The sequence below is a fragment of the Shewanella sp. 10N.286.51.B8 genome, assembly GCF_041469325.1.
In the GTDB taxonomy this organism is placed as follows: Bacteria; Pseudomonadota; Gammaproteobacteria; order Enterobacterales; family Shewanellaceae; genus Shewanella.
Window position 1 is genome coordinate 1 of the sequence record NZ_JBFRKG010000035.1, and the last position, 57,671, is coordinate 57,671.

The window sequence follows — 57,671 nt, forward strand, 5'->3', positions numbered from 1 at the left end:
TACGCGCTGCTTCGGCTTCTGCAGCTAGACGAGCTTGTTCTTCAGCCTCAGCAAGGCTTCGCTCTTCTGCTAACCTTTGTTTCTCTGCCTCCAAACGTTGCAGCTCTGCTACACGTTCAGCTTCTGCTGTAATACGCGCCTCTTCTGCTTCGACAAGGCGTTGCTCTTCAGCTAATTTCTGCTGCTCAACCGCTAAACGTTGTTGCTCGGCTTCACGTTCAGCTTTAGCTGCAAGGTGTGCTTCTTCGGCTTCTGCTAGGCTTCGCTCTTCAATTAAACGCTGTTGCTCTGCAACATGTTCTGCTTCTGCAGCAATACGCTCTTCTTCCGCTTCAGCAAGACGTAACTCTTCAGCTAAGCGCTGTTGCTCGGCGGCATGTTCAGCCTCTGCTGCAATACCTGCCTGTTCGGCTTCTGCAAGACGTAACTCTTCAGCCAAGCGCTCTTGCTCAGCTATACGTTCTGCTGCAATACGTGCCTGTTCGGCTTCTGCAAGACGTAACTCTTCAGCTAAGCGCTCTTGCTCGGCTATACGCTCTGCCTCTACTGCAATACGCGCCTGTTCGGCTTCTGCAAGACGTAACTCTTCAGCTAAGCGCTGTTGCTCGGCTATACGCTCTGCCTCTACTGCAATACGCGCCTGTTCGGCTTCTGCAAGACGTAACTCTTCAGCTAAGCGCTGTTGCTCTGCTATACGTTCAGCTTCTGCGGCGCGTTCTTGTTCAGCTAATCGCTCCGCTTCTTCAGCAGCAATGGCCTGTTCTTTTGCCAAAGCCTCTGCAGCTTGCTCTTCTGCGATACGTTGCTCTTGTGCAACACGCTCTTGCTCTTTGGTTTTGTCTTTACGAAACCACGAAAAAAAACCTTTCTTTGCCATGTCTACTACCAATGCTAAATGAGCGATAAAATTCGGAGAAGTTTTCTCGAGTCATTAATACTAAACTTGTTAAAAGGAATCCTCACCTTTAAACAGCAGTTTGGTATAAAATATCGAGTATTCTAATTGGTTGCATAGTCTACCACTTTCTTTGTTCAGGCAAAATCACGAGGGCAAAATGTCCAAAAATAAGTCCGCAAGCGGCCAAGTCAGGATCATTTCAGGGCAATGGCGTTCACGAAAGCTACCTATTCATGATTTAGAAGGGTTACGACCAACCACTGATCGCGTCCGTGAAACCTTGTTTAATTGGCTTGCTAGCGATATCAGAGGTGCAAGGGTATTAGATTGTTTTGCAGGCAGTGGCGCCCTAAGTCTGGAAGCTTTATCACGTTACGCCAGCTATGCACGTATTTGCGAACTGCAGAGCAATGCGGCCAAACAGTTAAAGCAAAACTTACAAACCTTAAAATGTGACAATGCCGATGTCATCAGTGGCGACAGTCTGGCATTGCTAAAACAAGGTCTGAATAACGATAAAGGCTTTGATATTGTGTTTGTTGACCCACCATTTCGTAAAGGGCTGGCCAATACCACTATGGCGTTATTAGCTGAGCATAACTGGTTAAATGAGAATGCATTAATTTACCTAGAAACTGAATCAGATTTAACCCAGCTAGCGATCCCAAACAATTGGGTTGAGCTCAAGCAAAAAAATGCCGGTCAGGTAACCTATCGCTTATTTCAATATCAGCTTGATGAATAGCATTTCAAACAAGCAACAAATCTAATAGAGGATACCCATGAAATTTTTTATTATCGGTGGTAAAAGTTTAACTTTAATCATGTGGTTAGTGATGTTTTATAACTTATTTATGCCGTTTGAAGGCCAAGTCAGCATAGTGTTAAATATCTTATTTTTTATCACTGTAATAATGCATTTTTTCCAATTACTTATTTTCAACACCATGTTTAGCAGCTTACTTAAGTTATCTTTTGTTGATTATCTTAAAGTGTATTTTTTTGGTGTTTTCGGTTTACTTGAATACCGACAAAAAGTACTAGAGCTTGATAAAGCCGAGTAGCCGTTAGATTTAAAGAAATTCAGCCATAAAAAAACCTCGCCTAGGCGAGGTTTTTTCTTAATCAGGTCATCACTCCTGATTATGAATCGTCACTTACTTTTTAGGGTAAGGGTGAGCAACACCTTTATGACAATCTACACAAGTCTTTCTCTTGTCGCCTTCTTGCTTAGCGTTACGCTCATGCATTCTGACAGCCATTTTCTTCATAGTCTCAGGCTGGTTTTCATAGATGCGCGTATGACAATGTTGGCAGTTAGCAGAATCTGTTGCTTGGAAGTACTTAAGTGCGATATCTGCTTGTTCTTTACGGTTCTCATCTAACCAAGCTTGAGTGTTGAAACCATCAATAGTTACGAAACCGTATAAATCTTTAGATACGATAATCTTTTTAACCAAGTAATCAACTGGGCCATGTGGAAGGTGACAATCTTGACACTGAACAGTCACACCAGCACTACCGCCGCCATGTGCAGACGCTAACACTTCATCTTTCAATGAGTGATTGCTGTGACAACTCATACAGAATTCATCTGAACTTGTTGCGTGTAAAGTTTGTTGAGTGGCGAAATAGCCCACTACACCCATAACAACACCCACTATGATCAGTGCGATAATTGAATATTTTGCGCTCGGTTTGAATAGTGCACGCCAGTTCATCGTCATCTCCAGTTAACAGTTTTTTAATTTATGATTTTAAATTCTAAAATATAAATTTTAAGATCTAAAAATAGTAAATCTATTCTAGGTTGTTTTTGCCGTAAAAAAACGAATTAAGAACATGTTTTAATTAATAAGTTGCCTATATATGCTCAAAATGAGATCAAGATCTAACTATTGAGGCTCAATGATAATTAATTTGACTCCTTTAAACTTAATACAGCTATAGCAAAATCGCAAAGTAGCCTTCACAAAAATGACAATTAACCTACCTTTGCAATATACTGTAAAAAAATCAGGTTTATTGCGCTATAGAATCATTATAGCCCCTGCCACTAGTTAGTTTGAGCGAGTATAAATATTCTGAAGCTGTTTATTGCTGCGGGTATTGTTTCGGGTTATATTAAGCCAGATCATCAGCAACTTAATTTAGCTTTGATTCTTGATTTATCACTAGATTATTGCGCTATTTAATTGTTATTGATGGCTACACACTTTGGAAAAACATGAGCACTAAGTTACCGCAGCACTTCATTATATTTATCACCTTGCTTGCCATTTTAGGCCAAGGTTTGATAACTAATGGTTACGCTATGGTCGCTAACCCTCTCATGCACTCATCAGCAGAGATGTTAATACTTAACGACAAAACATCCCAAGCAAATCTGAAGCAACACAGCAGTGCCGATACCCCTAATTGTCATTCCTCTATGACTGAACAAGCCCCGCAAAAAACGACTCATTGTTGTGACGATGGCTCAATGCTCCAATCGAAAAAAGCTGCTAACAACTGTTGTGACAGCAAAAATGGCTGCGCTATCGATTGTGGTCACTGCATTACTATCTCGATGACAGGGCATTTGCTCACATTTGATATCCTTCTCGCAAAAGCAGTCAACAGCAAGGCTGATGCCACTGCAGTGCCACACTTTTTCTTCCATAAAACCCTTCCAGAATTTCGACCTCCGATTAGTTAAATTACTGACAGAATATTTTTAGCCTAGCACTGTCCTCTGTGCCATAGCTAAACACCTATACTTGCTAGTATTTACAGTTTTTATAAACGGTTCGCTTTATTTGCCAGCCGTATTTTGAGGTTATGATGAAACACGCTATTTTATTGATCACCATTGCGGGTTTTCTAGCTGGGTTATGCACTAACCCAGTCGCTGCTCAACAAGCAGTAACACATAGTCATATTGCGACTGACCAGCATCAGCATGATGCAGAAAAAGCCACCTATTCATGCCCGATGCACCCTGAAGTCATAAGCCATAAGTCGGGTGATACTTGCCCTAAGTGCAATATGTTTTTGGAAGAAGTTAGCCCTGAGCCTGCCATAGACCATAGCGCTGAAACGACCTACATCTGCCCAATGCACCCTGAGGTCACTAGCCATAAATCAGGTGATACTTGTCCTAAATGCAATATGTTTCTAGTGGCAAATGAAGAAGAGGAAGCTAGTCACAGTTCAAATGAACACGCTCAACATAATGTTCAGAAGACCTATATCTGCCCGATGCACCCTGAAGTTATTAGTCATAAGTCCGGTGATACCTGCCCAAAGTGCAATATGTTCTTAGAAGAAGTTAGCCCTGAGGCTGCCATAGACCATAGCGCCGAAACGACCTACATCTGCCCGATGCACCCTGAAGTTAGCAGCCACAAACAAGGTGACCGCTGCCCAAAGTGCAATATGTTGTTAGTGGTTAAAGAAGAGGAAGAAGTCGACCATAGCCAACATCAGCATGCACAAGATGAACAGATAGAAAACCTAGCAGTGCAACCCACACAGAGTGCTGCAGATAAAGTGTTTAATACCGTTAAACCAAGCCTATTACCCTCGAATGCAGAGCCAAGCATTAAATATGTCTGCCCAATGCACCCGCATATCGTGTCTGACACCCAAGGCACTTGCCCGATTTGTGGAATGAATTTAGAAAAAGTCACTTTAGGCGCCGCAGCTGAAGAAATTGTGGTTGGTGTATCTGGCGGCATGCAACAAGCTTTGGGCATGCGCACCCAGCAAGTTGAAAAAGATACCTTATGGCGCCTAGTTAAAACCATTGGCACAGTAGAATATAACGAAGACAGCATTGCCCATGTTCATGCTCGAGTAACTGGTTGGGTGGAAAAACTGCATATTAATAATGTTGGCCAGAAAATAAAAAAAGGCCAATTAATGTATGAGTTGTACTCGCCTGAACTTATTAACGCTCAAGATGACTACTTACAAGCGCTTGATTATTTGGAGCAAGACAATCAACGTGGCGGTGTGCTCGAGCGTAAAGCCCGCCAACGTTTAGCGCTTTTAGGGGTGTCATCAAAAATTATTCAACAATTAGAAACCAGCGGCGAAACTGTTTTTAGAGTGCCTTTTTATGCCCCGCAAGATGGGGTTGTCAGCCAAATGGACATTCGTGATGGCATGTATATCCAACCCGGTAATGCCTTAATAGAATTAGTCGACTTATCCACGGTTTGGGTCATTGCCGATGTGTTTGAAAATGAACAAAGCTGGCTAGAAAAAGGCCGTCCTGCAGAAGTCACAGCATCGGCCCAAGGCTTATTTGATCTTGAGTCTGACATTGATTATATCTATCCAGAACTCGACCCTGTCACTCGCGCCATGCGTGTCAGAGTAAAATTAGCCAATCCAAATGCAAGCCTACGACCAGGAACCTTAGTCGATGTGTCTTTATTTGGCGGCCCTAAACGCAACATTATTACTATTCCCACAGAAGCACTGATATTAACCGGCCGTGAAAATCGAGTAGTAGTTCAGCGTCACGATAGCGGATTTACTTCGGTACCTGTAAAAGTCGGCATCATTGCGCAAGGAAAAGCAGAGATCATTGAAGGCATCAATGAAGGCGACCATGTGGTGGTTTCAGGGCAGTTCCTGCTTGATTCAGAAGCCAGTATTCAAGGTAGCTTGTTACGTTTAAGCGGCGCAGATAAAGCGCCTGCAGCCCATAACCACTAAGGAGCACTCTCATGCTAGAGAAAATAATCAGTGCTTCGATAAAGCAACGTGCGATGGTGTTATTACTCACCTTAGTGGTTGCAGTGATCGGTTATCAAGCCATGCGCACCACCCCATTGGATGCCCTGCCGGACTTATCTGATGTGCAAGTGATTGTTAAGACCTCATATCCAGGTCAAGCACCGCAGTTAGTCGAAGATCAAATTACATATCCACTGTCCACAGCCATGCTCGCGGTTCCTGGTGCTAAGACGGTCCGTGGGTTTTCGATGTTTGGCGACTCATTCGTCTATATCATTTTCGAAGATAATACCGATATCTACTGGGCTCGCTCACGAGTTTTAGAATACCTATCGCAAACCCAAGATCAGTTACCTGACGGGGTAACGCCAACATTAGGGCCTGATGCTTCTGGTGTCGGTTGGGTATTTCAATACGCCTTAGTCGATAGACAAGGTAATCACGATTTAGCCCAGCTGCGTTCACTGCAAGACTGGTTTTTAAAACTGGAATTACAAAGTGTCGAAGGCGTATCTGAAATTGCTACGATTGGCGGCATGGAGCAGTCTTATCAAATCGTGGTAGATCCACATAAACTCGCCCTTTATCAAATCGATTTGATGACGGTTAAAAATGCGCTAGCAAGCTCTAATAGCTCTGTCGGTGGCTCGGTTATTGAAATGGCCGAAGCCGAGTACATGATTACTTCATCGGGTTATCGACAAAACATTGAAGATTTTGCCGAAATTCCTTTAGGGGTGTTATCTGATGCTGGCACACCAGTATTAATGAAAGATGTGGCGCAGCTGCGAACAGGCCCTGCAGCGCGTCGTGGTATTGCTGAACTTGATGGTAAAGGTGAAGTCGTTGGCGGCATTGTGGTTATGCGCTATGGCGAGAATGCCCTTGAAACCATTAATAATGTTAAACAAAAGATTAAGCAAATTGAAAGCGGTTTACCTGAAGGGGTTGAATTAGTTATCACTTACGATCGCTCAGAACTTATCCTCAATTCTGTGGATAATCTGATGCACAAAGTGATGGAAGAGATGCTGGTCGTTGGCCTAGTTTGCTTACTATTTCTATTACATGCTCGCTCAACACTGGTTGCCATAATCACCCTGCCATTATCTATATTAAGCAGTTTCATTATCATGCATTTTATGGGGGTTAATGCCAACATCATGAGCTTAGGAGGTATTGCCATTGCCATAGGCGCCGTTGTCGATGCCGCCATTGTCATGGTAGAAAACGCCCATAAACATTTAGAGCGATATCGGGCTGAGCACGGTAAACCACCCGAAGGTGAAGCCCACTGGCAACTAATTAAAGAGGCCTCTGTTGAAGTAGGGCCTGCGCTATTCTTTAGCTTGCTAATCATCACCTTAAGCTTTATTCCTGTATTTGCACTGGAAGCTCAAGAAGGCCGTTTATTCCACCCACTGGCGTTTACTAAAACCTTTGCTATGGCGTCTTCTGCAATACTGGCCATCACCTTGATCCCAGTATTAATGGGTTATTTTGTGCGCGGTAATATCCCTGATGAACGCAAAAACCCCATCAGTCGATTTTTGATTGCCATATACCAGCCATTACTCAAACTGGTATTAAAATTTCCTAAATTCACCATCTTATTAGCGCTGGTCATTTTAGCCAGTGCTTACTATCCGATGACAAAGATGGGCTCTGAGTTTATGCCAGAACTCGCTGAAGGTGATTTACTTTATATGCCTACAACCCTGCCAAGTGTCAGTGCAGGTAAAGCCGCTGAAATTTTACAGCAAACCGATAGATTGATTAAAACGGTACCAGAGGTCAAAAGAGTATTTGGTAAAGTGGGCCGCGCGATGACCGCTACCGATCCTGCACCATTAACCATGCTTGAAACCACCATCATGCTTAAACCACATGCTCAATGGCGTGAAGGCGTGACCTTAGAATCTATTATTGCTGAATTACAGAGAACGGTGAAAGTGCCCGGCATGACTAACGCATGGGTGCAGCCGATAAAAACTCGTATCGATATGCTGTCCACCGGGGTTAGAACACCTGTCGGCATTAAAATATCGGGTTCAGATGTGGCCGAACTGGAAAAAATTGGCGCTGAAATCGAAGCGGTAATGAGCCAAGTGCCAGGCACAACATCAGCATTTGCGCAGCGAAGTAGTGGTGGACGTTATATCGATATTGAGCCGAAACTAAAAAATGCAGCTCGATATGGTATGACCCTAAGTGACATCCAAGATGTGGTGCAAATCGCCATAGGCGGTATGAATATAGGGGAATCAATTCAAGGTCAAGAACGTTACCCAATTAACATTCGTTATCCACGAGAGTTACGTGACAGCATCGAAAAACTCAGAGATTTACCGGTATTAACCAAAACCGGTAAATATCTGCCATTAAGCGTTTTAGCCGACATAACCATCAGTGATGGACCGCCCATGCTTGCCAGTGAAAATGGCCGTTTAATCTCATGGGTGTTTGTCGATATTAAAGATATTTCTATCGGCGAATATATCGAGCAAGCGCAAATAGCCTTAGGCCAGCAAATCACTTTGCCAGCACGTTATAGCTACAGCTTTGCGGGTCAATATGAATATATGCAGCGTGTTGAAGCCAAGATGGAGTTAGTCATTCCACTAATGCTGGCAGTTATTTTTATATTACTGATGCTGACCTTTAACTCGTTTGCTCAAGCTTCAGTAATTATGCTGAGTTTACCCTTTGCCTTAGTAGGCAGTGCCTGGTTTTTATATCTACTGAACTTCAACTTTTCGGTTGCGGTATCTGTGGGGATGATTGCCCTTGCGGGGGTCGCCGCTGAATTTGGCGTGGTGATGCAGGTGTATCTCAACAACAGTATTAGAGACCGCAAATACAATGACACTCTCAATAGCAAAGATGATTTACGCCAAGCATTGATTGAAGGTGCTGTAATGCGGATTCGCCCCAAAGCGATGACAGTTGCGACCATATTTTTTGGCTTACTGCCGATAATGTGGGGCACAGGAACCGGTAACGAAGTGATGCAGAAAATTGCCGCACCTATGGTTGGTGGCATGGTCACTGCGCCGCTGCTATCGCTGTTTGTTATTCCAGCCATTTATTTACTAATCTATGGTCGTAAACTCAGTAACTAGGTTTACAAAGTCACTCATAAACACTAAAAAAGGCGCTTAAGGCGCCTTTTTATCTATAAAGCCACAAGCTGAATATAAGCTTGTTAGCTTGGTTCACTGAGTACGCCTTGCTTTTCTCGTGCCAGTTGCATCATCCTTAAAAGACCCCAAACCATAATACAACCTCCGACTCCAACCATAGCAAACAGCAGTATTGGCTTCGCCAGCATCGGATAAGCCGCTGTATCAAAACCTGCAAACAAGCCATATAAACCCGCCGCCATTAATAACGTGCCAGGAAAATCAATGACTGCCACCATGGTCATTTTCTTTTGAATTACCGCGAGTTTTTCGTCCTTTGTGAGTGTCATAAGTCTTCCTTGATTAGATTTACAGTTTAACTTTCAAGCAATTATTCTACTTCAGACGCTACCTCGGTCAATGCAATAATTGAAAAAGTGCCGCCTTGGGGATCATCAATCACCGCAAAACGACCCACATCCGGAATATCCGTAGGCGGGACACAAATTCGCCCGCCTAGAGCTTCGGCATCTTGAGCCATAGCATTACAATCTTGCACACTAAAATACAGCATCCAATGGGGCGGGGTATCACCCCACTCGGACGTCATTTGCATCATACCGCCAATGGCTTGCTTATCCACCAGCCATTGCACGTAATCAGCTATGCCCATTGAAGACATATCAAGGCTGTTAGTCTCAAAGCCAAGCGCTTGGGTATAAAAATCGGTCGACGAGCCAAGTTCTCGACACATATATTCAACCCAGCACAAAGTATTGGGCTCAAATGAGCGCTTAATGCCGATATGGTTAATGGCCTGCCAGATTGAAAATCGTGCGCCATCAGGATCTTGGCACACAGCTATAATCCCTGAATCACCAACAGAGTGAGGGCCTGCAATAATTTGTCCACCCGCAAGCCTAATGGCTTTAATTGTCGCCTCAACATCATCAACGGCAAAATAAAGCTGCCAATGGGTTGGCAAACTCTCCATCTCTTTGGGCATTTGATACATAGCCGCAATGTCATCACCCGCTAACTGCAACATAGTGTAATGACCCTCAGGCATGGGCATATCATCAGCCTGCCACTGAAATAGGCTTTGGTAGAATGCTTTCGCGGCATACCAATCATGACTGGCAAGTTCGACCCAACAAGGTTGCCCTTGTTTATAGTGTGACACCTTCATACACCTCACCCTGCTGTTGATAATGACTTATAAGAATAAAGGTTTAAGCTGAACCTAAATGACAACACTCTTTAAGTTAAGACACTTTTAAAGCTAAAGTCGAGTTGGCAATAATGGTTGGTTATTCGTATAAAAAATGACATTTAAATAATAAATACAACTTAAAATCATAGCCTTATATAGACAACAATATCAGCAAGCCATGGCTAGTCACTATCGGTCACAAGTCGTAAATTACACACACCTTTAGTCAAAATGCTAACAGTCACATCCTTACTTGCTAGAAAACGCCCATAAAAAAGCCCTTTTCAAAGGGCTTTTTGGAGGTCATTTCGGTGTTTAAACACCACTTTATCTAGCTAAAGTATTATTTATAAACTGGCAGTAACTCAGCCATCGCCAACAAATGACATGCGCCGGTGATGACACCGAATGCAATAATCACCACAATCAATGGCGTACCACCTGGGACTCTAAAGCTCTTCTCATCAGGGAACATTTTGCGCGATTTGTATGCCATCATGGCTGGCACTATCGCCGCCCAAATGGTCGCCGCTAATGCCGCAAAGCCAATGGCAATCAAGAAACCATTAGGGAATAACAAACCTAATACTGTCGGCGGGATAAAGGTGATCGCAGCTGTTTTAATGCGGCCATTATTGCTTTCTTCAAAGCCAAATAAGTCAGCTAGATAATCAAACAAGCCTAAGGTCACCCCTAAGAATGATGACGCCACAGCAAGATTAGCAAACAAGGTCAACATGGTATTAAGCCATTTACTCGCCATCACATCTGACAGAGCGCCCACTAACACACCCATATTGCCGCCCTGGGCAATAATGTCGCTGAACTGACTACGGGGAATGTTGCCCATGGTTGCCACTAACCAGCAGCTATAAATCACTAAGGCGATAAACGTACCAATAAAGATGGCTTTTAAAATCACTTTAGGTTGTTTGCCGTAATACTTAACTAGGCTTGGCACATTGCCGTGGTAACCAAAACTGGCCAGCCCAAAAGGTAGCGCCGCTAAAATATAAGGCGAGAAACTCGCCTCACCATCTGGCATTAATAATTTTGCGCTATCAATATCAATCAGCAGATTTCCGATGGCGAGAAAAAAGGTAATTAACATCCCGCCAATCATAATGGTGGTAATGCGATCAACCGCTTTGGTACTGATGATCACCACTGCAGCAAGTACGACGGCAAACACTAACCCTGCGATCGGTTGAGGTAAGTTAATCCCCATCCCCGCAAGGGTGTGATTAACAATCGAGCCACCACCACTGATGTAAGCATAGGTCAGGATGTACAACACAAAAGCAATAGATAACCCGTTAATAATCCGCCAAAACTGGCCTAAGGTTACCTTAGTTAAGGTGTCAAAACTGTCACCGGGTTTAAAATGCAAATTGGTTTCAAGTAGCATCAGACCTGACACCAGCATACAAAACCAAATACCAATTAACATGACTAATGAATAGCCAAACCACATGCCTGCACTGACCACAGGCAAAGAAAACATACCAGCACCGACTGTGGTACCGGCGATGATCATAGCACCGCCCAATAAGGATTTATTTTGCGGTTGAGATTGTGTCGAACTCATAAAATTAGTTATTACCCATGTTCCATTGTGACACTATCAACAATGGTTTTTCGAACAGATAAACGCAGCATACCATTGGCATGATCACGTATTCGGATGACTTCAAATTGATTATCGTTAGCGGATAAATACCCTAATTCTTTTAATTTCACACTCAAATTATTGTAGAGCTTTTTATCATAAAACTCAGGCGCAGTAATTCCATGTAAAGCACCTAAACGCTGAGCCAATAAATGGCTGGCGCTTTCTAAATCAGAACGCTCAATTTCTGGTTTGTAAGCCAGTAAATTAAAGATAATCGCGTAACGCTGTAGGGTCTCACTGACCGTGGCGGACAATAACATTAACTGAGTGACATTACTTTGATTGACTTCAAAGTGATCGCTACCGGAAATTAGCTTTTGTTCAACAAACAAATCAAGCACTTGATCCACATAGGCACTTAAATCTTCAATGCCCATAAACAGCTCAGCTTTCAATAATGGGTAAAAATCATTAACAATTTGCTGGATTTTTTCTCGGCTAAATTCTTCATATTGCACCAAGCAACTGGCGATTAATGAAGGCACTGCCATTAGATGAATTATGTTATTGCGATAATAGCTCATCGCAATCACTGAGCTATCTTCAATTGCGATAATTTCGCCGATGGCATCTGTGGTTGAGGTAAATTTATTCAGCGACAAACATTGCTCAACTAGGTCATGAGCTGAGCCCTCAGCCACCGACGCATACTCAGTATAAGGAACATCCTTTAAGATTTTCAGGTAGAGGTCTAGCTGGGTTTCAAGCTCACTGCGCTGCAGGGCGTTTTGCTCTGAAGCCAGCAGCGCCATACTTGCTAATGTCACCGAACTCGCTGCGGCGGCGCCATTGATGTTAGTCATCACTTTATTGGCCAATACATTTACTGCTGGCGTTAACCATGATGGCTTTTGATCCGGATCTTGAGCAATTTCTTCACGCCAATTTGGCGATTGTTGATTTAAAAATTGCTGCACATTGATTGGCTCGCCAAAGTTAACGTAACCTTGGCCAAAGTTGCCTAATTTACGCAGCGCACCAAAGACCTGCCACACTGATTCTTTTTGCTTTTTCTTACCGCTTAACTCTTTATGATAGGTGGACACTTCCATCACATGATCATAACCAAGATAAACTGGCACTAAGGTTACTGGGCGTTCAATGCCCCGCAGTACACAGTTAACTGTCATCGCTAACATGCCGGTCTTAGGCGCTAATAAACGACCGGTACGAGAACGACCACCTTCGGTGAAGTATTCAACCGAATAGCCTTTAGCAAATAACTGATCTAAATACTCACGAAACACTGCGGTATAAAGTTTATTACCGTTAAAGCTACGACGAATAAAGAAAGCACCACCACGGCGGAACATAGGGCCTGCTGGCCAAAAGTTTAAATTAATACCGGCGGCAATATGCGGCGGCACCATGCCTTGGTAATACAAAATATACGACAGCAGTAGGTAATCCATGTGGCTACGATGGCAAGGCACATAGACAATTTCATGACCATCATGATGCAGCTTACGCACTTTTTCAGCGCTTTTAATGCTAATACCGCTGTATAACTTATTCCACAACCAAGTAAGAAAGCGCTCAGCAATACGCACTAAGCTGTCTGAGTAATCCGCTGCAATTTCATCTAAATACTGAATAGCTTTTTCGCGGGCTTTGTCTTCAGGAATTTTTTTATTAAGCGCTTCTTCTTTTATCGCTTGAGCAATGGCATCAGACTTTAATAATGAGTTGAACATTGCCTGACGATTTGGCAGTTGTGGGCCTGTCATCACTTTACGTTGGCGTCTAAAGTGCACTCGCGCCACACGGATAAGTTTATGCGCAATACTGACATCAGTGCCGTGTTCATCAGCCATATAACGTAGCGACATAGCATTTGAGAATTGAATAAAGCTATGGCGACCTAAGAACAAAATCATCAACCATTTACGTAACCAGGTCGGGTTTTCACGCTCAAATACGGCTGCGGTCATGGTGTCATCTTCTTTACCAGGGATACGTCCCCAATACAGACTCACTGGCACCAATTGAATATCAAGTTGATCATTTTTTTTATGTAAGGCTAATAAGCTGGTGAAGTTATCAACAAATTTTTCGCCACTTAAACGCTTGCCAAATAGAGGCTTACGACCTTCAATACACACAATTCTAGGGGTATTTAAGCCATCAACGTCTAGTCGCTCATAAGGGCTCGGTAAGCCATATTTGGCGGTCACTTCATTTAATGCCGCAATATCACTGAGTGATTCTGTCTTCATCACATAGACCACTGGTTTATCTGGGTCTAAGTTCAGATCGGCAAAGGGATCTTCAGGCACAACAACCGTGTGCACCATCAGTTTTTGAATCCAACGTAATGATTTTGCTATGATTGAGTCAGGTTTTAACATGAGTGTTCGCATATTCAACATCAATTAATTGGCCATAGAATACCAGATAATGGTTCAGTTTCACTAACAAGGGTCTATACAGAGAATATTTGTTCAGTAAAAAATAGCCATATCCGAATAACAACCAACCTATTTTCAATCAACACTACTGTATAAATATACTGTTTAAACAAACGATGTGAGAAATAGCCAATTTCATCGGTTTAAAAAGCTGACTTACCTTCATTAACTAAATAATTAAATTACATATACTTAACCGTGCCCCCATATATAGCCAACAAGAATTAGATGATAATAGTTAAATTAATTTGGTTAATACTTGCGCGACCACCGATACTGTATATAATGACAGTCACTGTATAAAAAAACAGGAATCAATATGAGACCTTTAACGCCACGCCAAGCTGAAATATTAGAGCTAATTAAATGTAATATCGCCGAAACAGGTATGCCGCCAACTCGTGCAGAAATTGCAACTCGATTAGGCTTCAAAAGCGCCAATGCCGCTGAAGAACACTTAAAAGCACTGGCAAAAAAAGGCTGTATTGAAATTATTCCTGGTACCTCTCGCGGGATCCGCATGGTGCAGGTGGAGGAGGAAGTTGAAGCAGGCTTACCACTTATCGGCCAAGTTGCTGCAGGTGAACCTATCCTTGCTCAAGAGCATGTTGAACAGTATTTCCAAGTTGACCCAGAAATGTTTAAGCCCAATGCTAATTTCTTACTACGCGTTCGAGGCGACAGTATGAAAGACATTGGTATTTTAGAGGGCGACTTATTAGCAGTGCATAAAATGCAAACTGCCACCAATGGTCAAGTTGTAGTGGCACGTCTTGAAGACGATGTAACCGTGAAAAGATTTGAAAAGAAAGGCAATATTATTTATTTACATGCTGAAAATGCAGAATATGAGCCGATTAAAGTTGATTTAAGTTGCCAAAACCTAACGATTGAAGGGCTTGCTGTTGGCGTTATTCGTAATGGAGGTTGGTTATGAACACATTAATAGGCAATGCACCGCGTCACCCTGGATTATGGGTAGATATGGCATCTGATCCCTTACCCACTAAACAAGGGATTGAAACCAAGCGCACCCAAAACCAAGGCTTAACTGAATTGACTCAATTATGCAGTCAGTTAGCCATTTTAAGTCAGCAAGGCCTTTGGATTGTACTGATTAATCCGCCGCATATCGGTTATAAGCAAATTCTTGCTAATGCCAATGTTCGTATGGACAGAGTATTGTTAGTTCACACCAAAGATGAAGTCGAAACCCTGTGGGCGATGGAAAAAGCGCTCACTAACGGTACTTCAAGTGCAGTAATTACTTGGACACCACCATTAGATGCCCGCGACAATCGCCGCATTCAATTGGTTGCCAAAAATGCCTTAGCCCAAGGGCTTATCATTGAAGATGTAAATACTCACTTACCTGAAGGCGACCCATTAACGCAAACTTTAGCAGTACAGACTCGGGTAAACCTTACCTCGTTTCACTAGTAAAATATGACTAAAAAAGCCCTTCACTACGCTGAGGGGCTTTTTTTTGCACTTTTTTCAGCAAATTAGATGATAAAGTGATCTTGATCAATATTTAATCTCCAAGTAATGTAGTTAACAAGGTAGTAACAATTTATCGTACTGCCGAGAATAAATGTCAAAAAGATACAAACGCTATTAAAAGATTGAGCTGGTACCGTGCGGTATAGAAAGCCTTGAATGTAAAGCGTCAAATATAATTGATAAGTTCAGTATTAGGTACAAGTGTGGCACCGTAACGTAATAACATAATTGAGTTTTCAAGCTCAAAGCCACCGTGTACTTTGAAATGATCAAACTTTTTCGGGTATGAAAAGTTTGCATAGAGCAGAGTATTACTGTGTGGCTTTTCTTTGTAATTGCAATTCGCAATTAGCAGAGGAGTAGTCTTGTGAAGCGATTGTTGTACGGATTAATGGTGGCGTTGCTTGCAACCCCACTCACAGCGGCAGAGATGCCCTTAAACATGACTCAAGGTGTAACAGAGATCAGTGGCCAGGTTTACGACCTGCATATGATTATTTTGTATATCTGTTGCGCCATTGGTGTCGTGGTCTTTGGGATCATGATTTATTCCATGATCTATCACAGAAAATCTAAGGGTGCAGTTGCAGCCGACTTTCATGACAGTACCAAGGTTGAAATAGCTTGGACAGTATTGCCATTTCTAATCCTAATTGGCATGGCAATCCCAGCAACAAAAACGCTGATTGCTATGGAAGATCCCAGCGATGCTGAACTGACAGTCAAAGTGACGGGCTCTCAATGGAAATGGCATTACAGCTATTTCAATGAAGATGTCGAGTTTTTCAGTTTATTATCTACCCCAGCAGACCAAATTACTGGCACCGCAGATAAAACCGACACCTATCTTTTAGAGGTCGATAAGCCGCTGGTTTTACCAATAAATCGTAAAGTACGTTTTTTAATGACCTCGGATGACGTTATCCACTCTTGGTGGGTACCAGCATTTGCCGTTAAAAAAGATGCAAATCCTGGTTTCATCAATGAAGCTTGGACTAAAATCGATAAAATAGGTACTTATCGAGGCCAATGTGCCGAACTATGCGGTAAAGATCATGGCTTTATGCCTATTGTTGTTGAAGCCGTTTCTGAAGCAGACTTTGACCAATGGCTAATCGACCAAAAGCAATTTGCTGTCGATGCTAAAGCCGCTGCACAAGCCTCACTGAGCCAAACCCTTAGCTATGACGAGTTAATGGCCCAAGGCGAACAAATCTACATGGGTCGCTGCGCGGCTTGCCACCAACCTAATGGTGCTGGTTTACCTGGCGTCTTCCCTTCCCTAATTGGCAGTCCAATGATTAAAGGCCCAGTGTCTGGCCATATCGATATTGTCGTTAATGGTAAGCCTGGCACTGCGATGCAAGCGTTTGCCAAGCAGCTAACGGCAACTGAAATTGCTGCAGTAGTCACTTATGAGCGTAATGCTTGGGGTAATGACTCTGGCGATACCGTGCAAGCGGCTGATGTGAGTGGCAATGGGACAAATTCTAGCGCTACACCAACCACTGCAGACGCTCCTAGTGCAGGCACTTCTACCGCAGACACGTCAACGCCTGTGACTTTACCAGCAAGCTTACCTACAGCTGAACAACTTGAAGACACTGCAACACAAGCTGTGACTGAAGCGGCAACACAAGCAGCAGAAGTTAAAGCTGTGGTATTGGATGACTTGACGATGGATGAGTTAATGACCATGGGCGAGCAAGTCTATATGACTAGCTGCGCTGCATGTCACCAAGCTGCTGGTACTGGCTTACCTGGCGCGTTCCCTTCATTAGTAGGCAGCCCACTCATCGTCGGTCCAGTGACGGATCATCTTAATATTGTCATCAATGGTAAACCTGGCACGGCAATGCAAGCATTTAACTCGCTACTTACGCCACAACAGCTTGCTGCAGTGGTGACTTATGAGCGAAATGCCTGGGGTAATAACTCTGGCGATGCAGTTCAGGCTGCTGATGTTGTTGGTCACGGAAAGTAAGGGATTAAAATGAGCACAATTACACAAGATTCACCAGCCGCTCACGACGATCACCATGATGACCATCATCATGGGGCGCCAAAAGGCATTATGCGCTGGGTTTTAACCACTAACCATAAAGATATTGGTTCAATGTATCTGTGGTTTAGTTTCATTATGTTTTTAACCGGCGGCGCAATGGCCATGGTCATTCGTGCTGAGTTATTCCAACCCGGTTTACAGTTAGTTGAACCTAACTTTTTTAACCAAATGACCACAGTCCATGGCTTGATTATGGTATTTGGCGCAGTCATGCCAGCCTTTACCGGCTTAGCTAACTGGCTCATTCCAATGATGATTGGTGCGCCAGATATGGCACTACCGCGGATGAATAACTGGAGCTTTTGGATTTTACCTTTCGCGTTTGCGATTCTACTTAGCTCGCTATTTATGGAAGGTGGAGGCCCCAACTTTGGCTGGACTTTCTATGCACCACTGTCAACAACCTATAGCCCTGATAGCACAGCATTATTTGTGTTCTCAGTTCACATTATGGGCATAAGCTCGATCATGGGTGCTATTAACGTGGTGGTGACCATTGTTAATATGCGTGCTCCGGGTATGACTTGGATGAAGCTGCCATTGTTCGTCTGGACTTGGCTGATTACCGCCTTCTTGCTAATAGCAGTGATGCCGGTATTGGCAGGTGTAGTAACCATGGTACTGACTGATAAATACTTTGCCACCAGCTTCTTTGATGCTGCTGGCGGCGGCGACCCTGTGATGTTCCAGCATATTTTCTGGTTCTTTGGCCACCCCGAAGTCTACATCATGATTTTACCTTCATTCGGGATTATCTCGGCCATTATTCCCACCTTTAGCCGTAAAAAGCTTTTCGGTTATGCCTCCATGGTATACGCCACCTCAAGTATTGCGATTTTGTCCTTCCTAGTTTGGGCGCATCACATGTTCACCACCGGGATGCCAGTATTTGCAGAGCTATTCTTCATGTACTGCACCATGTTAATCGCAGTGCCTACTGGGGTGAAAGTGTTTAACTGGGTTGCAACTATGTGGCGCGGCTCAATCACCTTCGAAACCCCGATGCTGTTCGCCATTGCATTCATCATCTTATTCACCATCGGTGGCTTCTCTGGCTTGATGCTAGCGATCACCCCAGCGGATTTCCAATACCATGATACTTACTTTGTGGTAGCGCATTTTCATTATGTACTGGTGACTGGCGCAGTATTTTCCATTATGGCTGCAGCATATTACTGGCTACCGAAATGGACAGGATACATGTATAGCGAAACATTAGGTCGTTGGCATTTCTGGTGCAGTGTTATTTCAGTGAATGTACTGTTTTTCCCAATGCACTTTTTAGGCTTAGCAGGCATGCCACGTCGTATTCCAGACTATGCAATTCAGTTTGCTGACGTAAACCAAATTGTCTCTATTGGTGGTTTTGCCTTTGGTTTATCACAACTGATTTTCCTCGCTGTGGTACTGAAATGTATCAAGGGCGGCGAAAAAGCTGCGGATAAGCCATGGGAAGGTGCTGAAGGGTTAGAGTGGACTATTGCCAGTCCTGCGCCTTATCACTCATTTACCACCCCACCAGAGGTTAAATGATATGAGCCAGCCAACAAAATCAAACCGTAATTTACTTATTGGCCTAGTACTGGGTTCAATAGGTATGTTCGGCTTTGGTTTTGCGCTAGTGCCTTTGTATGACGTGCTTTGCGATGCCTTGGGGATTAATGGAAAAACCCAAAGTACTGCCAGCAGTTATGAGGCTGTGGTGATTGATAAAGACCGTACTGTAACCATTGAGTTTATTGCCCAAGTACAAAGCAATATGCCGTGGGAGTTTGTGCCAAAAGTGAACCGCATGCAGGTTCACCCCGGCGAACTCACACGTACTGCGTTTTTAGCGAAAAACTTATCTTCAAATAACCTCGTAGGCCAAGCAATACCCTCGGTATCGCCAGGCCAAGGCGCGGCTTATTTTAATAAGACCGAGTGCTTTTGCTTCAATCAGCAACCCCTAGCAGCAATGGCCGATGCTGAATTACCGTTAATTTTTTACGTGGATGCGGATTTACCTGAATCCATTAACACTTTGACTCTCTCTTATACCCTCTATGATATTACAGACAAGCAGACTGCAGCCATAGAGCAAGGAGCAGCAAGATGACAACAAAACATGAAAACTACTACGTGCCAGCGCAAAGTATCTGGCCAATTACCGGCGCTATCGGATTATTTCTGATTGCATTTGGCGCAGGTACCTACATCCAACAACTTTCAACTGAACAATCTTCTGGCGGCTACACCCTAATCGCGGGTATTGCTGTAATTATATTTATGCTGTTTGGCTGGTTTAAAAATATCATTGATGAGTCAATGTCAGGTTTATATTCAGCGCAAATGGATCGCTCTTTTAGACAAGGCATGAGCTGGTTTATTTTCTCAGAAATCATGTTTTTCGGGGCATTTTTTGGGGCATTGTTTTACGCTCGAATGGTAGCAATACCTTGGCTCGGCGGTGCATCAAATAATGCCATGACCCATGAGGTATTGTGGCCAACATTTGAAGCCATTTGGCCGCTAGTGAAAACCCCAGATGGTACCACCACTGAAGCCATGGGTTGGGGCGGATTGCCGCTGTATAACACCCTCATTCTACTGACCTCTTCAGTCACCTTGCACTTTGCCCATGTGTCGTTAGAAAAATCAAAACGTGGCGCACTGAAGGTTTGGTTAGGACTGACTATTTTGCTGGGTATCGGCTTCTTGTTTTTACAAGTTGAAGAGTATGTCCATGCCTACCAAGAAATGGGGCTCACACTCACCTCAGGGATTTATGGTAACACCTTCTTTTTGCTAACTGGCTTTCACGGTATGCACGTCACCTTAGGCACAGTATTTCTAATAATCCTGTTCTTTAGAGTATTGAAAGGTCACTTCACCCCAGATAATCATTTCGCCTTTCAATCCGGAAGTTGGTATTGGCATTTTGTTGATGTGGTGTGGTTATGCTTATTTATTTTCGTGTACGTCTTATAAGGCTGCAAAGCTAATAAGGTCTAGGATTTGGGCTTATCCAGCCAAATCCTAAGGCCAGTAACAATAACAACATCACTAACGCAGAAAAGATCACTCGACGACCTAAATATTGGCTCATAGATTGTTTATTTTCCGCTTTAACCATAATAAATAGGGCTCTGGCTAAATTAAATAATATGAATACAAGCAGCAGTACTAAAACAAGCTTGAAAATAACTAAGGTATCTAAGGTTCCCACGGGCTCTCCTTTGCGCGTTTGGCGACTTTCTACTGGGTTATTGCTAGTTGTTACTGTGAGTGTGTTTTCTATTTTGGTCAAGCTCGGTTTATGGCAACTTGATAGAGGAATTCAAAAACAAGCTTGGCAAGCCACCTTAAGTGAAAGGCAAGCGTCCAGTGAATTGGATTACCACACTTTTTTAACGCTAGATAGCAGCGGTCCACTAACGGGTTATCGCATTAACGTCACCGCTAAGCCCGTTAATGAACAAATATTACTGCTTGATAATCAAGTTTATAACGGCCAAGTGGGTTATCTGGCTTATCAAGTATTTGCAATATCAGCCACAGAGCCATGGCTACTGGTTGAACTAGGCTTTACTGCAGCGAATAAAGACCGCCGCATATTACCCGATTTAGCGCCATTGCCTGCGGCGCAATATCAGCTCACAGGTCGAGTGTATCAGCGCCAAACCAATCCCTTAAGTGACCAACTTTATGTGGAACAATTTACAGTAGAAAACCGTGACGTGATCCGTTTTCAAAATTTAAATCTCGTGGCCTTAGCAGAGAAAATAGGTCATCAACTGGCACCGGCAGTACTGCAGCCCGATGTAACACCAAATATGAATCTAGCAAAACCTTGGACACCTATTCCACTGTCAGCCCAAAAACACCAAGGCTATGCATTGCAATGGTTCACCATGGCAGCAGTATTTTTATCGCTAATGCTATGGCTTGGTTGGAAAACATTTAAGCCTAAAATTAAGACCTAAAGTTAAAACCTAAATACAAGAGTAACTAAATTAAAAATAGTGACTTAAGTAAAAACTCATCCTATAACAAAAACAGTCGTAACAAGAGGAGCAAGTATGAACTCCCCAGCAAAACCTAAAGGTAACAAGACATTATATCTACTGCTGCTGGTATTTATTTTACCGGTGGCTATGGCTAAATTAGTCTTGAGCCTAGATTTATATAACGGCGCCGCCACTAACAAAGGTGAGCTAATCGGCGCACAACTTAATTATCAAACCTTAGCCATGACCAACCCTGAGCCGCATATGTGGCAGCTGGTGTATTTATTACCAAACCAATGCCTAGAACAATGTCAGCAACGTTTGTATGTCATGCATCAAAGCCATATCGCCTTAGGTAAACATCAAGATCGCGTCAGCCCAATTATTTTACTCACCCCAGATAGCGACACCGCAATTTTAACTAAACTGCAAGTGCCGTTTGCTACAGCCAGTGCCAGCCCTGCAATGGCCGCATTACTGACAGAGCAGCAAATGATTATTGTCGATCCCCTTGGTAGCCTAGTCATGAAATACCCAGGTATTATGGGCGAGCAAGAAAATATTGCCCAAGGTAAGTCGATGATTGGCGATTTACGTAAGATGCTTAAACTATCGAGGGTCGGGTAATGGTGATAAAAAACCTGCTCAAATTTACCTTAGTATTTACCTTTACGGTGATATTAATGGGTGCCTACACTCGGCTGTCAGATGCAGGCCTTGGCTGCCCTGATTGGCCAGGTTGCTATGGTCATCTTGTGGTGCCTAGCGCGCCTGATGCAATAGCAAAAGTTGAGACTGCATTCCCAAATCAAACGCTAGAGCCTGACAAGGCGTGGCTGGAAATGATCCACCGCTATATCGCTGGCACTCTTGGATTACTGATTTTAACCATCCTTATCATCTGCTTAAAAAGAGCCGATGCGCCCAAAAAGCTACCCATACTGATTTCCGCCCTACTGCTCTTTCAAGCCGCCTTAGGTATGTGGACCGTCACCATGAAATTAATGCCCATCGTAGTCATGGGGCATTTAATTGGTGGCTTTAGTTTATTCGCTTTACTGCTACTGCTGTATTTACGTACCCGGCCACTGCGGATCCCTGGTGGTGACACTTATGCCAGAAAACTCGCCCCCTTTGCCATGGTCTGCTTAATTGTACTGGCGGTTCAAATTATTTTGGGCGGCTGGACGTCATCGAATTACGCAGCATTAGCCTGTACCGCCCTGCCAATATGTGAAGGTAACTGGGTCGATAATCTGCAATTTGCTGATGCTTTTTCACCGTTTCAAGGGACACATCCAAGCTTTGAATATGGCGTATTGGAATACCCTGCCCGCATGACAATCCATGTTACTCATCGTATTTGGGGCGTGATTACCGCTGCCTGTTTAGTGTGGTTAGGATTTAAATTACTTAAAGCACGCTCACACACAATACGTAAAAGTGCTTGGCTGTTATTTGCCCTAGTGATCATTCAAGTGGGCCTTGGCATCAGCAATATTGTCATGCATTTGCCTTTAGGGATTGCTGTATCGCACAACGGCGGCGCAGCGCTATTGTTACTTACCGTTATTTTCATCAACTACGCGCTGTGGCGTAAAGCTTAAGCAAGGATTCTATTATGGCTAAATCTCTGTCTATACCAGCAAGCACCAGCAGCGCGCAATTACCTTGGCGCGCCTATTTTGAAATGACCAAACCCAAAGTGGTCGCCCTGATGTTACTGACAGTACTGGTGGGAATGTGCCTCGCATTGCCCGGCGCAGTGCCATTGCAGCCGCTTATCTTTGGCATGATAGGCATAGCCATGATGGCGGGGGCAGCGGCGGCTTATAACCACTTAATTGATCGCCGCATTGATGGTTTAATGGCGCGTACCTATAACCGCCCATTACCAAAAGGCAAGGTCTCGGTAATCAAAGCCATGACCTTTGCCACTTCTATCGGCTTAGGCGGTTTTGTTATTTTGTATACCTTAGTTAACCCACTTACCGCATGGTTAACCTTTGCCAGTTTAATCGGTTATGCTGTGGTGTATACCGCTTATCTTAAGCGCGCTACCCCGCAAAATATCGTCATTGGCGGCTTAGCTGGGGCAATGCCACCTTTATTGGGTTGGACTGCTGTCACCAACGAATTACATGGCAACGCACTATTACTTGTTATCATCATCTTCACTTGGACGCCGCCGCATTTTTGGGCACTGGCGATTCACCGTAGAAAAGAATACGCCAAAGTCGATGTCCCAATGCTGCCAGTCACCCATGGGGTTGAGTTTACTAAAACTTGTATCTTGTTATATACCTTGTTACTGGCTATTGCCTGTTTATTGCCAGTGCTGGTTGGCATGTGTGGCCCCGTTTATCTTGTGGGTTCAACCATTCTAAGTTGTGGCTTTATTTATAAAGCCTGGCAACTTAAGTATCACGACAAACCAGGGCTGGCGATGGATGTGTTTAAGTTCTCGATTTATCACTTAATGATTTTATTTTTAGTGCTATTAGTTGATCACTACTTATGGGTATAACTCGCTTTATCAGTGCTTATCGCCATGGTGAAGTTGAAGATAAAAACAGTGAACGTAAAGATAAAAATAATGGAGTGAATGAGTGAAAAAAATTATCGCGTTAGCTTTCATTATGCTGGGCTTGGGCGTCGCTGTTGCTACGCTTTTCCCTAGTCAAAAAAGTTCATCCGCAACAATCGCCACTGCCACCAAATCAAGGCCGGATCTGGCACTTGAAACAAGTTATTTGTTTGATAACCCAAGACCACTGGCACCTTTTAGTATGCAAGACCAATTGGGGAATACCTTTACCAATGAGCAGCTTTTAGGTAAGTGGAGTTTAGTATTTGTCGGCTTTACTTCATGCCCAGATGTTTGCCCAACAACCCTTAATAAACTCAATGCCGCCTACCCAGAGTTGCAAGCAGTAAGCGACAATATTCAAGTGGTGTTTGTGTCAGTGGACCCCGCAAGGGACAGCCAAACTAAACGTTTAGATTACATCAATTTTTTTAACCGCGATTTCAAAGCCGTTACTGCCGATCACGCTCAGCTATTTCCTTTTACTCGTGATTTAGGTTTTGCCTACGCCATGGTTGGCGACGGCGAAGATTACCAAGTGGATCACAGCGCCAGCTATGTTTTAGTATCACCACAAGGGGAAAAGTTTGCAGTGTTTAAACCTAAAGCCCAACCCGGGAAAATACCACAGATTTTGAATAAAGAGCTGGTTGCGGATCTAAAGCAGATTATTGAAAGTGCTTAAGGTTTTTATATAGGTATTGAAATATAACAAAGCCTCAATATGAAAATATTGAGGCTTTTTGTTTTGACGAGGACTGATGTAGTAACTCATTTGTGGACAAAAACTTGTTAGGCTTTATCCATAATCTGGTTAGGTGAATTATTTGTACGTGACCTCAATTAAAGCTTCAATTAACTCATTAATAGACAAGCCTGTTTTCTCAGAGTCTGCTTGTATTTTTTTGATTGTTTCACTTGATAGTTTTATTTCTATCGATTTATTTTTGCTAAAGTAATCCAAAGAGTCTATTTTGGCACCAGATATAAAGCCAGTTAAACCTAGAACACCAGCTAGAGGCAGCCCGACTGCACTTCCCATTGCTGCAATCCCAACCCCTCCTAAAGAACTTCCTACAATAATACCTACTGTAGTCAAACTAACTTTGCCACCTTCTTTTACTGCAATATCACGCCAAATTTCATTCCATTTTTTTTGGAAAGAATTGTTAGATTTATAAGTCTTTACCAAGCTCTTTACACCGTATATTTCAAACTCTTTGAACAGAATAATCAGACGGTCTCGGCTATCTATAAGGTTACTTGGAATGTTTGCAATTTCACTAAATGTTCCCACTTCGAACTCATTACGGTTAAGATCTATGTTTATGAATTTTACCACAGTGTACTTAAACCAATAATAATTTAAGAGTAACAGCTAAGTAAAATTGGACACAAATTTAGGTTTTACCTAACCCATAATGGGGCATAAACGAGTTACCAGCACCAACTTTATACTTCATTTTTATTGGCTAAATTACGGAAGACCATAACTTCAACTTAATCCATTGCCTGCCGCAGGTGATGTATAGGATATACAAATGTCGCGATCACATGGATGTGAAAGAGCGACCTTATGTGCAGATACAACTGCGAGACGCTGCAAGTACGTCCATGTAAGCTCTGCCAAAACATCCCTGTTTTGGAAGCTCGCTGCTGCATCTACACTGGGATTTTCATTTCTTCGATTTGACTGTATTCGTGATAAATTTAAGAGCTAAAAGGCTCAAAAGATCAAGAGTCTAATCTGCTAAAAGGCTCAATTTGAATTGAGGGCGTTGAAGAAAATAGCGTGATGCTCACATGGATGTGAGCATAGCTTTCGCGGTGCAGGGATGCACCATCGGAAGCGTTAGCATTTTCACTCTTTGCAATAAAGAGGTGACCGAAGTAATTAACAAACAAAGTCAAAAGCTGGATCAATCCCCCTTGAAAACATGCGTTTTTCAGTATTTTTCGTCGGGGGCGGCAGGGCCTAATTCTTTAATAAAGAGTATAGAGGGTATTGCTGTTGATACCCTTTTGGTCGGGTGTGGGTGGAAAACCCACGATGTTAATCCAAACGGAGTTTGAAAAAATAGAACTAAAAGAAAGAAGTTATTCTTTCGGCCAACTGCCATCATTATTCGGTCTTAACCAGGCTTGCGAAAACCAATAATAACCTGACTTAGTTTTACTCGGTGCAGTGCAGTTATAACGGCTTCGACCTGCAGGTAAGTTTGCTGAAGCTTGAATATTAAACTCAGTTTCAGACACCCAAGTCGGCTTTTTAGCGCCTTGGCCTTGGACAAAACACATCACCTGATGCGGGTAAATATCAGTGGTGTCCAGCTCAACGGTTAGCTCAGGTCGCCACTGACCTTGGCTTAACTGTGGGTCAGTGATATTTTGCTTCACCACCGGCATATTGAGGCTAGTAAACTTGACTTTTAAACTGTCTAAATCAGCATAAGGGCCCGCCACAGGAAAACGTGGCAGCGCAGTCAGTATTGAGTATTTTCCCGCGGCGCCAGATTGTTGCCCTAAACCAATAAAGGCGTGCTTTTTCAGAATATCTTCAACATCGCTATTGTACTCACCATATGGGTAAGCCAGCATTTTTACACTCTGACCGGTATGCTTGTTAATTTCCGCTTCCGTTGCTAGCAAGTTTGCTTCGATTCTATCAAGCCATTGCTGCTTAGATTCGCCATCAAGCTTACGATTTAGATGCTCATGGGCCCAGCTATGGTTGGCGATTGTAGCGCCCTTTTCAGTGAGCGTTTTAATATCATCCCAACTCATCATGCCGCGATAACCTTTTTCAATCGGCTCTACTGACACAAATACTGTATAAGGAAAATCATATTTGGCTAATATGGGCGCCGCAGCCATACCGATACTGTCATAGCCATCATCAAAGGTAATAACGATGCTTTTATCCGCTAATGGCGTGTTATTCTTTAGCGCATTTACCGCTTGGGTTAATGGAATGATGGTAAACTCGTTTTCAGCAAGGTATTGCATTTGCTCTTCAAATTGAGCTGGCGTCACACTGGTACTTGCAGGTGTAGTTTCTGACACATGATGATATTGCAAGATCACCACGGCATTGGCATTAAGTGATATTAACCACAATAACCCCAATAGAGTTCGTTTTAACATATTATTCCTATGTCCATAAAAGCATTACTTTTTAACAGCCAAAAAAACCGGCAGCTTTTTGCTTTAGCCTTGCCGATGATTTTATCGAATATCACCATACCGTTATTAGGTTTAGTCGATACCGCAGTCATCGGCCATTTAAGTGAGGCCTATTATTTAGGCGGGGTGGCGCTTGGCAGCACAATTATTACTTTAATTGTCTGGTTGCTGGGCTTTTTGCGCATGTCCACCACGGGGCTGGTCGCCCAAGCTTACGGCGCTAATGATACCGTAACTCAGCAAAAATTGCTGGTGCAAGGCGCTTGCCTTGCATTGCTGTTTGGTGGCGCAGCAGTGTTATTGCAGCAACCGCTGCTCGATTTTGCCATGTCTTTAAGCCAAGCCAGTGCGCAGGTGCAGCAATTTTGCCGCGAGTACGTAGAAATTCGTATTTGGTCGGTGCCATTTGCACTCTTAAATTTGGTGTTACTTGGCTGGTTACTGGGCAGGCAAGCGCCCAAGGCGGCAATGTGGCAGTTAATCATCGCCAATATCGTCAATATCGTTTTAGATGTAGTGTTTGTGATTGGCCTAAATTGGAATGTAAAAGGCGCCGCGCTTGCCTCTGTTATCGCTGATATGTGTGCCTTTACCGTTGCAGCTGTCATTGTAAAACGCGCTTTATATCAACAGGCTGATTTTAGTTTGCGTCAGTTAATGGTTCATATCAGCTTAAAAGGCTATTCACGCTTATTAAAATTAAATCGCGATATCTTTATTCGCAGCTTATGTTTGCAAGCCAGCTTTACCTTTATGACTTTTTACGGTGCGGGCTTAGGTGATGACATCATTGCCGCTAATGCGGTGCTGCTTAATTTACTGATGCTGATCTCTTACGCCTTAGATGGCATAGCTTATTATGCCGAAGCAGAAGTGGGCCGCGCGGTGGGGCAAAAAAACCTCAATTTATTACATGACTCAGTGACCCTTGCTGCGAGTTGGTCAGCGCTATTTGCCTTAGGCTTTAGCCTGTTATTTTATTTTGCGGGTAGCAATATCATTGGCTTACTCACCAATATTGAGCTGGTGCAACAACAAGCCGAGCATTACTTGATCTGGTTGGTATTCATGCCGTTATTAGCCTTTGGGTCCTACTTATTTGATGGGGTATATATTGGCGCAGCCCAAGGTAAAATGATGCGTAATAGCATGATTTTATCGACCTTTGGGGTGTTTTTTCCCTGTTGGTATTTACTTCAAGAATACGGCAATAATGCCCTGTGGGCCGCCATGAGCGCCTTTATGTTATGCCGTAGCCTGTCGTTAGCACTGCATTACCGCTACAGTGACTGCTTTAAACAGCTATAAGCGCTCTTTATTATTGAATTAACAGTAGATTTATCAGTCCTGCGACTGATAACATCTAGTTAACAACAATAATAGGGATGATTTTAATGAAACGGATTTTTAGCTTACTAGTGACGCTTTGGCTATGCTCAGCTTCAGTTAGCGCCCAACAATTACCGCTGGAAGCATTTGCCAGCATTCCAGATGTTAGCCATGTGACCATGTCACCTAATGGCAAAAAAATAGCTTCTTTAGTCCGCTTAAATACCAATGAAATGAAAGGCTCGATTATTAATATCCTTGATATTGATACCCGTGAGTCTTTTTATCCACTGCAAACAGATAATGAAAAATTTGTGATTTTATCACTGCAATGGGCCAGTGATGATGCCTTATTAATCAAAGCTAAATTCCCTGCTGTACGCTACGGCACGCCAACTACAGAAACGAGGTTGATGAAGTATTCTATCAGTAAAAATAAAACCTCTAGCATTATCAGCAGTCGCTCTCTTAAAAAATTCAAATGGATGCCGCAAATCCAATCTAACATCATCGACTATTTGCCAAATGATAAAGAGAAACTGTTACTGGGCATTAGTGGTTTAGGTAACAAGCCCAATTTTGAGTCGGTTATTAACATCAACTTGAACAATGGAGCTTTCAAGTTTGTGCAACCAGCAGAACCAAATATCCAAGACTGGATAACCGATAGACAGCATAAAGTCAGAATTGGCATTTATCACAAAGATAGTCAGTTCAGAATTTACGAACAAGCTGACACAGGTGAAGATAGACGTGTTTTATGGGAGTTTGAGGCCTTTGCTAAGGAACAAGTTTGGCCGATGGGCTTTGCGCAAGACCCCAATATTCTTTATGTAAAAGCATATCATGATGACTTATTGGCTATTTTTAAGGTTAACTTAACCGACCCAAAACTAACTAAAGAATTGGTGTTTAGCAGAGAGTCCTATGACGTTGAAGGCTCATTAATTTACTCAAGTCTCAAACAAAGAGTCATCGGCATTAATGACAGTGACGAATCTGAATATACATTTTGGGATGACGAATACGTTCGCTTAGCTAATGGGCTAAATAAAGCGTTACCAGACTATCGTAATTACATCACCCAATTTAGTGACGATGAACGCCGCTATATTGTCTACTCAACCAATGCCAAAGAAGCGGGTATTTATTTCTTTGGTGATCGTGATGCCGGTGAGTTACTCCCTATCGCATACCGCTATAAAGAGTTAAACCCTGAATTATTAGCTGATACTAAAACCCTGACTTATAAAGCCAGAGACGGCTTAGAAATCGAAGCTTTTCTAACGACGCCCCAAAACAAAGAAGCTAAAAACCTACCTACTATTATTTTCCCCCATGGCGGCCCTATTAGTTATGACTCAAATAGCTTTGATTATTGGACCCAGTTTCTAGCCAACAGAGGCTATGCAGTACTGAGAATGAACTTTCGAGGTTCATCTGGTTACGGCTTTGACTTTATGCAAGCAGGGTTAAAAAGCTGGGGCTTGGATATGCAAAACGATGTTGAAGATGGTACCCGCTGGCTGATGGAGCAAGGTATTTCAGACCCTAAAAAAATATGCATTGTCGGCGCCAGTTATGGCGGTTATGCCGCACTCATGGGTGTGGCTACCACCAAAGATTTATACCAATGTGCAGTCAGTGTGGCGGGTGTCACCGATGTGGAGTATTTAGTCAAGTCTTCAAGACGTTACACTAATTTTGAAATCGTTAAAAAACAAATTGGTGATGACTATGATGCCCTATATGCGCGCTCACCATTAAGCAAAGCTAAAGACATTCATGTCCCAGTGTTACTTATTCACGGCGATAAAGATCGCGTGGTGCGCGTGCAGCACAGTGAAGATATGTTTGATAAGTTAGACGACCTAAAAAAGCCTGTGGAATATATCGAACTTGAAAACGGCGATCATTATTTAAGTAATAATGATCATCGGATTCAGACCTTTATCGCCATTGAAAAGTTTTTACATCAAAATTTACATTAAGCTTTAAATTCAGAACAGTACCCAGTAAATCAACACTGTGGTACTGATTCTTTATCAAAAAAACGTTTAAGAGAAACAATCAATAATGAAATGGATTTCCATACTAATCACCACTTTGTTGCTAAGTCAGCAAGCTTTGGCTGCCGATAATACTCCCCAAAAAACTGCCCCTAAACTCCCCGTTGAAGCCTTTGCCAGTATTCCCGATGTCAGCACTGTAAAGCTGTCACCAAATGGTAAACACATAGCATCGTTAATTTTGGACGATAGCGCCGAAGAGCCACATAAGATTGTGGCGCTGTTTAATACCGAAACGGGTCAGTTTCATATACCGCTTAAAAATGACCATGAACGCTATACCATTTTTAATTTAACCTGGGCCAGCGATGAAATCTTGCTCATTGCAGCCACTTTGCCTTCGAAACGTTTTGGAAAAAATGCTAATGAAAGTTTGCTGATAAAGTACAATATAAAAACCGGTGATGTGGGCAGCGTATTAACTAAAAAAGCCCTTAAACGTTTTAAGTTTAATCCTCAATTTCAGCATCACATTATCGATTTACTCCCTAAAGATCCTCAGCACATTTTGCTATCTGTTGCCGGATTTAGTGAGCGAGTGAATGAAGATAGCGTGGTAAAAGTTAACTTGTATTCCGGTAGGGTTTCCACTGAACAATACTATCGAGAGCATGTTATCGGATGGATGACCGATCAACAACACAAGGTGCGTATTGCCACTTATCGAGACCCTGATACCACCGAATATAGAACCTACGAGCAAAGTGAAGCCAATGGTGAATTACGTTTACTTTGGAAACACGAAGCATATTCAGAAGACAGCGTTATTCCTCTAGGATTTGACGTAAACCCCAATATTCTCTTCGTCAAAGCTTACCAAGATGGTTACTTTGCCATTTTTAAAGTTGATCTTAGGGATCCTACACTTCATAAAGAACTCGTATTTAGTGAAGACAGCAGCGACGTTAATGCACAATTGCTGCACTCTAATATCACTCGAGAGGCCATTGGCATTGTTGCTGGTATCGATAATGAGTATTACTTTTGGGATAATGATTATCAAAAGCTTATCAAGCGCTTAAAAGCCGCTTTACCAGACACCCAAAACTACCTCACTCAGTTTAGTAAAAATGAACGTCGCTATATTGTCTTTGCTACCAGCCCTACTCAGCCAGGGCTTTATTTATTCGGCGATCGTGATGCCAATCGACTAGAAGTGATTGCGACTAAATACTCCCAACTTAATCCTGATATTTTGGTTCAGCCACAATCGATAAGCTACCACGCCAGAGATGGACTCGAGATCCACAGCTATCTGACACTGCCTAAGGGAGCGCCAAACAAACAATTACCAACAATTATTTTTCCCCATGGTGGCCCTCACTCTTATGTTGTTGAAAAATTTGATTATTGGGCACAATTTTTTGCTAACCGCGGCTATGCGGTGTTGCAAATGAACTTTAGAGGCTCGGCGGGCTACGGGCTTAAGTTCACCACTGCTGGACATAAAAACTGGGGTAAAGAAATGCAAACTGATGTGGAGGATGGCACCCGCTACTTAATCGACCAAGGTATCGCCGACCCTAAAAGAATATGCATAGTCGGGGCAAGCTATGGTGGTTACGCCGCCATGATGGGCGCAGCTATGACCCCTGATTTATACCAATGTGTGATCAGTTTTGCAGGTGTGGCTGATGTTGAAGACTTAGTGAAGCTATCCCGTTTTTATACTAGTCATGAGATGACTAAAAAGGTGTTAGGAGATGATTATGACGACCTGTATGAACGCTCTCCGATTTATCATGCTGATAAAATTAATCTGCCCATTTTATTAATCCATGGTGATAATGACAAAGTGGTACAGGTGAGCCAAAGCCGAGATATGTATCGAAAATTATCCTCGTTAGATAAACAAGTCGAATATGTTGAAATCGATAATGCCAATCACTATTTATCAAACAATCAGCACCGCTTAATGACCTTCAGAGCCATTGATAATTTTTTATCTAAAAACCTATAATTGAAGCAATGAAAAAGGCCCGCACATATTGGTATATGTGCGGGCCTTTCTTTTAACACTCTATAGGTAACTGCTGAGCTAAAGCTGTTAACTAAAGCATTTAACTAAAGCAGATTAAAACTTAGCTTCAAATGCAAGGCTGAAATGTCTGCCATCACCTATGGTAACGTCGGTGTTGGTGCCGCCATCTAGGTATTCAGTATCAAATAAGTTTTTGATATTAAAGCGTACATTCATATCTGTATTGTGAACCGCAAATGAGTAAGCTGCGCCAAAATCAAATCTAACATAGTCATCTTTAACTATGGTGTTTTGAGTATTGGCAAAACGCTCACCGACATAGATAGCACCAAAGTTAAGTGCGACATCATCGGTAACTTCGTAACGAGTCCAGATATTTGCTGACCATTCAGGTGCATCTACCGGGGTTTTACCGTCTAGCTGTTCAGTATCTTGGCTGCTAGTGACATATTTTGCATCTAGATACATCATTGAGCTGGTGACGAATACATTGTCACTGACTTGTCCTTGAGCGCCCATTTCAAAACCACGGTGATGCTGCTTACCGCTTTGGGTGGTGATGTACTCATGCTCGCCAATAGGTTGCTCTAATTGTTCGCGCACGGTAACGTTGGTCACTGTGGTGTCAAAAACTGCACCAGTTAATAGTAAGCCGCCATCATACAGTTCCCATTTGGTACCGATTTCATATTGCTCACCGTACTCTGGGTCTAAGTTCATACCATTATTTACATCGTCTTCATTGTTAACGATTGACTGAGGATTGAAACTTTTGGCGTAGTTTACATAGATGCTGCCGTTATCTGAAGGCGAGTAAATAACCCCAAACTTAGGTGACACGGCATAGCTATTTTCACCATCGCCGTCTTTTTTCTGCTCGTCATAACGCAGGCCTGCCAGTACTTGCCACTGATCATTAATGGTCATTAAGTCTTGTACATAAAAACCATAATGCTTATAGCTTGACTCTGACTTAGTAGTGTCTCTGTTGTAATCCAGATCAGGTCTAGGTACATAACCACCCGGCTGAACCATCTGCGCGTCATCGCGGTCAATAAGTTGACCATAGTAATAATCGAGAATGTTAGCACCAACTAACAATTGATGTTCCATGCCAAAGCCATTTACGATACCAGTGAAATCCATATAAGCGGTTTTAAGCTGCCAATCATCGTGGCGGTCAAACGCCTTAATTTGGTAACCATCGGTAGTTGGATCCATACCTGCCACCATCGATGGAGACGAATCTAAGCGCTGACGGGTAAATGATTGATGGTTATAACCGGTAGTCATTTTCCAATCATCTGATACATACCAGGTTAAATCTGCACCCAGGTTTTGCACTTCGTTGTCAGTAAAGGCCCACGACATATCCCAGATATCTTCGCGATCGCCAACTAAATCACCGTTATCATCTAACCAACCACCTCGGTCGATACCAGTTTTGTCATCAGTATAATCATAGGTCAGTGATAACATCACATCATCATGCAGGTCGAATTCAAGGTTTAAGTACCCTAAGAAACGGTCACGTTCTTGAGTATCATCGCCCTCACCGTCCTGGTATTCACGCCAGTATTTTGTATCTTGCTTAACTAATACAGTGCGGTAGCGGATTGACTCAGCATCATTTAACGCGCCGCCTGCATCAAGCTGGAAGCGAGTTGAGCCGTTCTCATCGGTATCGAACCCAAAGTCAAACATGGTTTCAGAGGTGGCCTTTTTGGTCACCATATTAATCAAGCCACCTGGGCCTGATTGGCCATAAAGCATGCTTGATGGGCCTTTTAAGACTTCGACTTGCTGCAAGGTTTCAATCGGCTGCACATAGTGCGAAAACTGCTGCTGACCATTAATTAAAAAGCCACTGCCAGAATCTAATTCAAAGCCACGAATATTAAATACTTGGCGGTTCCACTTTTCACTGCCGCCGGTCACACTTGAGTCGTTAACTAATACTTCAGATAAATTAGTTGCTAACTGCTCATCAGTGACAAAATCTGGAATAACGTTCACTGATTGCGGCGTATCCATCAAGGCAATATCACCCCGCATGGCGCCTGATGACGAGCCTACTTTGTAATTATTAAAATTCATGCCTGTTACTTGAATTCGCTCAATGTTCAACTCGAAATCTAAGCCGTTATCAGTGTCATTAGTTGCTTCTTCAGCCGCTAATGAAGCTGAGGCTAAACTGGCAACAACAGCAAATGCAATAGGTGAGATTTTCATACAAAGTAGCCCTTTAAATGGCAGTGGTCGTTAATGAGATGGATTATCATTTGCATTACGGCGAAAGTGAAGCCATTTATTTAACAGAAGTAAATAACTGTGAACAAGGACACTGTTGTAAGTAAATTGTAGAAAGTTTACCTGAATAAATGTTGCATAAATGGATTTACTAATGTTCATCCAAGCTAGATGAGTTTAATCGCCAAAACTAATACAGATATTAATTATTTAAACAAAGTTACACAAAATCAGAAATTAACAAATATTAAACATGTGTATTTGTTAGCTTAAATTTCATTATTTTTCGAAAACCTCACTTAATAGCAGCTAAAAAAATTCATTACCAAGAATTTTTATTCAAATAAACTTTTAGCTTTATACGCCCTCTACAGCTTTAAATGTGACCTCGACAACACAATGACACTTATATGCCACTCTTTACATTTCTTTAATTGCAGTTGCAAATGAGATTAATTATCATTACCCATATAGCGTGTCAGTCATAATTGTTAGCTGCTAACTTTTGTCATTGTCATCCATAAATATTTAACCTGAGAACGTAAATATGAAAGTTGTACCCGCTTTAAAGTGGTTCCATAATTGGGTCGGTTTTGTCATTAGTATTTGTATGCTGATAGTGCTGACAACGGGAGTGTATCTCGGCGGCATGGACATGCTAAAAAGAATGGATGATAAAGGCCAAACCTATGTGCCGTTAACCATTGAGCAAAAAGCACAAGCCACTGAGTATATTTTTGAGCATTACCCAAAAATGAGCAGTGTACGTTTTCCTACCGAACATACCCCTTACCTTGAAGCTGCTACCCGTGGGCAATCTATCGCTTTTGATAGCGAGTTCAATGAAATCTCCCATTACAAGGTGACAGAAATTCCGCTTTGGACCACGATGTTTTGGTTGCACAGAAACTTCTTACTGGGTGATATTGGTAAATACGTTAATGCATGGGCATCGTTCATTGGTGGCGTCATTACCCTAGTGGGTATTTACCTTTGGTGGCGAGTACGTAAAGGTTTTAGACTCAAGCACTCTATTCCAAAAGACACCAAATCAAGCAGCCTAGTTAAAAGCCACATTCAATTAGGTTTATTCATATCAGTGCCACTGTTTTTACTCTGTATTACCGGCTTTTTGATTACTTATAAAGGCTTATGGATGGATGCGCTCAAGCACAAGCCAACCGCAGAAATTAATTATCCAGTAAGTAAAGCTAACGATTGGCAAAGCCAGCTACAAACCGCGCAAGATTTATGGCCTGAATCGTTATTAGTATCGGTTAATAAACCAAGGCAGAAAAAACCCGATCCTGATGCACCAAAGGCGGCTAAACCTCAAGCGATGAATTACAGTATCAACTTTGATAGTCATGCTGATGTCTGGCTTAGAAATGCTGACAGTATCACCATGGATCATCAGCACGGCAAAATCGTATCAAGCCTGAAGCACAGCGATAGAAACTTGTCAGGTCAAGTGGCCAGCTTTGTTAGACCACTGCATGACGCATTGAATATGCCACTTAAATACGTTGTATTTATTACATTAGTCGCAGTGGTTGGTACCTTGATTCTATTATTCAGCACAGTCACTTTTTATCGACGTATATTCAAGTCAAAAAAGAAAAAGTAGCCACCTAAATTCATTTGATATTATTAAATTACAGCTATAAAAATAGCGGCTTAAAGCCGCTATTTTTATTATGTCGCATTTGATAAATAACTATCCGATTTATTCATCGATATAGGCTTGAACAGTCCCTTCTACCGAGTCATAGACAATTTTTATCTCTGCACTATTTCGACCTGCAGTATCACCAAGCGTTCGCAGTACATAAGTACATTGGGTCTCACCTGTACCGCCCGCAGCTGCATGTCGATATGATTCAAAATCCACATCATCGGAAGTATTTCTAATGGCAACCGATGGTGGGCTTTCTATCAAAGCGTTCCAAAGATCGACACACCCTTGCTGACCTTGACCAATATTGACAGGGTTGGCCATAGGGTTGTTTTTACCTGTGCCTAACGGATAGCCAAAAGCATTCATGTCGAGATCGTTATTGGCAAAGTCAGGTAGATCATTCATTGGATCGCTGCCACCAATAATTTGCCAACGTGTATGGGAAAAAGTAACCGACTGCTCAAAGGATGCCGCTACCGCCTTTACTCGGCTTATTTCAGCATCACGTTTTACATCTATAAATTTACTCGCCGCTATTACTGCTAAAATAGCCAATACAATAATAACCACTACCAGCTCAATTAAGGTAAAGCCTTGCATTTTTAACGGTTTAAATTGAGTTGTTTTTTCTGTCATGAAGTTATCCTGCTCCGTTTTCATACTTAAGTTATAGCACAAGGCTCCCACTCAGCGTAAGTTACGGCCAATAAAAAACGCGACCATATTGGCCGCGTTTAGTGTAAAATTTGAATTAGCTATTGCTGTATTTTACAACAATAAAACCTTGCAAATTTACTGGTAAGAGTGAGAACCATGTTGATGGTCAGTCACATCTTTCACACCAGAGAGCTCACCAGGGAACATCTCCAGTAACTGTTTCTCAATGCCATCTTTTAAAGTGATATCAACTTGAGAACAACCATTACAACCACCACCAAACTGCAGTACTGCAACTGCATCTTCCGTGATTTCAACTAGCATGATGTTACCACCATGGCTTGCTAACTGCGGGTTAATCTCTGATTGAATCACATATTCAATACGCTCTTTTAATGGCGCATCTGAAGACACTTTACGCATTTTAGCGTTTGGCGCTTTTAAGGTTAGCTGCGAACCTAATTGGTCAGTAACAAAATCAATGCTCGCTTCTTCTAAAAATGGTGCGCTTTTTTCGTCAACCATGGCACTGAAGCCGTTGAAAGGTAATTCAGTGTCATCCGCTTCTACAGCGTCAGGTGGACAATAAGACACGCCGCACTCAGCTTGGGCAGTACCCGGGCTGATTACAAACACACGGATATGCGTGCCTTCAGGTTGATCGGCCAGTAATTTAACAAAATGCGCCTGAGCCGTATCAGAAATGTTGATCATAAAAACTGCTCCGTTAGATAGTACTTTAAAGTGTACTAAAAATAGTACTTGAGTAATTTAGTAAGAATTAGCGCTATGATACTCCTAGTTGCGACGGCTTTGTAGTCCTGCAGTGAGCAAGTTGCATAAAAAACACCGAGAAATTGCGCTTTTTAATGGCGATTTAAGTTTAATCACTTTATGGTGATTGTATTGTTTTCTTTTTATGATGTTGTTTCTTATATGATTAGCTTCAATGCATTGTTTACTCGTCTCGCTAAAGGCACCTTTTTCGGCTTCATTATCTGTATGCCATTATTTACTGTGGCGCAGGCTGATTCCCGCATTGAGCAGCGCCTCGGGGCTGAGAAAATTAATAAAAAAATCACCCAACCTACTGAATATTTAGGTTATCCATTGGGCGAGTGGCATTTAAGACATGATCAAATTAATCACTATTTACAACTATTAGCCAGCCAAAGTTCGCGAGTTTCTTTAGATTCTGCTGGTTACTCCTATGAAAAACGCCAGCAACTTAGCGCGGTCATTACCTCAGATGACAACCAACAGCGGCTAGCTGAAATCCTCGAACAACGCAGCCAAGTAAAATACGGTGTCAAACAACAAGGTCCATTACAGCAAAGCCCATTGATTATCTGGTTGGCCTATTCAATTCATGGCGATGAAGCCAGTGGCGCCCATGCGGCGGTGGCGTTAAGCCATTACCTTGCCGCATCTGATGAAGATTGGGTAAAAGAATTACTCGATAATACGGTTATTTTACTGACTCCGACCCAGAACCCTGATGGTTTTGATCGCTTTGCTAACTGGGCAAATAGCAATCGAGGCCAAGTGATTATTACCGATCCTAATCATCGTGAGCATAATCAAGATTGGCCCGGCGGACGTTTTAATCACCATTTCGCTGACTTAAACCGTGACTGGCTATTTCTGCGCCACCCCGCCTCTCAAGGCAGAGTGGCGTTTTTCCATAAATGGCAGCCCCATTATGTAGGGGATTTCCACGAGATGTGGCAAGACCAAACCTACTTCTTTCAACCTGGTGTCGCTGATAGAGTCAATCCGCTGACCAATCCTGCCAATCAAATGTTATCCAATGAGCTAGCGGCCTATCATCGTAAAGCGCTGGATGAGGTTAAGCAGCCATATTTTAGCGGGCAGATGTTTGATGACTTTTTCTATGGTAAAGGCTCAACCTACCCAGATATCAATGGCGCTGTGGGTATTTTGTTTGAGCAAGCTAGCTCCCGTGGTCAAGCCCAAGAGTCCCCCAATGGTGTGGTCACCTTGCAAAATAGTATTGATAATCAATTTTCTACTTCACTATCAAGCCTGCAAGGCGCCCATGCGCTACGTAAAAAATTGATGACATACCAAAGTGATTTTTTTGCTCGCAACAGTAAGCGCACCCGTGACGGTAAACAAACTGGCCGCCTTATCAAAGCCCATGGCGGTAATGCCCATATCACTGAGCTTGCAACGATATTGCAGCAACACCAAATCAGCTTCAAATATCTAAACCGTGAGCTGGAAGACGATGACATACTCTTTAAGCCGTCAAACAGCCTGTTCATTCCTCAAAGTCAGCCACAGCATGACTTATTGCAAGCATTGTTTGATAAGCGCACTGAGTTTAAAGATGAAACCTTTTATGATATTTCCACTTGGAATTTTGAATCAGCTCTGGGCTTAAGTATCAGTGAAAATGCTAAACCCAACCCCAAATATCTCACCAATAACACGCCATATGTCGCGGCGACTGAGCAGCTAGATAACGCCAGCAATGTGGCCTTTATTATTGACTGGCAACAAGCGGCCGCGGCGCCCATGTTGCAGCAATTACTTAGCCAAGGGGTACAGGTTAAATACGCTAAAAAGCCCTTTAGCCTGCCTGATCGCAGCTCTAACGCCAAAAAGTCAGCAGTAATAGACTTCACAGCGGGTAGCCTGCAAATTCCCTTACGCCAGCCCAACTACAAAGGCAATATCGCCTTACTTGTTAGCCAGCTTGCCACGCAATACCAAGTAGATGTCACTGCAGCAAGCAGCTCACATACCTTAGCGGGAATGGATCTTGGCAGTGATGAATTTAGCGTGATCAACCCCATTAAGCCGTTACTGCTCACAGGCATAGATACTAACGCCTCAGAAACCGGGCAAATGTGGTATTACCTTGATCAAACGCTTGCCGCGCCTGTCACTATGGTGGACAGCAATCGACTAGCAGGCATTGATTTATCAGGCTATAGCCACATTTTTATGGCTGATGGGCCTTATCATTTAATCAGTGATGCCAGCGCAAGAAAGCTGGGCAAATTTGTAATGGATGGCGGCACTATCGTGGCGCAAAAGCGGGCGCTGGTATGGCTCAATAAGCGCAATATTCTTAAGTCTCAGCCCAAAACCAGACTAGAGCTGAATAAATTATTTAGCACTTCAGGGATGAGTTATGCGGATAAGTCTAAATTAAATGCCAGACAATCCATCGGCGGCGCCATTGTGGCGTTAACACTGGATGAAACCCATCCAATCAACTTTGGTTTACCTAACCCGCTGCAAGTGATGAAAAACCGTGAGATAAGCTTTAACCTCACTTCCACGCCATTTATTGTGGCGGCGGACTATACCAATGAGCCACTGATGAGCGGTTACCTTGCTAAGGAATATCAGCGCGCTTTTGCCAACACCCCAGCAATGATTGTTGAGCCCAAAGGCAAAGGGCATGTTGTGGCATTAACAGATGATTTTTTGTTTAGAAATATATGGTTAGGCTCTGAAAAAGTCTACGCCAATGCGCTGTATTTTATCCAAAAATAACTGACTAATTTACAGTCTGCCTTTCATAATAATCCCGGTGCTTCAGCCCTTGCTAAGCACCAAGTTTGCACATGGGTATAGTGCGCCGCAAATAAGCGGCTAATTTCATTCACCGTGGTGCCTGTGGTCACCACATCATCGATAAGCGCCACCCGCTGGTAGGGGTTATCTCGCTGCAACGTAAATGCATCGGCGCAATTTAAGCGTCGCTGCTTACCATTAAGTCCCGCTTGGGCCTTGGTATCAACGCAGCGCACCAATAAACTATCGTCCATCGGAATACCAATTTGCGCACTGAGCTCTTTAGCAATCAGCCAAGCTTGATTAAAACCGCGCTGCTTTAAGCGATTGCGATGTAGCGGCACCGGAATGAGCACTTGGGGAAGTTGAATTAAACCTCTGGCCGCCAAATCCATCACCCTTACGGCTAATACTTGCACCAAGGCCGCTAATGGCGCGCATTGCTGCTGATATTTAATCCCAGCTATTAACTCCCCTAAGCCTTGATGATAACTGCAAGGGGCAATGACTAACATGGGTTCAATATGCTGGCAGTGGCCGCAATACACTTGCAATAACGGCATCGATTTACCACAACCTAAACAGACTTCCTGCTGATAAAGCCCCGCCACAAGGCAGGTCTGACACACCCCCGTATGCGGTTTAGCTGCAGAGTACTGAATGATATCTTGTTGACATAACAAGCATCGGTTAGGCAGGTTAGCTGCCACTGCAGCCATCAATGAAACTAACCGCGCTGTATGATTGTGCAAATTGAGCTTGAGGAGTTTTGAGAGTTGCCAAGCCATAGAATATCCTTATCCTGTATGACAGTTGTTTTAACCAGCGATCATTTATTAATCGCCACTTTTTGAGGTTAGCCTTTGAATCCACCAGCGCTGCACATTACTACTATTACGCCTAAAGCTATTTCTCATACAGATATGACTCATGAAAATAGCACCGACGTTATTGATATCGTATTGCTACATGGCTGGGGGGTGAACTCTGCGGTTTTTCAGCCGCTACAAACCGCATTATCAGAGTATAGAGTGCATTATGTCGACTTGCCGGGCTTTGGTGATAGCCAAGCAAATAGCGATAATATTGAAGCATGGGCAGCGGCGTTAGCTAAAGCTCTACCAGAAAATGCCATCTGGCTTGGTTGGTCATTGGGGGGCTTAGTTGCCACTCAAATTGCCCTAAATCATCCTCAGTCGGTAAAAGCGCTGATCACTGTAGCCTCTTCGCCTTGCTTTATGGCCCAAGAGCAAAATCAGTGGCCGGGGATCGCCCCTGAAGTGCTCACGCAATTTCACCAGCAATTAAATGTCAATCTAGCCAAAACGGTCGAGCGATTTTTAGCGATTCAAGCCATGGGCAGTGACTCGGCCAAACAAGATATTGTAGCGATAAAAAAATTAGTGTTGGCTAAACCTTTACCGACCCAAGCAGTACTCGATCAAGGCTTAGATATGCTCAAAGAGGTTGATTTGCGGCCCCAGCTTAACGATATCAGCCAGCCATGGTTACGTATTTGGGGCAAATGCGATGCCTTAGTACCCAGAACCATCATCCGCCAGTTACCCCAAGCCAGTAATATTACTGACATTGTCCACAATAAAGCCTCCCATGCGCCGTTTATTTCACACCCACAGGCCTTTTTAGATGGCTTATTGCCATGGATAAAAAAACATCAAATATAGGCTATAAAACCTGCTAGCATTTGGTTATAATTTAAACGTTAACTGTTTGTTTTTTAAGTGAGTGTTATGCTAATTGTCACTAATTATCCCCAAGTTCCGCTTGCAACAAGTAATGTTGCAACGGATCTTGCTCGGGCGGATAATCAGCAGGCAAAGCCAATATTACCGCCACAAGCGTTAACTAAGCCCCACCATGAACGGGCGCTAAATCAAAAAAACGAATCATTATTCCGTTTAAATACCATAGAGGAAAAGCATCGCCAGCAGCGACAATCCTCAGATCAACAGAATCAGCAGCATCTATCCCAACAATCAGCTTTACAACAGCAAGCACCTCAAAGCGCACCGTTAACCGGCTTATTGCCACAACTGCTGCGAGTAGCAGCCAGAAATAATCCCACTGTTAGCCGTCGTGACATTCAGCCCCAAACGCCCACTAAGTCGACTGCAATTAACAGCGATAACAATAAAAAAACCGAAGTTAAACAACAGATAAAGCAGCATTCTGATGAGTTTTATCAACAATTTGGCCAGCACATAGCCACATGTTACCAGCAATGCACCACCCCTTCGCCACTCGCTCATCTGCTGATATTAGTCTAACCCTGCTCTCACTTTAATTAACGGGCTTGATGTCTTCACTTATTATGGCCGAACGATTACTAACTAATCATTATTACCCGCTAATCATTGTATTAGGTAATAGTCGTTATTTAGGCCATAAGCATCAATCACACATTCACTTCAAAAGATTATCTATTAATTTTTGATAATAACTCAAATGACAGCCTATTTATTCACCAGTAAGTAATGGCTAATATAGCTTCATCAGCAACAGGGCTGAACCAAATTCAACTTGATACATTATAGGAACTATCATCATGGCTAGCTTAACTATCGTAGCAAACATCATTACCAAAACTGACAAAGTAGAGCTGGTTAAAGCGGAACTACTAAAACTTATGGATATAACTCGCGCTGAAGCCGGTTGCATCAATTACGACTTACATCAAGACAACGAAAACCCTGCACATTTCATGTTTTATGAAAACTGGGAAAGCCGTGAATTATGGCAAGCACACATGGGTAACGCACATTTAGCCGAGTATATGGTGGCAACCGAAGGTGCTGTTGAGCAGTTCATTTTAAACGAAATGACTCATATCGCTTAATTGGTCGCACTATAAATTTTACAAAATAAAAAGGCCTTAACAGTCACGAGTATTCTCACGATGTTAAGGCCTTTTTTGGTTTAACCCTAAGCCAAACACATTAGCGGTGTTACTTTTTCAGCTTAGCAAAGGCGTCAGCAAAGGCATTACCCATAGCGGCATTAGCTGGGGCCTTTTGCGGTTTATGGGCTGACTTTTGCCCTGATTTATTCCCGCTAGCTTTATGTGTAGGCTTGCTGTTGGCTGATTTAGATTGATTAGCGGTTTTCGCTGTTGGTAGTGCTTCATCAAGGCGCATACTTAATGCGATACGGCGACGCTCTACATCCACTTCCATCACTTTAACTTTAACCACATCACCCGCTTTAACTATGGTGTGAGGATCGCTAACAAACTTGTCAGTGAGTGACGAAATATGCACTAAACCATCTTGATGTACGCCTACATCGACAAAAGCGCCAAAGTTAGTCACATTGGTGACCACGCCTTCTAGGATCATCTCTAGCTTCAGGTCTTTAAGCTCTTCAACACCTTCTTTAAAGCTGGCTGTTTTGAACTCACCACGAGGGTCACGCCCAGGCTTGTCTAGCTCTTTCAAGATATCGCTGATGGTGGGTAAACCAAATTCATCAGTAACAAACTCGGCAGCATTTAGCTGGGATAACAATTCGCTATTACCCATTAAGCTGGCCACAGTTTGCTGCTTGGCACTGGCAATGGCTTCAACCAATTTGTAGGCTTCAGGGTGAACAGATGAACCATCTAATGGATTTTTAGCATCGCTAATACGTAAGAAACCGGCTGCTTGCTCAAAGGCCTTTGGCCCTAAACGCGCCACTTTAAGCAATTGTTTACGGCTTTCAAATTTACCGTTTTCATCGCGGTAGTTAACCACGTTTTTAGCTAAGGTTTTATTTAAACCGGCCACCTGCGCCAATAATGGTGCTGATGCCATATTTAAATCAACGCCCACGCCATTTACACAATCTTCTACGACCGCTTCAAGCGAGCTTGATAGTTGGCTTTGGCTCACATCATGTTGATATTGGCCTACGCCAATGGATTTTGGCTCAATTTTAACGAGTTCAGCTAATGGATCTTGTAGTCGACGGGCAATCGATACTGCGCCGCGGATCGATACATCTAAGTTAGGGAACTCCTCAGAAGCCAGCTCTGATGCTGAGTACACTGATGCGCCCGCTTCACTGACCATCACCTTGGTCAAGCTTGGATGCGTCTCTTTCATAAAGCTCATCACTTCAGCGGCTAATTTATCCGTTTCACGTGAGGCGGTACCATTGCCAATGGCGATGATCTCCACTTTATGCATTTTTATCAGGTTCGCTAAAGTGCGGATTGACTTGTCCCACACGTTTTGCGGCGCATGAGGGAAGATAGTGGTATGGGCCACAAACTTACCGGTGTTATCGACAATCGCCACTTTAACGCCGGTGCGCAGCCCAGGATCTAAGCCCATGGTTGCTTTAGCGCCAGCAGGCGCTGCCATTAATAAATCACCTAAATTACGGGCAAACACATTAATGGCTTCAGCTTCAGCGCGCTCACGCATTTGGCTAATAAACTCGGTTTCCATTTGCAGCGCAATCTTGATGCGCCAAGTGGCGGTAACCACAGTTTTAAGCCACTGATCGACACTCGAGTCTGAAAACTTTAGTTTGAAATGATCGGCAATAATCACCACGCAATAACTGCTTTGCGCCACTTCAGCTTTAGGGTCTGCATTCATCGATAAATTGAGCGCACCTTCATTGCGGCCGCGCAGCATGGCCAGGGCCCGATGGGAAGGCACTTTAGTAATGGCTTCAGTATGCTCAAAGTAATCGCGAAATTTTGCGCCTTCTTTTTCTTTACCTTTAACTAGGCGGCTTTCAAGCACTGCCTGTTGGCTTAAATGCTTACGCACTTTTTGCAGTAAATCTGCATCTTCAGCAAAACGTTCCATTAAGATAAAACGCGCGCCGTCTAAAACCGCTTTCGCATCGCCAAAGCCCGCTTCGGCATTGATAAATTCAGCCGCTTTTGCTTCAAGATTAATACTACGATTAGCCAGTAAAAAGTCAGCTAAAGGCAACAAACCAGCTTCAATAGCAATTTGACCTTTAGTGCGGCGTTTCGGTTTAAAAGGAAGGTATAAATCTTCTAAGCGGGTTTTGCTGTCAGCGGCATTTATGGCTTGCTGCAATGCTGGGGTTAATTTGCCTTGGGTATCAATGCTAGAAAGAATAACTTGTCTGCGCTCGGCTAATTCACGTAAATAGCTTAAGCGACTATTTAGGGTTCGCAGTTGCGCATCATCTAAACCACCAGTGGCTTCTTTACGGTAGCGGGCAACAAAAGGAACGGTAGAACCATCATCGAGTAAGTTAATCGTCGCTGAGACTTGTTGCTCACGAACATTCAGTTCTTGAGCGATTATTTGAGCAATACTTGGCATAAAAGGTCTATTTGGCTTTGAATAACAAATGAGGTCAAAGATAGCATAATCAACCGCAAACGTTTATGAACAATCGATGATTTTGTGCTATTTATCTAAGCTAACTTTAGCCGTTAGCAAAGCCACACACAGTTAAATAACCGCTAAATCAGCCGCTAAAACTGCGAAATTTAATTAATAATATTACTTATGATTAATTTAATTAATAACCATTCTCATTAAACTTATTATATTAAATGTTGGTTACAGATTGTTGCAAATATTATTGCGCACATATTGAGTTGGCGTGCAGCCTGTTGATTTAGAAACATATCGGCTAAAACTTGGTAGATCTTTAAAGCCACTTTCATATGCTGACTTTTTTATATTACCTTTATTATTTTTCAAAATAGTTATAATAGAATTCATTCTGGTATTTTGAATCATGTCTTTTACACAGCAGTTTTCAGTTCTAAGTTCACGCTGTAAACCCCTTTCTGAAACCCCAATTGAATTGGCAAGATTAGGTAAACTTAATGCTGACGGTGGCATGCTATTCGCGGCAGCTTTTACCCGTTCGCTACTGGGCAGTATTAGCTTATTGTCTGTCAATATCGGGCCAACATCTCGTTCATCTTTTGCCACTATCACTGACATCGACTGACAGTTAAAGGTCACATTATCAAACAAGTCTACATCAACACCATAGAATGCTCGATCAAAAGGTAACTCTATGATTAAATTTAACTTATCTTTGAATGAATGACGTAAAATATGTGTAATACAGCTATAAATAAACAAGTCGTCATACTTAGATGCAATGGCCTGAGGAGCGCGTTTAGCCACTAAAGCTAAACTGTGCTGCGTTTCAATATTGCGCCAATTAAGATCTGATACTTGATTATAAAATTGGGTAAATGCCAGCAGCTTTTGTGCATCACTTACCTCTGCTGACAAGTCGATATCTGTAAACTTGATGATCCGCTGAATAAAATATTGCATTAAATCAATAAAGAAATACTTATTGTCACAATTATTTTCTATATAACGTAATAAGTTAGTAATGGTATTAAAACCAATCAAATCTGTATCTGCAAGATATTTAAAGTGGTTATATTCATCAGGTAATGGAAAATTAATTAACTCGCAATATTCACACACAATCTTGGTGTGAACAGCTGGCCGGCACTTATATTTTATCATCTGAAAACATCTAAATAATATCCACATTTATTGGGCGGTTATTTTATTTGTTTTTGCTACTCAAGATACTGACACGGATCACATATGTCGTTTTTTGATAATTCAATTGTATCGATTAGATTTCTACACATCCCTAGAATACCCCCTCTTAATTAGTACACTTTTTAACGTTTGATTTAATAAGGTCAGGTAACTTGATGAACTGGTATCGTAAATTCATAACCTATATCAGCATAACGCTCTGTTTATGCTCATTTAGTGCTATCTCTGCGCCATGGGATGACATGCCAGCAGACCAATTAGAGCAACAATTAGTTGAAAAGTTCGCTGCTGGTAAGTATTCCCCTAAAGGGGCAGACAACTGCTTAATGTGTCACCGCAAAAATGACAAAGTCATGGATATCTTCAAAGGCGCCCATGGCAACTTAACTAATAGTGACTCGCCAATGGCGGGGCTGCAGTGCGAAGCTTGTCATGGCCCTCAAGGTAACCATAACCGTGGCGGCAAAGAGCCAATGATCCAATTTGGCCAAGACAGCAAGTTATCAACCCAAGCACAAAATACCGTTTGTCAGGGCTGTCATAACGATCCAAAACAAATGGCATGGCATAACAGCACCCATAATCTTGAAGAAGTTGCCTGTGCTGATTGCCATAACATCCACGCAGCTAAAGATCCTGCCCTAGACAAACTAACCGTTAACGATACCTGCACTAGTTGTCATAGCCAAGAAAAAGCTGACATGAATAAGCGCTCATCTCATCCACTAAAATGGGATCAAATGACCTGTGTTGACTGTCATTCTCCCCATGGTTCTATGACTGAAAGCGCGTTAAATAAACCTTCTATTAATGACACTTGTTATAGCTGTCATGCAGAAATGCGCGGCCCAGTGTTATGGGAACATGCTCCAGTGACTGAAAACTGCGTCACTTGTCATAACCCACACGGCAGCGTTAACGAATCTATGCTCAACAACCGTGCTCCGCAGCTTTGTCAGCAATGCCATGCCGATGATGGCCATGCCAGCCGCGTAGTACCACAACCAGGAATGGATGCCTTTGGCGGCGGCAAAAGTTGTTTAAATTGCCACAGCCAAATTCATGGTTCTAACCACCCTGCTGGCAGCTTGCTGCAACGCTAAATGAGGACAACAACAATGAATTTTAAACTTAATTTTATTACCGCCTCATTAGTGATTGCCTCAGCCCCCGCTATGGCGGCTGACTTTGCGGTAGGTAAAGCCAATACCGCTAATGTTGATCAGCAAAAATATCAATGTCAGCGCTGTGAAGCTAACACTGGCTATAACGGCAGTATCAGTGTTGCCGCGGGTTACATTAGCAGTGATGATGTTCATGCTGCTAATGCCTTTGGTACTGATCAAGACGGCTTTGTTACTGCCGTTAGCGGTGATGTGAACTACCAAGGCGATAGCGGCTATCAAGCGAGCATTCAAGCTAACCAACTGGGGTTTGAAAACAGCTCAGCGAATGTCAGCGTCGGTAAAGCTGGATTGTTCTCAGTTGATGCCGATTACCAATTATTGACCACCTATCAATCAGGTGATGCTCAAAGTCAGCTTTATTATGACGATGGCATGATGGTGCCAAGTGACGAGCCATACACCTTTGAGCTATCACAGCAACGTGAAAAAATGGGCTTTGGTGCCAAAGTTAAGCAAGATTTTTATCAAGGCTACCTGCGTTATGAAACCGAAGATAAAAGCGGTTACAAGAGCAGTAGCATTGTTACCCCAAGCCCAGTAAATATTGGTTTAGTTGTCGACTCGACCACTGATTCATTTACCGCAGGCGCAGCGCTTACTGGCGACAACTGGTTAACTGAGCTGAGCTACTTTGGTAGCCAGTACAAAAATAATGTTAACGATCTGAGCTTACCGTATTCATACGACTTGTATGCTGCAACCCCAGACAATGAAGCCCATCAAGTATCACTGTCGGGCCAATATCAATTAAATCGCACTGTGATGTCAGGGCGCTTTATTGTTGGCCGCATGATTCAAGATGATGACCTCATTCAAGTGGCTGGTAATCCAATCCAAAACTGGGATGGTGAAATCGACACCACTGATGCGAGCTTCAATATCACCTCAATGTTGAGCAACCGTTTACGTCTGGGTGCCAGTTATGACTACAGCAACCGTGAAAACAACAGCTCGGTATTTGAATTCCAGCAATACGACTTTAATAGCTTAAGTGGCAGCTTCAAAGAAAACGTTGCCACTGATATCGAACGCTCAAGCTATAAAGTGAATGCCAGCTACCGCATCAGCAGTGGTTACCGCTTACAAGCAGGTTACGATCGCAAAGATGTTGAACGTACTTACAGCGACCGCGAACAAACTAACGAAGACAACCTATGGGCCAAGTTCAGTATTCGCGCCATTGATAACGTCAATATCAATGTTAAAGCCAGCCACAGCAATCGCGGCGGCTCTGAGTATTTAACCAATGAGCTAACGTCATCTGAAGATAACAGCCTAATGCGTAAGTACTATCTTGCTGATAGAACCCGTAACGATATCGAGCTGCGCGTTAATCACAGCCCGCTTGATTGGTTAAGCATCGACTTCACTGGACGCTACGCCATAGATGACTATGACGATACTGTTATCGGCTTAACGGAATCAGAAGATTACGGTTACGACATCAATGTAAACCTACAACTTAGCAAGCAATTATCAGCTTATGGTTTTGCCGGACAACAGTGGATTAATTCAGCTCAAGCTGGCAGCCAAAATTATAGCGACCCTGATTGGTACGCCGATATTGAAGACAAATTTATCAATATGGGCGCCGGCGTGAGCTACGGCGGATTAATGCAGGATCAACTGACTTTAGGGGCTGATTACCTATTCAGTAACTCAAGCAGTGATACCTACGTTACCAGTGATGGCACCACGCCATACGGTGATTATTATTCTTATAACCATAGCGCCAGCTTATATGCCAACTACGCCTTAAGTGACGACATGGCCTTAAAGCTGACGTACCGCTACGAACGCTATTACGACACCGATGATGCTCAAATATCGCCAAATGAAGTCCCTGGAATGGTGACGCTAGGCGAGCTTAATCACAATTATAACGCCCATCAGATCATGCTGAATTTCAGCTATCTGCTGTAGTCGTTACCAACGCGCTGAAAAAATTTTAGTAAGAGGATTTAATAATGGAACGCAGAAGTTTCTTGAAAATGAGTGCGGCTTTAGGTTGCGCTGCAACAGTAACCGGCTGTAACACCAGCTCAAAAGATGCCGAGCCACTACCACCAGAAGTACCTGTTGATGAGACCTTAACTTGGTCAGCATGCTTAGTAAACTGTGGTTCAAACTGCCCAGTAAAAGTATTTAGTCAAGACGGCATCATTACTCGCGTTGAAGCGGATCATGAAGTAGAAGATGAATACGGCCTACATCAAATCCGCGCCTGTGCCCGTGGTCGTTCATTACGTCAACGTACCTATGCAACTGACCGCTTAAAAACCCCAATGAAGCGTATTGGCGAGCGTGGTGAAGGCAAATTTATACCTATTACTTGGGAAGAAGCAGCATCAACTATTGCTACCCAGCTAAACAAAACCATTGCTGAGCATGGTAACAAGTCTATCTTTAGAAGTTACGGTTCAGGTGCTTATTACGGTTTTGCATCAAACGCCTGCTTTAACCGTCTATTCAACTTAGTTGGCGGCTGCTTAAGCTACTACGGTAACTACTCTTGGGCGCAGCAAATTGAAGCGGCTAAGCATACCTTTGGTACTAGCAGCACTGCTGGTTCTTCTACAGTAACCTTAGATCAAAGTGACTTCTTATTAGGTTTTGCTTATAACCCAAGTGAAATTCGTCAATCAGGTTCTGGTGAAGGTTATGATTACCTTAACGCACTGCAACGTAACAACGGCCTAAAAGTAACCTTAATTGACCCGCGTTATACCGACTCAATGTTAGGTAAAGAAAGCACTTGGTTGCCGATCCGTCCAGGAACAGATGCTGCGCTTGCTGAAGCAATGGCATACATCATGATCAGCTCAGGTTGGGTTGAGCGCAATAGTATCGACTTCATTAATAACCATACTGTTGGTTATGATGCAGCGTCGATTCTTGCTCAAAAGCTAGCGTTTGAAACCAGCGGCGATGCCACTAAAATTGAATATGCCCAGCATATGAACTCTGAAGATAACTACTATGATTACATCATGGCGCAGGGTATCTACAGCGATCGCGCCCCGCGCACTCCAGAATGGGCCCAATCTATTACTGGTATTCCAGCAGCTAAAATAAAACAGCTTGCTGACGATTTAATGGCAGCCCAAAAACCCTACATAGTTGCAGGCGCTGGCGTTAACCGTCAGGCAAATGGTGAGCAATCAGTCCGCGCCATTTATATGCTTAGCGTATTAGCTGGTAAGTTAGGTGTTGAGGGCTCATCAAACGGTGAGCTACCAAACATGACAAGCGCATACCGTGCAGGGATCCCAACTGGCGCTAACCCAGTTAAAGAACAGATTTCATTCTTCTGCTGGTCTGAAGCGATTCACAATGGTGAAACCATGACGGCTCGTACTCATGGTGTTACCGGTACTGACGGTTTAGATACCCCACTTGGAAACAACATCAAAGTGATCATCTCTGCATCTGACAGTTCACTACTGAACCAACACGCAGACATTAATGGTACGGCTGAAATCTTAAAAGATGAAAGCGGCGTTGAATTAATTGTCTCTTGTGACTGTTGGATGACGCCTGGTGCTAAATTTGCCGACATCATCATTCCTGATACCTCTTGGTTAGAATCAAATGACTTAGTTAATGACTCATATGCATCTGGTTCGCTTGACTATATTACTGCAATGAAAGCAGCTGTAGAGCCAATTTGGGACTGTAAGTCAATGTACCAAGTATCAGCAATGATTGCTGATGCTATGGGTGTTGGCGCCGAATTTACCGAAGGCAAAACTGAAGATGATTGGTTAGAAGAGCTTTATCAGCAAACGAAAGCAAATGCCGGTAACGCAGATATCAAACCAGCCTTCCCAGCAACGTACAAAGAAGCACAGGACATCGGTTTATTCCGTAACAACACTCATAATCGTCACGTGGCACTAGAAAGCTTCGTCAATGGCGGCGAAGCACTATCAACGCCATCAGGCAAAATTGAAATCTATTCAGCTGAACTTGCTTGGCGCGCAGCGAACTGGGAACAAGACAAGTACAAAGGCGACATCATCACACCACTACCACAGTACACAGTGACTTGGGACGGTTACGAAGATGAAGACACTAAAGAAGATTACCCACTGCAATTAGCGGGTTATCACACTAAAGGTCGTACTCACTCAAGCTATCACAACGTACCTTGGTTACGTGAAGCGGTAGAAGATGCGGTATGGATTAATGCCATTGATGCCCAAGAATACGGTGTGGCTTCTGGTGACAAAATCGAAATGTATAACGAACGCGGCTCAATTGAAGTGGTAGTACGTATCACTCCACGTGTTGCTCCTGGCATTGTGGCTTTAGGTCAAGGCGCTTGGTTCTTACCTGATCCAAATGGCAGAGCAGGCCAGACCGGTAAAGTGATCGATATTGGCGGCGCAATTAACTCGTTGACTAAATATGCACCAAGCCCAGTTGCAAAAGGCAACCCACAGCACACAAACCGTGTTCAAATTCGTAAAGCTATTTAATGGAGGCTACCATGACCGAATCAACTCAATACAGTTTCTACCTTGATACGACTAAATGTACAGGTTGTAAAGCCTGCCATATTTCTTGTAAAGACCGTCAAAGTGGCATTATTCGCGAAGGCGATAAGCCAACAGAAGGCGGTGTACCTGCATTAAATGGCGTTAATTGGCGTCGTGTTTATGAATACGGCGGTGGCAGCTGGAATGTAGACCCAAGCACAGGCTCTTTTGAGCAAAATGTGTTTAGCTACTATGTGTCAATTGGCTGTAACCATTGCAGTGAGCCTGTTTGTGTTAAGGCGTGTCCTACGGGTGCGATGCATAAACGTCGTGAAGACGGCTTAGTCCATGTGGCAACTGACTTATGCATTGGCTGCAGTAGCTGCGCCAGAGCTTGTCCATATGATGCACCGCAATTAGACCAAGAACGTAAAGTGATGACCAAGTGTGATGGCTGTTACGACCGACTAGCAGAAGGCCGTAAGCCTATGTGTGTTGACTCTTGTCCAATGCGCGCAATGGACTTTGATACCGTTGAAAACATTAAAGCTAAATATGGTAATGGTGATGCCCATATCGCACCCCTACCACCAGAAGGTATTACTTCACCTAATTTAATAATAAAAGCGAATAGAAATGGCGGCCAACAAGGTGACATTCTCAATTTTGCAGAAGTATAACTAAATAATGGCGCCCTTCGGGGCGCCTTTTAACAGGAATGAAATAATGACAGACGCGACTACTCATGATGCTTACTTAGAGCTACAAGCTATTGCACGTTTACTGCATAACGTTTTATTGGACTATCCAACCGAGGATTCAATCCAGTATTTTGTCAGCAATCAATTAAACCTGACTTGGCCTGCACTACAAGACTCTGAGGCCAATAAGCAAGGTAAGTCATTATTAGGCCAATTCTTCTCACAATGGCACCCTGAACAAATCAACGACATTAAGCTTGATTACGGCCAGCTCTATTTTGGTCCCGGTGAGCCTAATGCTATGCCTTGGGGCTCAACTTACCTAGGCGAGCAACAAATCCTCAATGACGACTCGACCATTAGCCTAATGAACTTTTACAAGCAATTAGGCATTAGCTTCGAGTTGAAATTTAACCAACCAGTAGACCATATCGCTTTGTTCTACGCGGTCATTGATCAATTACTGCAGCAATTAATTGATGAGCCAGACAATAAGCCAGCTAAAGAAGCGCTTATGGTGTTATTGCAACAACACATGTTGCCATGGTCGGGTCGTTGTCACGAACTCGCTATAAAACATGCTGAAACCGATTTCTATAAAGGCATTGCCCTACTAGCAGGCGATTTTGACACAGTACTCGCTAACACATTAAATATCATCCCAATGCCAATGCGTTTATTTCGCTAGTAGGAAAAGCTTATGAGTGTCATTCGATCCGTCGCCCAGCAGTGGAACAAAGCAGACTTTGCCCAGCAATTACAATTGTACTTTGCCCAAGATAAGGCCATTGGTGAGTTATTTGTCGGCGCAACGCCTTGCTCGACAGTGTGCAGCCTCATCGCCGCGATGATCGAATTACCGCCCAAGCCTAAAAATGAACATTACAGCATGGATATGGAGCAGGTTTTTGATACCTTGTTTCAGTGCTTTTTATTGATGTTTATTAAGGAGCTGGAGCATAAACTGCTGACACAACCCGAGCAGTTAATTATGTCGTTGGCAGTGCATTATGCACAAACCATTAGAGATGATGCGCAATACGCCAACTCAAACCTACAAGACAACAGCCAACGAGTGTTAACCGCCATGGCGCGTTTAGAATCTGAGCGCAAGCAACAGCGTAAACAGCAATATAATATGGGTAAATGTTAACTGCGATAGTAGTTGAAACGATAGTAGTTGAAGTGATTAGGACTGTAGCAAATGCGGCTCCACTGGTGAATAACTAACGGATTCACCAGTCACTCATCGGCAGCTAAGGTATTATTTAGTAAGCAAGAATTCACTTGGGGAAATGCCCATAGTTTGATTAAAGATTTTAGTTAATCTGCCCTGATCGGTAAAACCACAATCACACGCGGTCAGCTTAATATTGCCATTATTCATTTCTAATAATCTGCGCGCTTTTTTATATTTAACATTATTAATTAATGTCTTAAGTGATATTCCCATTTCTTCAACCACTTTTGTTAATGAACGTGGTGAAATACCTAATATAAATGCCAAAGAAGAAATATTAAGCTTATTAATTGGGATCATATTACTTGCCGCTATAAGCAAATCATAATCAGTAATTCTTTTACTTAGAAACATCGGATTATAAACTTTACTATCACACAACTTAGAAACAGAAAACACAAACTTACCCACACTTGTATCATTCGTGCCGAATTTTGTATCAACAGGAAAATCTAAATACTTTAAATACTCTTCACTCTTTAAACTGAACTCTGCTGTTATCGTTCCTGTGGCAGAAATATTTGGCTGACTCATCATTTTAATTAAAAAACTATAAAGTAATAAGTCATTAAATTTCCCATGTAAAGCAGACCTAGAGACTAAACTAACTGTCTCATTCGTTTCCACTAAACTCCAATTGTGATTAATTCTCATCCCATGAATATTTTCATAAAAATCAACCAGCTGAGAAGCCATATCGGCATCATTTCTCGGGGGTGCCATTCGATAAAATGCTTGCAGCCAAGTGTCTGTGCATACTTTCATTAGTTCGCTAAAAAACTCTGCGTTATTTGTTTGTTGCTCAATACATTCCAACATTTTAATGGGAGCACTGCTACTGATTAAATCATCATCAGACAAACTTCTTATTACATCAAACTCTTCTGGCAATATAACATTATTATCTTGGCAATAATTTAAGATTGCTTTAGCTGTTAAAGCTGGTCTTACTAAAAATTTAATCATAGACACCTCCTGTGAATACTATAAAACAACCATTATTTTTTGCCTTTACATTTAAATTGTTTGTGACCGAGTTCAAACAATGTTTTTTTTAGAAAACGATAAAAGGCGAAATATACACAGGTAAAAAGTAAAATATATTTAGTTACTGGTATGTGTAGATTGGTTAAAATTATTAAGGTGCCACGATGAAACATAGTAAATGTTATTCCAGATTATTGACCTTGTTGTTATTTGGTGGCAGCGTTTTAACAGCTAATGCCACCCCATGGGATGACCTCAGTTCAACACAATTAGAACAACAGTTAGTTGAGAAGTTCGCTGAAGGCAACTACTCCCCTAAAGGCGCCGACAACTGCCTAACCTGTCACCGTAAAAATGAAACCGTCATGGACATATTTGATGGCGTGCACGGTAACATTGCCAGCAGCGACTCACCTATGGCAGGCCTACAGTGTGAAGCTTGTCATGGCCCACAAGGCCAGCATAATCGCGGCGGTAAAGAGCCGATGATTGCTTTTGGTAAAGACAGCAAATTGTCTGCCCCAACCCAAAATACCGTTTGCCAAGGCTGTCATAACGACCCTGAGCAAATGGCGTGGCATACCAGCACCCATAATCTTGAAGAAATTGCCTGTAGCGATTGTCACACCATTCATGCCGCTACTGACCCCGCGTTAGATAAGCTGTCGGTGAATGACACCTGTACTTCATGTCACACCCAAGAAAAAGCCGACATGAACAAGCGCTCATCACACCCAATGAAATGGGACCAAATGACCTGTATTGATTGTCATGCTCCCCACGGTTCAATGAGTGAAAACGCCTTAGTTAAACCAACCGTTAATGACACTTGTTATAGCTGTCACGCCGAAAAACGCGGCCCATTCCTATGGGAACACGCCCCGGTGACTGAAAGCTGCGTGTCATGTCATAACCCCCACGGCAGCGTCAACGACAATATGCTTGATAGCCGCGCACCGCAGTTATGTCAGCAATGTCATGCACCCGATGGGCACGCCTCTCGCGTTGTACCTGAGCCGGGGATGGATGCCTTTGGTGGTGGAAAAAGCTGCCTTAACTGTCACAACCAAATTCATGGTTCTAATCACCCAGCTGGCAGTCTGCTGCAACGCTAATGGAGAGCAAGATTATGTCATTTAAATTGAATCTTATTACCCTGTCACTGCTGGCGGTATCCACCTCAGGCATGGCAGCTAACTTCGGGGTTGGCAACGCCAATACCGCCGCGGTTAATACCCATAAATATGAATGCAAACGCTGCACTAACGTCGTCGGTTATAGCGGTGAAGTGAGTGTTGCTGCAGGCTATAACGACATCAGTGACATTCACGCTGGCAATGCCTTAGGCACCGCCAAAGATGGCGGTATTGCGGCAGTTAGTGGTGATGTGTGCTTTAACAGCGAGTCTGGTTATCAAGCCCGCATTCAAGCCCATCAGCTAGGCATGGATAATGGCTTTGCTCATATCTCTGGCGGTAAAGCGGGCTTGTATGAATTTAGCCTCGATTATGATGCGATTAAAACCTATAAAGCCGGTGATGTAGAAAGCAATCTGTGGCACAACGATGGCATGTTAACCCCATCTGATGCCATCAACAGCTTTGACTTAGCTCAGCGCCGCGAAAAAGTGGCCCTCGGCATGGAGTACGGTCAAG

Annotated in this window: 47 protein-coding genes and 1 pseudogene (1 of these 48 running past the window's edge); 32 read left to right on the plus strand and 16 right to left on the minus strand. The window is 43.0% G+C overall.

The annotated features are described in order from the left end of the window. Positions 1–877, minus strand: a pseudogene (locus AB4160_RS13615) (signal recognition particle-docking protein FtsY); the annotation flags it as partial. A gap of 178 nt (positions 878–1,055) precedes the next feature. Between AB4160_RS13615 and rsmD the strand changes: the two are divergent. Both rsmD and AB4160_RS13625 read left to right on the plus strand, forming a co-directional pair. Further along, positions 1,056–1,643, plus strand: coding sequence for a 16S rRNA (guanine(966)-N(2))-methyltransferase RsmD (gene rsmD, locus AB4160_RS13620; RefSeq protein WP_372005049.1), 588 nt, complete (start codon positions 1,056–1,058; stop codon positions 1,641–1,643). A gap of 37 nt (positions 1,644–1,680) precedes the next feature. Further along, positions 1,681–1,962: a DUF1145 domain-containing protein gene (locus AB4160_RS13625; RefSeq protein ID WP_102440143.1), complete on the plus strand. Its 282-nt coding sequence runs from the start codon at positions 1,681–1,683 to the stop codon at positions 1,960–1,962. A 93-nt stretch (positions 1,963–2,055) separates the two neighbouring features. Here AB4160_RS13625 and AB4160_RS13630 read toward each other — a convergent pair whose 3' ends face one another. Then, the gene (locus AB4160_RS13630) at positions 2,056–2,619 is read right to left on the minus strand and encodes a NapC/NirT family cytochrome c (protein ID WP_303414733.1); all 564 of its coding nucleotides are present in this window, start codon (positions 2,617–2,619) and stop codon (positions 2,056–2,058) included. Positions 2,620–3,125: 506 nt separating this feature from the next. On the opposite strand from AB4160_RS13630, the gene AB4160_RS13635 reads away from it, so the two are divergent. From AB4160_RS13635 to AB4160_RS13645, 3 genes are all read left to right on the plus strand, one after another. Continuing rightward, complete coding sequence (locus tag AB4160_RS13635) at positions 3,126–3,596, plus strand: hypothetical protein (RefSeq protein WP_372005051.1); 471 nt, start codon at positions 3,126–3,128, stop codon at positions 3,594–3,596. 122 nt (positions 3,597–3,718) lie between these two features. Next, a complete protein-coding gene (locus AB4160_RS13640) occupies positions 3,719–5,605 on the plus strand; it encodes an efflux RND transporter periplasmic adaptor subunit (protein ID WP_372005053.1) in 1,887 nt (628 codons plus the stop codon). 11 nt (positions 5,606–5,616) lie between these two features. Then, on the plus strand, positions 5,617–8,748 hold the full coding sequence (locus tag AB4160_RS13645) for an efflux RND transporter permease subunit (protein ID WP_372005056.1): 3,132 nt from the start codon (positions 5,617–5,619) through the stop codon (positions 8,746–8,748). Positions 8,749–8,831: 83 nt separating this feature from the next. Here the strand turns inward: AB4160_RS13645 and AB4160_RS13650 are convergent, their stop codons facing one another. From AB4160_RS13650 to plsB, 4 genes are all read right to left on the minus strand, one after another. Beyond that, the gene (locus AB4160_RS13650; RefSeq protein ID WP_102440139.1) at positions 8,832–9,098 is read right to left on the minus strand and encodes a hypothetical protein; all 267 of its coding nucleotides are present in this window, start codon (positions 9,096–9,098) and stop codon (positions 8,832–8,834) included. A gap of 41 nt (positions 9,099–9,139) precedes the next feature. Further along, positions 9,140–9,937 (minus strand): VOC family protein, encoded by a 798-nt coding sequence (locus AB4160_RS13655; RefSeq protein WP_372005058.1) that lies wholly within the window; start codon positions 9,935–9,937, stop codon positions 9,140–9,142. 367 nt (positions 9,938–10,304) lie between these two features. Continuing rightward, positions 10,305–11,549, minus strand: a complete 1,245-nt coding sequence (mtr, locus tag AB4160_RS13660; RefSeq protein WP_198590916.1) for a tryptophan permease — start codon at positions 11,547–11,549, stop codon at positions 10,305–10,307. Positions 11,550–11,560: 11 nt separating this feature from the next. Further along, positions 11,561–13,981, minus strand: a complete 2,421-nt coding sequence (gene plsB / locus AB4160_RS13665; protein WP_102440136.1) for a glycerol-3-phosphate 1-O-acyltransferase PlsB — start codon at positions 13,979–13,981, stop codon at positions 11,561–11,563. 379 nt (positions 13,982–14,360) lie between these two features. Between plsB and lexA the strand changes: the two genes are divergently transcribed. The 6 genes from lexA to AB4160_RS13695 all read left to right on the plus strand — a co-directional run bounded on the left by lexA (position 14,361) and on the right by AB4160_RS13695 (position 20,579). Next, on the plus strand, positions 14,361–14,978 hold the full coding sequence (gene lexA, locus AB4160_RS13670) for a transcriptional repressor LexA (protein WP_076538206.1): 618 nt from the start codon (positions 14,361–14,363) through the stop codon (positions 14,976–14,978). Further along, positions 14,975–15,481, plus strand: a complete 507-nt coding sequence (locus tag AB4160_RS13675) for a cell division inhibitor SulA (RefSeq protein WP_371999346.1) — start codon at positions 14,975–14,977, stop codon at positions 15,479–15,481. Before lexA ends, AB4160_RS13675 begins: the two co-directional genes overlap by 4 nt. Positions 15,482–15,911: 430 nt before the next feature. Next, positions 15,912–17,528, plus strand: a complete 1,617-nt coding sequence (coxB, locus tag AB4160_RS13680) for a cytochrome c oxidase subunit II (protein WP_303502165.1) — start codon at positions 15,912–15,914, stop codon at positions 17,526–17,528. Positions 17,529–17,537: 9 nt separating this feature from the next. After that, a complete protein-coding gene (ctaD, locus tag AB4160_RS13685) occupies positions 17,538–19,142 on the plus strand; it encodes a cytochrome c oxidase subunit I (protein ID WP_102440133.1) in 1,605 nt (534 codons plus the stop codon). A 1-nt stretch (position 19,143) separates the two neighbouring features. Further along, positions 19,144–19,707, plus strand: a complete 564-nt coding sequence (locus AB4160_RS13690) for a cytochrome c oxidase assembly protein (protein WP_102440132.1) — start codon at positions 19,144–19,146, stop codon at positions 19,705–19,707. Further along, positions 19,704–20,579 carry a cytochrome c oxidase subunit 3 gene (locus AB4160_RS13695; RefSeq protein WP_076538215.1) on the plus strand — a complete coding sequence of 292 codons (876 nt, stop codon included), beginning with the start codon at positions 19,704–19,706 and terminating at the stop codon, positions 20,577–20,579. The genes AB4160_RS13690 and AB4160_RS13695 overlap by 4 nt, the downstream gene beginning before the upstream one ends. Before the next feature lie 10 nt (positions 20,580–20,589). Here the strand turns inward: AB4160_RS13695 and AB4160_RS13700 are convergent, their stop codons facing one another. Further along, a complete protein-coding gene (locus AB4160_RS13700) occupies positions 20,590–20,817 on the minus strand; it encodes a DUF2909 family protein (protein WP_076538217.1) in 228 nt (75 codons plus the stop codon). A 10-nt stretch (positions 20,818–20,827) separates the two neighbouring features. Between AB4160_RS13700 and AB4160_RS13705 the strand changes: the two genes are divergently transcribed. The 5 genes from AB4160_RS13705 (at position 20,828) to AB4160_RS13725 (ending at position 24,870) form a co-directional block, all read left to right on the plus strand. Then, positions 20,828–21,574, plus strand: a complete 747-nt coding sequence (locus AB4160_RS13705; protein ID WP_371999349.1) for an SURF1 family protein — start codon at positions 20,828–20,830, stop codon at positions 21,572–21,574. A 96-nt stretch (positions 21,575–21,670) separates the two neighbouring features. Continuing rightward, the gene (locus AB4160_RS13710) at positions 21,671–22,225 is read left to right on the plus strand and encodes a hypothetical protein (RefSeq protein WP_102520320.1); all 555 of its coding nucleotides are present in this window, start codon (positions 21,671–21,673) and stop codon (positions 22,223–22,225) included. Further along, on the plus strand, positions 22,225–23,205 hold the full coding sequence (locus AB4160_RS13715; RefSeq protein WP_102440129.1) for a heme A synthase: 981 nt from the start codon (positions 22,225–22,227) through the stop codon (positions 23,203–23,205). Before AB4160_RS13710 ends, AB4160_RS13715 begins: the two co-directional genes overlap by 1 nt. Before the next feature lie 14 nt (positions 23,206–23,219). Then, positions 23,220–24,125 (plus strand): heme o synthase, encoded by a 906-nt coding sequence (gene cyoE, locus AB4160_RS13720; RefSeq protein WP_102440128.1) that lies wholly within the window; start codon positions 23,220–23,222, stop codon positions 24,123–24,125. Between the two features lie 112 nt (positions 24,126–24,237). Next, positions 24,238–24,870 (plus strand): SCO family protein, encoded by a 633-nt coding sequence (locus AB4160_RS13725; protein ID WP_102440180.1) that lies wholly within the window; start codon positions 24,238–24,240, stop codon positions 24,868–24,870. 138 nt (positions 24,871–25,008) lie between these two features. On the opposite strand, the gene AB4160_RS13730 is transcribed toward AB4160_RS13725, so the two are convergent. Together AB4160_RS13730 and AB4160_RS13735 are read right to left on the minus strand one after the other, a co-directional pair. Next, entirely contained in the window at positions 25,009–25,482 is a 474-nt protein-coding gene (locus AB4160_RS13730; RefSeq protein WP_372005060.1) for a ribbon-helix-helix protein, CopG family, read from the minus strand. An 800-nt stretch (positions 25,483–26,282) separates the two neighbouring features. Further along, positions 26,283–27,329, minus strand: coding sequence for a polysaccharide deacetylase family protein (locus AB4160_RS13735; RefSeq protein WP_102520319.1), 1,047 nt, complete (start codon positions 27,327–27,329; stop codon positions 26,283–26,285). 9 nt (positions 27,330–27,338) lie between these two features. On the opposite strand from AB4160_RS13735, the gene dinF reads away from it, so the two are divergent. From dinF to AB4160_RS13750, 3 genes are all read left to right on the plus strand, one after another. After that, positions 27,339–28,676: an MATE family efflux transporter DinF gene (gene dinF, locus AB4160_RS13740; RefSeq protein ID WP_102476154.1), complete on the plus strand. Its 1,338-nt coding sequence runs from the start codon at positions 27,339–27,341 to the stop codon at positions 28,674–28,676. Positions 28,677–28,762: 86 nt separating this feature from the next. Continuing rightward, entirely contained in the window at positions 28,763–30,688 is a 1,926-nt protein-coding gene (locus AB4160_RS13745) for an alpha/beta hydrolase family protein (RefSeq protein WP_372005063.1), read from the plus strand. 85 nt (positions 30,689–30,773) lie between these two features. After that, a complete protein-coding gene (locus tag AB4160_RS13750; protein WP_372005065.1) occupies positions 30,774–32,726 on the plus strand; it encodes an alpha/beta hydrolase family protein in 1,953 nt (650 codons plus the stop codon). Between the two features lie 114 nt (positions 32,727–32,840). Here AB4160_RS13750 and AB4160_RS13755 read toward each other — a convergent pair whose 3' ends face one another. Then, positions 32,841–34,979 carry a TonB-dependent receptor gene (locus AB4160_RS13755; RefSeq protein ID WP_372005067.1) on the minus strand — a complete coding sequence of 713 codons (2,139 nt, stop codon included), beginning with the start codon at positions 34,977–34,979 and terminating at the stop codon, positions 32,841–32,843. Between the two features lie 565 nt (positions 34,980–35,544). On the opposite strand from AB4160_RS13755, the gene AB4160_RS13760 reads away from it, so the two are divergent. After that, complete coding sequence (locus AB4160_RS13760; protein ID WP_102439432.1) at positions 35,545–36,624, plus strand: PepSY domain-containing protein; 1,080 nt, start codon at positions 35,545–35,547, stop codon at positions 36,622–36,624. 99 nt (positions 36,625–36,723) lie between these two features. On the opposite strand, the gene AB4160_RS13765 is transcribed toward AB4160_RS13760, so the two are convergent. After that, a complete protein-coding gene (locus AB4160_RS13765) occupies positions 36,724–37,311 on the minus strand; it encodes a type II secretion system protein (protein WP_102531845.1) in 588 nt (195 codons plus the stop codon). A gap of 156 nt (positions 37,312–37,467) precedes the next feature. After that, positions 37,468–38,046: a Fe-S biogenesis protein NfuA gene (gene nfuA, locus AB4160_RS13770; RefSeq protein WP_076538256.1), complete on the minus strand. Its 579-nt coding sequence runs from the start codon at positions 38,044–38,046 to the stop codon at positions 37,468–37,470. A gap of 192 nt (positions 38,047–38,238) precedes the next feature. Between nfuA and AB4160_RS13775 the strand changes: the two genes are divergently transcribed. After that, positions 38,239–40,863 (plus strand): M14 family metallopeptidase, encoded by a 2,625-nt coding sequence (locus AB4160_RS13775; RefSeq protein WP_372005070.1) that lies wholly within the window; start codon positions 38,239–38,241, stop codon positions 40,861–40,863. Between the two features lie 23 nt (positions 40,864–40,886). On the opposite strand, the gene AB4160_RS13780 is transcribed toward AB4160_RS13775, so the two are convergent. Continuing rightward, a complete protein-coding gene (locus AB4160_RS13780; protein WP_198589328.1) occupies positions 40,887–41,603 on the minus strand; it encodes a ComF family protein in 717 nt (238 codons plus the stop codon). A 204-nt stretch (positions 41,604–41,807) separates the two neighbouring features. Between AB4160_RS13780 and bioH the strand changes: the two genes are divergently transcribed. The 3 genes from bioH (at position 41,808) to AB4160_RS13795 (ending at position 43,741) form a co-directional block, all read left to right on the plus strand. Beyond that, on the plus strand, positions 41,808–42,569 hold the full coding sequence (bioH, locus tag AB4160_RS13785) for a pimeloyl-ACP methyl ester esterase BioH (protein ID WP_102439448.1): 762 nt from the start codon (positions 41,808–41,810) through the stop codon (positions 42,567–42,569). Between the two features lie 66 nt (positions 42,570–42,635). Further along, a complete protein-coding gene (locus tag AB4160_RS13790; RefSeq protein ID WP_372005072.1) occupies positions 42,636–43,172 on the plus strand; it encodes a hypothetical protein in 537 nt (178 codons plus the stop codon). A gap of 278 nt (positions 43,173–43,450) precedes the next feature. Beyond that, positions 43,451–43,741, plus strand: coding sequence for a putative quinol monooxygenase (locus AB4160_RS13795; RefSeq protein WP_102439428.1), 291 nt, complete (start codon positions 43,451–43,453; stop codon positions 43,739–43,741). 109 nt (positions 43,742–43,850) lie between these two features. On the opposite strand, the gene AB4160_RS13800 is transcribed toward AB4160_RS13795, so the two are convergent. Together AB4160_RS13800 and AB4160_RS13805 are read right to left on the minus strand one after the other, a co-directional pair. Then, a complete protein-coding gene (locus AB4160_RS13800) occupies positions 43,851–46,196 on the minus strand; it encodes a Tex family protein (protein ID WP_372005074.1) in 2,346 nt (781 codons plus the stop codon). A gap of 243 nt (positions 46,197–46,439) precedes the next feature. Continuing rightward, complete coding sequence (locus tag AB4160_RS13805; RefSeq protein WP_372005076.1) at positions 46,440–47,378, minus strand: helix-turn-helix transcriptional regulator; 939 nt, start codon at positions 47,376–47,378, stop codon at positions 46,440–46,442. A 197-nt stretch (positions 47,379–47,575) separates the two neighbouring features. Between AB4160_RS13805 and AB4160_RS13810 the strand changes: the two genes are divergently transcribed. The 6 genes from AB4160_RS13810 to AB4160_RS13835 are packed head-to-tail and all read left to right on the plus strand — an operon-like array spanning position 47,576 to position 54,942. Further along, positions 47,576–48,523 (plus strand): DmsE family decaheme c-type cytochrome, encoded by a 948-nt coding sequence (locus tag AB4160_RS13810; protein ID WP_102439425.1) that lies wholly within the window; start codon positions 47,576–47,578, stop codon positions 48,521–48,523. A gap of 15 nt (positions 48,524–48,538) precedes the next feature. Continuing rightward, positions 48,539–50,530 carry an MtrB/PioB family decaheme-associated outer membrane protein gene (locus AB4160_RS13815; RefSeq protein ID WP_372005079.1) on the plus strand — a complete coding sequence of 664 codons (1,992 nt, stop codon included), beginning with the start codon at positions 48,539–48,541 and terminating at the stop codon, positions 50,528–50,530. A gap of 44 nt (positions 50,531–50,574) precedes the next feature. After that, a complete protein-coding gene (locus AB4160_RS13820; protein WP_372005081.1) occupies positions 50,575–53,088 on the plus strand; it encodes a DMSO/selenate family reductase complex A subunit in 2,514 nt (837 codons plus the stop codon). Between the two features lie 11 nt (positions 53,089–53,099). Continuing rightward, entirely contained in the window at positions 53,100–53,768 is a 669-nt protein-coding gene (locus AB4160_RS13825; protein ID WP_102476156.1) for a DMSO/selenate family reductase complex B subunit, read from the plus strand. A 46-nt stretch (positions 53,769–53,814) separates the two neighbouring features. Then, positions 53,815–54,477, plus strand: a complete 663-nt coding sequence (locus tag AB4160_RS13830) for a molecular chaperone (protein ID WP_303411508.1) — start codon at positions 53,815–53,817, stop codon at positions 54,475–54,477. A 12-nt stretch (positions 54,478–54,489) separates the two neighbouring features. Next, positions 54,490–54,942, plus strand: coding sequence for a hypothetical protein (locus AB4160_RS13835; RefSeq protein ID WP_102439421.1), 453 nt, complete (start codon positions 54,490–54,492; stop codon positions 54,940–54,942). Positions 54,943–55,053: 111 nt separating this feature from the next. On the opposite strand, the gene AB4160_RS13840 is transcribed toward AB4160_RS13835, so the two are convergent. After that, the gene (locus tag AB4160_RS13840) at positions 55,054–55,995 is read right to left on the minus strand and encodes a helix-turn-helix transcriptional regulator (RefSeq protein ID WP_372005083.1); all 942 of its coding nucleotides are present in this window, start codon (positions 55,993–55,995) and stop codon (positions 55,054–55,056) included. A 185-nt stretch (positions 55,996–56,180) separates the two neighbouring features. On the opposite strand from AB4160_RS13840, the gene AB4160_RS13845 reads away from it, so the two are divergent. Next, the gene (locus tag AB4160_RS13845) at positions 56,181–57,131 is read left to right on the plus strand and encodes a DmsE family decaheme c-type cytochrome (protein WP_372005086.1); all 951 of its coding nucleotides are present in this window, start codon (positions 56,181–56,183) and stop codon (positions 57,129–57,131) included. A 14-nt stretch (positions 57,132–57,145) separates the two neighbouring features. Further along, positions 57,146–57,671, plus strand: partial view of an MtrB/PioB family decaheme-associated outer membrane protein gene (locus AB4160_RS13850; RefSeq protein ID WP_372005088.1) — the start only. The gene runs 1,469 nt beyond the window's last position; the window shows 526 of its 1,995 coding nt (coding positions 1–526); the start codon lies at positions 57,146–57,148; its stop codon lies beyond the right edge, outside the window.

Coding starts and splice junctions, on each gene's coding strand:
- AB4160_RS13630 (WP_303414733.1), bottom strand. CDS start 2,619: ATGAACTGGCGTGCACTATTCAAACCGAGCGCAAAATATTCAATTATC.
- AB4160_RS13640 (WP_372005053.1), top strand. CDS start 3,719: ATGATGAAACACGCTATTTTATTGATCACCATTGCGGGTTTTCTAGCT.
- AB4160_RS13805 (WP_372005076.1), bottom strand. CDS start 47,378: ATGATAAAATATAAGTGCCGGCCAGCTGTTCACACCAAGATTGTGTGT.
- AB4160_RS13830 (WP_303411508.1), top strand. CDS start 53,815: ATGACAGACGCGACTACTCATGATGCTTACTTAGAGCTACAAGCTATT.
- AB4160_RS13835 (WP_102439421.1), top strand. CDS start 54,490: ATGAGTGTCATTCGATCCGTCGCCCAGCAGTGGAACAAAGCAGACTTT.
- AB4160_RS13765 (WP_102531845.1), bottom strand. CDS start 37,311: ATGACAGAAAAAACAACTCAATTTAAACCGTTAAAAATGCAAGGCTTT.
- dinF (WP_102476154.1), top strand. CDS start 27,339: ATGTCCATAAAAGCATTACTTTTTAACAGCCAAAAAAACCGGCAGCTT.
- AB4160_RS13655 (WP_372005058.1), bottom strand. CDS start 9,937: ATGAAGGTGTCACACTATAAACAAGGGCAACCTTGTTGGGTCGAACTT.
- AB4160_RS13745 (WP_372005063.1), top strand. CDS start 28,763: ATGAAACGGATTTTTAGCTTACTAGTGACGCTTTGGCTATGCTCAGCT.
- AB4160_RS13690 (WP_102440132.1), top strand. CDS start 19,144: ATGAGCCAGCCAACAAAATCAAACCGTAATTTACTTATTGGCCTAGTA.
- mtr (WP_198590916.1), bottom strand. CDS start 11,549: ATGAGTTCGACACAATCTCAACCGCAAAATAAATCCTTATTGGGCGGT.
- AB4160_RS13755 (WP_372005067.1), bottom strand. CDS start 34,979: ATGAAAATCTCACCTATTGCATTTGCTGTTGTTGCCAGTTTAGCCTCA.
- AB4160_RS13820 (WP_372005081.1), top strand. CDS start 50,575: ATGGAACGCAGAAGTTTCTTGAAAATGAGTGCGGCTTTAGGTTGCGCT.
- AB4160_RS13750 (WP_372005065.1), top strand. CDS start 30,774: ATGAAATGGATTTCCATACTAATCACCACTTTGTTGCTAAGTCAGCAA.
- ctaD (WP_102440133.1), top strand. CDS start 17,538: ATGAGCACAATTACACAAGATTCACCAGCCGCTCACGACGATCACCAT.
- AB4160_RS13645 (WP_372005056.1), top strand. CDS start 5,617: ATGCTAGAGAAAATAATCAGTGCTTCGATAAAGCAACGTGCGATGGTG.
- AB4160_RS13800 (WP_372005074.1), bottom strand. CDS start 46,196: ATGCCAAGTATTGCTCAAATAATCGCTCAAGAACTGAATGTTCGTGAG.
- AB4160_RS13735 (WP_102520319.1), bottom strand. CDS start 27,329: ATGTTAAAACGAACTCTATTGGGGTTATTGTGGTTAATATCACTTAAT.
- AB4160_RS13815 (WP_372005079.1), top strand. CDS start 48,539: ATGAATTTTAAACTTAATTTTATTACCGCCTCATTAGTGATTGCCTCA.
- AB4160_RS13795 (WP_102439428.1), top strand. CDS start 43,451: ATGGCTAGCTTAACTATCGTAGCAAACATCATTACCAAAACTGACAAA.
- AB4160_RS13790 (WP_372005072.1), top strand. CDS start 42,636: ATGCTAATTGTCACTAATTATCCCCAAGTTCCGCTTGCAACAAGTAAT.
- AB4160_RS13675 (WP_371999346.1), top strand. CDS start 14,975: ATGAACACATTAATAGGCAATGCACCGCGTCACCCTGGATTATGGGTA.
- AB4160_RS13825 (WP_102476156.1), top strand. CDS start 53,100: ATGACCGAATCAACTCAATACAGTTTCTACCTTGATACGACTAAATGT.
- cyoE (WP_102440128.1), top strand. CDS start 23,220: ATGGCTAAATCTCTGTCTATACCAGCAAGCACCAGCAGCGCGCAATTA.
- AB4160_RS13625 (WP_102440143.1), top strand. CDS start 1,681: ATGAAATTTTTTATTATCGGTGGTAAAAGTTTAACTTTAATCATGTGG.
- nfuA (WP_076538256.1), bottom strand. CDS start 38,046: ATGATCAACATTTCTGATACGGCTCAGGCGCATTTTGTTAAATTACTG.
- AB4160_RS13845 (WP_372005086.1), top strand. CDS start 56,181: ATGAAACATAGTAAATGTTATTCCAGATTATTGACCTTGTTGTTATTT.
- AB4160_RS13635 (WP_372005051.1), top strand. CDS start 3,126: ATGAGCACTAAGTTACCGCAGCACTTCATTATATTTATCACCTTGCTT.
- bioH (WP_102439448.1), top strand. CDS start 41,808: ATGACTCATGAAAATAGCACCGACGTTATTGATATCGTATTGCTACAT.
- AB4160_RS13760 (WP_102439432.1), top strand. CDS start 35,545: ATGAAAGTTGTACCCGCTTTAAAGTGGTTCCATAATTGGGTCGGTTTT.
- plsB (WP_102440136.1), bottom strand. CDS start 13,981: ATGTTAAAACCTGACTCAATCATAGCAAAATCATTACGTTGGATTCAA.
- lexA (WP_076538206.1), top strand. CDS start 14,361: ATGAGACCTTTAACGCCACGCCAAGCTGAAATATTAGAGCTAATTAAA.
- AB4160_RS13780 (WP_198589328.1), bottom strand. CDS start 41,603: ATGGCTGCAGTGGCAGCTAACCTGCCTAACCGATGCTTGTTATGTCAA.
- AB4160_RS13710 (WP_102520320.1), top strand. CDS start 21,671: ATGAACTCCCCAGCAAAACCTAAAGGTAACAAGACATTATATCTACTG.
- rsmD (WP_372005049.1), top strand. CDS start 1,056: ATGTCCAAAAATAAGTCCGCAAGCGGCCAAGTCAGGATCATTTCAGGG.
- AB4160_RS13650 (WP_102440139.1), bottom strand. CDS start 9,098: ATGACACTCACAAAGGACGAAAAACTCGCGGTAATTCAAAAGAAAATG.
- AB4160_RS13695 (WP_076538215.1), top strand. CDS start 19,704: ATGACAACAAAACATGAAAACTACTACGTGCCAGCGCAAAGTATCTGG.
- AB4160_RS13840 (WP_372005083.1), bottom strand. CDS start 55,995: ATGATTAAATTTTTAGTAAGACCAGCTTTAACAGCTAAAGCAATCTTA.
- AB4160_RS13715 (WP_102440129.1), top strand. CDS start 22,225: ATGGTGATAAAAAACCTGCTCAAATTTACCTTAGTATTTACCTTTACG.
- AB4160_RS13810 (WP_102439425.1), top strand. CDS start 47,576: ATGAACTGGTATCGTAAATTCATAACCTATATCAGCATAACGCTCTGT.
- AB4160_RS13725 (WP_102440180.1), top strand. CDS start 24,238: ATGCTGGGCTTGGGCGTCGCTGTTGCTACGCTTTTCCCTAGTCAAAAA.